39 protein-coding genes and 1 pseudogene (2 of these 40 cut by a window edge) are annotated in these 57,671 nt (G+C 55.9%); 11 read left to right on the forward strand and 29 right to left on the reverse strand.

Features of this window, described 5'->3' with window-relative positions; all coding sequences use genetic code 11:
* From VN622_00540 to nrfH, 4 genes are all read right to left on the reverse strand, one after another.
* On the reverse strand, window positions 1–295 hold the 5' portion of the coding sequence (locus VN622_00540; GenBank protein HWR34340.1) for an ABC transporter permease. Its footprint begins 488 nt before the window's first position; 295 of the gene's 783 nt are visible here — the first part of the coding sequence; its start codon is at window positions 293–295; its stop codon lies off the left edge, out of view.
* Window positions 279–995 (reverse strand): ATP-binding cassette domain-containing protein, encoded by a 717-nt coding sequence (locus VN622_00545; GenBank protein HWR34341.1) that lies wholly within the window; start codon window positions 993–995, stop codon window positions 279–281. Before VN622_00545 ends, VN622_00540 begins: the two co-directional genes overlap by 17 nt.
* Window positions 996–1,221: 226 nt before the next feature.
* A complete protein-coding gene (locus VN622_00550; GenBank protein HWR34342.1) occupies window positions 1,222–2,664 on the reverse strand; it encodes an ammonia-forming cytochrome c nitrite reductase subunit c552 in 1,443 nt (480 codons plus the stop codon).
* Window positions 2,645–3,193: a cytochrome c nitrite reductase small subunit gene (nrfH, locus tag VN622_00555; GenBank protein ID HWR34343.1), complete on the reverse strand. Its 549-nt coding sequence runs from the start codon at window positions 3,191–3,193 to the stop codon at window positions 2,645–2,647. Before nrfH ends, VN622_00550 begins: the two co-directional genes overlap by 20 nt.
* 679 nt (window positions 3,194–3,872) lie before the next feature.
* On the opposite strand from nrfH, the gene VN622_00560 reads away from it, so the two are divergent.
* On the forward strand, window positions 3,873–5,408 hold the full coding sequence (locus tag VN622_00560) for an alginate export family protein (protein HWR34344.1): 1,536 nt from the start codon (window positions 3,873–3,875) through the stop codon (window positions 5,406–5,408).
* 50 nt (window positions 5,409–5,458) lie between these two features.
* Here the strand turns inward: VN622_00560 and VN622_00565 are convergent, their stop codons facing one another.
* On the reverse strand, window positions 5,459–5,695 hold the full coding sequence (locus VN622_00565; GenBank protein ID HWR34345.1) for a hypothetical protein: 237 nt from the start codon (window positions 5,693–5,695) through the stop codon (window positions 5,459–5,461).
* Window positions 5,696–6,018: 323 nt separating this feature from the next.
* Here VN622_00565 and VN622_00570 point away from each other — a divergent pair, with 323 nt between their 5' ends.
* From VN622_00570 to VN622_00585, 4 genes are all read left to right on the forward strand, one after another.
* Window positions 6,019–7,491, forward strand: coding sequence for a phospholipase D-like domain-containing protein (locus VN622_00570; GenBank protein ID HWR34346.1), 1,473 nt, complete (start codon window positions 6,019–6,021; stop codon window positions 7,489–7,491).
* A gap of 292 nt (window positions 7,492–7,783) precedes the next feature.
* Entirely contained in the window at window positions 7,784–8,410 is a 627-nt protein-coding gene (locus tag VN622_00575) for a DNA starvation/stationary phase protection protein (protein HWR34347.1), read from the forward strand.
* A 161-nt stretch (window positions 8,411–8,571) separates the two neighbouring features.
* Window positions 8,572–9,024 (forward strand): tetratricopeptide repeat protein, encoded by a 453-nt coding sequence (locus VN622_00580; protein HWR34348.1) that lies wholly within the window; start codon window positions 8,572–8,574, stop codon window positions 9,022–9,024.
* Window positions 9,025–9,088: 64 nt separating this feature from the next.
* Complete coding sequence (locus VN622_00585; protein HWR34349.1) at window positions 9,089–9,730, forward strand: NAD(P)-dependent oxidoreductase; 642 nt, start codon at window positions 9,089–9,091, stop codon at window positions 9,728–9,730.
* Window positions 9,731–9,806: 76 nt separating this feature from the next.
* On the opposite strand, the gene VN622_00590 is transcribed toward VN622_00585, so the two are convergent.
* On the reverse strand, window positions 9,807–9,998 hold the full coding sequence (locus tag VN622_00590) for a hypothetical protein (GenBank protein HWR34350.1): 192 nt from the start codon (window positions 9,996–9,998) through the stop codon (window positions 9,807–9,809).
* 103 nt (window positions 9,999–10,101) lie between these two features.
* Here VN622_00590 and VN622_00595 point away from each other — a divergent pair, with 103 nt between their 5' ends.
* Window positions 10,102–10,305 carry a DUF1059 domain-containing protein gene (locus VN622_00595; protein ID HWR34351.1) on the forward strand — a complete coding sequence of 68 codons (204 nt, stop codon included), beginning with the start codon at window positions 10,102–10,104 and terminating at the stop codon, window positions 10,303–10,305.
* 150 nt (window positions 10,306–10,455) lie between these two features.
* Here VN622_00595 and VN622_00600 read toward each other — a convergent pair whose 3' ends face one another.
* Window positions 10,456–10,869: a hypothetical protein gene (locus tag VN622_00600; protein ID HWR34352.1), complete on the reverse strand. Its 414-nt coding sequence runs from the start codon at window positions 10,867–10,869 to the stop codon at window positions 10,456–10,458.
* A 163-nt stretch (window positions 10,870–11,032) separates the two neighbouring features.
* On the opposite strand from VN622_00600, the gene VN622_00605 reads away from it, so the two are divergent.
* The gene (locus VN622_00605; GenBank protein ID HWR34353.1) at window positions 11,033–12,598 is read left to right on the forward strand and encodes an MFS transporter; all 1,566 of its coding nucleotides are present in this window, start codon (window positions 11,033–11,035) and stop codon (window positions 12,596–12,598) included.
* Window positions 12,599–12,680: 82 nt separating this feature from the next.
* On the opposite strand, the gene mobB is transcribed toward VN622_00605, so the two are convergent.
* The 14 genes and pseudogenes from mobB to VN622_00675 form a co-directional block, all read right to left on the reverse strand.
* Window positions 12,681–13,769 (reverse strand): molybdopterin-guanine dinucleotide biosynthesis protein B, encoded by a 1,089-nt coding sequence (gene mobB / locus VN622_00610; protein HWR34354.1) that lies wholly within the window; start codon window positions 13,767–13,769, stop codon window positions 12,681–12,683.
* A gap of 93 nt (window positions 13,770–13,862) precedes the next feature.
* On the reverse strand, window positions 13,863–15,068 hold the full coding sequence (locus VN622_00615; protein ID HWR34355.1) for an MFS transporter: 1,206 nt from the start codon (window positions 15,066–15,068) through the stop codon (window positions 13,863–13,865).
* A 341-nt stretch (window positions 15,069–15,409) separates the two neighbouring features.
* Window positions 15,410–20,554: an MBG domain-containing protein gene (locus VN622_00620; GenBank protein HWR34356.1), complete on the reverse strand. Its 5,145-nt coding sequence runs from the start codon at window positions 20,552–20,554 to the stop codon at window positions 15,410–15,412.
* 570 nt (window positions 20,555–21,124) lie between these two features.
* A complete protein-coding gene (locus VN622_00625) occupies window positions 21,125–21,388 on the reverse strand; it encodes a hypothetical protein (protein HWR34357.1) in 264 nt (87 codons plus the stop codon).
* 219 nt (window positions 21,389–21,607) lie between these two features.
* Window positions 21,608–21,961, reverse strand: a complete 354-nt coding sequence (locus VN622_00630) for a cupin domain-containing protein (GenBank protein ID HWR34358.1) — start codon at window positions 21,959–21,961, stop codon at window positions 21,608–21,610.
* Window positions 21,961–22,638, reverse strand: a complete 678-nt coding sequence (eda, locus tag VN622_00635) for a bifunctional 4-hydroxy-2-oxoglutarate aldolase/2-dehydro-3-deoxy-phosphogluconate aldolase (GenBank protein HWR34359.1) — start codon at window positions 22,636–22,638, stop codon at window positions 21,961–21,963. Before eda ends, VN622_00630 begins: the two co-directional genes overlap by 1 nt.
* An 11-nt stretch (window positions 22,639–22,649) precedes the next feature.
* On the reverse strand, window positions 22,650–23,747 hold the full coding sequence (locus VN622_00640; protein HWR34360.1) for a sugar kinase: 1,098 nt from the start codon (window positions 23,745–23,747) through the stop codon (window positions 22,650–22,652).
* On the reverse strand, window positions 23,744–25,741 hold the full coding sequence (locus VN622_00645; protein ID HWR34361.1) for a DUF4962 domain-containing protein: 1,998 nt from the start codon (window positions 25,739–25,741) through the stop codon (window positions 23,744–23,746). The genes VN622_00640 and VN622_00645 overlap by 4 nt, the downstream gene beginning before the upstream one ends.
* Window positions 25,742–25,800: 59 nt before the next feature.
* Window positions 25,801–29,289, reverse strand: a complete 3,489-nt coding sequence (locus tag VN622_00650) for a carboxypeptidase regulatory-like domain-containing protein (protein HWR34362.1) — start codon at window positions 29,287–29,289, stop codon at window positions 25,801–25,803.
* Window positions 29,290–29,340: 51 nt separating this feature from the next.
* A complete protein-coding gene (locus VN622_00655) occupies window positions 29,341–30,099 on the reverse strand; it encodes an SDR family oxidoreductase (protein ID HWR34363.1) in 759 nt (252 codons plus the stop codon).
* A 28-nt stretch (window positions 30,100–30,127) separates the two neighbouring features.
* Window positions 30,128–31,483, reverse strand: a complete 1,356-nt coding sequence (locus VN622_00660; protein HWR34364.1) for an MFS transporter — start codon at window positions 31,481–31,483, stop codon at window positions 30,128–30,130.
* The gene (locus tag VN622_00665) at window positions 31,426–32,505 is read right to left on the reverse strand and encodes a LacI family DNA-binding transcriptional regulator (GenBank protein ID HWR34365.1); all 1,080 of its coding nucleotides are present in this window, start codon (window positions 32,503–32,505) and stop codon (window positions 31,426–31,428) included. The genes VN622_00660 and VN622_00665 overlap by 58 nt, the downstream gene beginning before the upstream one ends.
* A 627-nt stretch (window positions 32,506–33,132) precedes the next feature.
* Window positions 33,133–33,375, reverse strand: coding sequence for a hypothetical protein (locus VN622_00670; protein HWR34366.1), 243 nt, complete (start codon window positions 33,373–33,375; stop codon window positions 33,133–33,135).
* A 299-nt stretch (window positions 33,376–33,674) separates the two neighbouring features.
* Window positions 33,675–34,169: pseudogene (locus VN622_00675) on the reverse strand (epoxide hydrolase).
* Between the two features lie 219 nt (window positions 34,170–34,388).
* On the opposite strand from VN622_00675, the gene VN622_00680 reads away from it, so the two are divergent.
* The gene (locus tag VN622_00680) at window positions 34,389–35,306 is read left to right on the forward strand and encodes a penicillin-binding transpeptidase domain-containing protein (GenBank protein HWR34367.1); all 918 of its coding nucleotides are present in this window, start codon (window positions 34,389–34,391) and stop codon (window positions 35,304–35,306) included.
* Window positions 35,303–37,036, forward strand: a complete 1,734-nt coding sequence (locus tag VN622_00685; protein HWR34368.1) for a SpoIID/LytB domain-containing protein — start codon at window positions 35,303–35,305, stop codon at window positions 37,034–37,036. The genes VN622_00680 and VN622_00685 overlap by 4 nt, the downstream gene beginning before the upstream one ends.
* Here the strand turns inward: VN622_00685 and VN622_00690 are convergent.
* Genes VN622_00690 through VN622_00700 form a run of 3 tightly spaced genes read right to left on the reverse strand, consistent with a single transcriptional unit; the run spans window position 36,968 to window position 43,445 of the window.
* The gene (locus VN622_00690) at window positions 36,968–37,753 is read right to left on the reverse strand and encodes a hypothetical protein (protein HWR34369.1); all 786 of its coding nucleotides are present in this window, start codon (window positions 37,751–37,753) and stop codon (window positions 36,968–36,970) included. The two genes, VN622_00685 and VN622_00690, sit on opposite strands and share 69 nt — an antisense overlap.
* Entirely contained in the window at window positions 37,753–42,432 is a 4,680-nt protein-coding gene (locus VN622_00695) for an alpha-2-macroglobulin family protein (GenBank protein ID HWR34370.1), read from the reverse strand. The genes VN622_00690 and VN622_00695 overlap by 1 nt, the downstream gene beginning before the upstream one ends.
* A complete protein-coding gene (locus VN622_00700; protein HWR34371.1) occupies window positions 42,429–43,445 on the reverse strand; it encodes a DUF1175 domain-containing protein in 1,017 nt (338 codons plus the stop codon). The genes VN622_00695 and VN622_00700 overlap by 4 nt, the downstream gene beginning before the upstream one ends.
* A gap of 895 nt (window positions 43,446–44,340) precedes the next feature.
* On the opposite strand from VN622_00700, the gene VN622_00705 reads away from it, so the two are divergent.
* Window positions 44,341–46,086 carry a recombinase family protein gene (locus tag VN622_00705; protein ID HWR34372.1) on the forward strand — a complete coding sequence of 582 codons (1,746 nt, stop codon included), beginning with the start codon at window positions 44,341–44,343 and terminating at the stop codon, window positions 46,084–46,086.
* 1,917 nt (window positions 46,087–48,003) lie between these two features.
* Here the strand turns inward: VN622_00705 and VN622_00710 are convergent.
* Together VN622_00710 and VN622_00715 are read right to left on the reverse strand one after the other, a co-directional pair.
* Complete coding sequence (locus VN622_00710; GenBank protein HWR34373.1) at window positions 48,004–50,445, reverse strand: tetratricopeptide repeat protein; 2,442 nt, start codon at window positions 50,443–50,445, stop codon at window positions 48,004–48,006.
* Entirely contained in the window at window positions 50,445–50,927 is a 483-nt protein-coding gene (locus tag VN622_00715) for a tetratricopeptide repeat protein (GenBank protein ID HWR34374.1), read from the reverse strand. The genes VN622_00710 and VN622_00715 overlap by 1 nt, the downstream gene beginning before the upstream one ends.
* A 312-nt stretch (window positions 50,928–51,239) precedes the next feature.
* Between VN622_00715 and VN622_00720 the strand changes: the two genes are divergently transcribed.
* Entirely contained in the window at window positions 51,240–51,500 is a 261-nt protein-coding gene (locus tag VN622_00720) for a hypothetical protein (GenBank protein HWR34375.1), read from the forward strand.
* Between the two features lie 511 nt (window positions 51,501–52,011).
* On the opposite strand, the gene VN622_00725 is transcribed toward VN622_00720, so the two are convergent.
* The 3 genes from VN622_00725 to VN622_00735 form a co-directional block, all read right to left on the reverse strand.
* The gene (locus tag VN622_00725; protein ID HWR34376.1) at window positions 52,012–55,806 is read right to left on the reverse strand and encodes a hypothetical protein; all 3,795 of its coding nucleotides are present in this window, start codon (window positions 55,804–55,806) and stop codon (window positions 52,012–52,014) included.
* Between the two features lie 188 nt (window positions 55,807–55,994).
* Window positions 55,995–56,414: a DNA mismatch endonuclease Vsr gene (gene vsr / locus VN622_00730; GenBank protein HWR34377.1), complete on the reverse strand. Its 420-nt coding sequence runs from the start codon at window positions 56,412–56,414 to the stop codon at window positions 55,995–55,997.
* Window positions 56,411–57,671 carry the 3' portion of a DUF262 domain-containing protein gene (locus VN622_00735; protein HWR34378.1) on the reverse strand. The gene runs 311 nt beyond the window's last position, so 1,261 of the gene's 1,572 nt are visible here — the last part of the coding sequence; its start codon lies off the right edge, out of view; it ends in the stop codon at window positions 56,411–56,413. The genes vsr and VN622_00735 overlap by 4 nt, the downstream gene beginning before the upstream one ends.

Here is a 57,671-nt window from a genome sequence, read left to right on the forward strand (position 1 = left end):
GGGAGACTTGAAACGACCCCGGCAGTTTGGCCCTGCGCGAAGAGGTGCTCGCGGCTGCAAGCATCATCGCGGCCAGAACAAGGCCGCTCGTCCACCTGGGTCCGCGAAGTAATAGAACGAGAACCGAACCGACGGCAGTAATCTGCGCAATGCCACGTACGAGCGCGATGAGAAGATCGGATTCGACGTGGATGTTGCGACGACGCGCGAGAAGCACGACCATGATCGACGCGGCGGCAGCGATTCCGGCCTGCGCTAAACCCAGCAGCAACCGAGCGCTAAGTCCGTTCTGCACTGAGTACCTCTTCTGTGGGGCCGATGCGTTTGAGTTTGCCCATGTCCATGACGAGGACGCGATTTGCAACCCGGCTTGCCTGGACCATGTCGTGCGTAACAAGGATGCAGGTAAGTCCGTGCTGCTGGACAATGTCAACGATGAGACGCTCGATGCCGCGTTTAGCTTCGTCGTCGAGCGCGGAAGTCGGCTCATCGGCAAGCAGCAGCACCGGCTTGTTTGCCAATGCTCGCGCCAGCGAGACACGCTGTGCTTCCCCACCCGACAGGTTTGCGACCGAGCGCGATGCGTAGCCGGGAATCCCGACCTCGGACAGAAGATCCGCAACCCCAGCATCGGAGAGATTGTCTCCACGCTGCTGGGGTCCGAATCGCAGGTTGTCCGCAACAGAGCCTGGGAACAGATATGCCGACTGCATCACCATACCGACGCGACGGCGCAACTCGCGAGGAGCAAACTCACGATAGTCACGGCCCTCCACAAAGTACGTTCCGGACGTCGGCTCATCGAGACGATTGAGGAGCCGCAATAACGAGGATTTTCCTGCGCCACTGGGTCCAATGATTGCGAGAATGTCGCCCCGCCGAACTTCGAAACTGACGTGATCGACGATCAGTTTGCCGCCGACACTGCGCGTCAAAAGCTCGGCTCGGAGCACGATGGAAGCCGATGAGGCTTCGAGCTGTGGTTCAGCGCTCATAGTTCCATCTTGGCTGATTGACCCGAGGATGCGCAATGCACGCGAAGCCCACCGAGCCGCGACGGCGAAAAGACGCCATTGTCGAAAGTAGGCAGCTTGTTCCTATGTATCTCTAAATTGCGTGAGAGCTAGTTTCTGTCTCTAACGGCTGGCTTGCAACGATGCACGCCGCTTATCTGGGCAGACGAGTTCCAGGTAGCGCGGCTTGCACCCGCTACCGGAGTTACTACTGTCCTTGCGGTAGCTTGGACGGCACCTGCGCGAACTGCACATTCCTGGATCTCACGTCCTTGCGCAACGCGAGTTGTCCCTGACGACAGGTGTTGATCGCCTCCGCAAACGACTTCACCGCGTACTGATCCGCGTGGAAGCCCATCGAATTTTCGGACACGAGGAAGTCAATGTAGAAACCGCAATTGCGCTGTGCCTGCCAGGCATTCTTCAGCTCCTCGTCGGTTGCGCCAGCATCCCTGGCTGCCTTGATGTCTCTGATCAAGTCCATCAGCGAGTCCATGGCGATCTGCCGTGTGTCGTAGAAGCGGGTCTGTATCTGCTCGACTCGCGCTTTCATCTCCTGCTCCGGCCAGCGATGACAGCTCTGGCAGGCGCGATTGATGTTCAACAAGGGCGAACGGACATTGTGGTCGCTAATCTTCTGTCCACCCTGGCGCATGTAGGGCATGTGGCAATCTGCGCACGCAACGCCTGAGCGCGCATGGATTCCCTGACTCCAGGTCTCGAACTCAGGATGGCGCGCCTTCATCATCGGCGCGCCCGTATCCTTGTGCACCCATTCCTTCACGTTGTCTTTGTCCTCAAAGGCAACGATTTGCTGAAGTTGCAAACCATTGGGCCAAGGGAACGTCAGGCGTTTTTCCGGGCCGCGGAAGTAATACGTCACATGACACTGACCACACACATAGGAACGCATCTCCTGGCGCGTTGCGTCTTTGTTGACATCGAAATTCTGAATTCCCTGCGTTGCCTTGTAAGCGCGAATGCCCTCAATGAACGGTGGACGCGAGATGCGCAATTGCATCGTCTTCGGTTCGTGGCAGTCGATGCAGGCAATCGGATGCTTGACTAGCGCACGAGCCTCTGCGAATGGCATCTGATTCATGGCTTCAAAGCCCTTCGTGAGATCGCCATTCCCCAGCTTCATGTAGGTTGTGTACAGCGAAGCATGGCAGTTCAGGCATGCGCCAGGTTGTTTCGCAACCTGCTGACGCTGGGTAAACACCTGATCCTCTAGCATGTAGGCATGACCGCGTTTCTCGCGATAGTCCGCGGAGAAAGCGTACCCGGCCCACATTGTCTTCAGTCGAGGATCTTCTTCAAGCTTTGATCGAGAGACGATGGTGCGCGGATCGCCTTGGGTTGGCGAATGGGGCACACCTTCGCTGCCGCCATAGCGCGTACGCTGCATGTCCGTCGTTTGCTTGTAAAGGTCGTACTCCATCGGAAACTGCTTCCCCCAGACGGCAGGATCGTCTATCTGATCGTTCAACTCGACGACGCGCACGTACGGGTTCCGAGCTTCTTGCTTGTGCTCAAAGATGTTTATAAGGAGTGCGGCCACGGCAACTACGGCTATGGCCGCAAATGCGACTGCCCAGAAGAGCAGACGACGGCGGCGCGGAGAAGCGGACTCAGCGTTGTTCGCGGCCATTGTTATTTTCCTCGATAGATGGTTCTCCCGTTGGGCTCCCCATCGGGCTCAACGTGGGTGAAACAGATGTGAATGAAAATGGCGGTGCCGAATGTCCCACGTTGAAATGGCAAGTAATGCACGAAATATCTCTGCCATTGTGCACCCCGAGAATCGAGAAGGTCAGTTCGGCATGGCATCTCTTGCAAGTGCCCTCGGCTACGCGATGGTTATAGCCCTTGATCAGGATGTTGTCGGGATATCTGCCGGTTGTGAACGCGAGGGAATGGAAGAATCCATTCGTCGCTTTGATGGCGTACTTGCCCAGGAAATTATGTGGCGTATGGCAATCGTTACAGTTGGCCACAGACCGGTGACTGCTTTTGATCCAACCGGAGTAGTACTCCTCCATTACGTGGCAGTTGGCGCAGGCTTCCGGATCATTGGTGAGGTACGAGTATCCCTTTGCGTACACGAAGGTGTACAGCCCCAAGCCGATAACTACACCGACAAGGACGCCGAGAACAACGGCGCTTGTTCCGGATCGCACGACGCGTTTACCCTAGCGCGATTCGCTGTCGATGATCTGAACGAAGGTCAATCACTTCGCGCAGTAACTGGATGCAACCAGGGAAAATCCGATGCCCAACCAGTGGATTTAAGCCTTGGCCCTCGGCATCAAGCAGGCAGGTTGTAGGTAGGTGGGTAGATAAAAGAGAATTTGCTGGGAGCTTCATACCTGCTCGCCAGTCTAACGATTCTCCTTGACCCGGACACTTCGCAAGCAAACCGAATGCGTTGTGGATTCATCCATCGCAATATCACCAACCAATGTACGTCGCTGGTTGCTCAAACTTCCAACAAGCTCGAGAAATCGCCCATTCATGCTGGTCGCTACAAATCCAGGGCTCCTTAACGTGCACATGCACGACCCGGACCGCAAGTGCAATCTCCCATGCTTGATTCCGTCGATCTGGTTTGAGGCCAGCCCGAGTGCACAATCCGCGCCGTACGTATCGAGAAGGTGCGATGCTCGTAGCCGGGTTCGTCATTCGAACCGTACCGGCGCGAGCGGACACCATTCGCTCGTTTCTCAAGTCCTTACGCGCACGTCCGATTCGACGGCTCCCGAATAGACAGGTACAATGCGCGTGATTTATACGGTATGCCGGGGATCGCATACCACGCGCGCTCTCGGCTGAGTGGTTCTCACAATAGAGGTTATTTCAATGCTAACTGTCAGTCGCATTGCCGTCGCAATTGTTCTCGCAACCGCCATCCTGCATCCTTCCACTTCGGCACAGACACAGCCCGTTTCACACGCAGCAGACAGCCCTGCGCCGCAACCGAACAAAAAGCAAACCGCCACACCGGTGAAGCTGGGGCCATTCAACGTGAGTGGCTCGTGGCGCGTCCGAATGGAAGCGCCCGACTGGTTCGACGCGCCGGGGTTTAATGATGATTACGCCTACGTGCAATCAATCTTTCGTTTGAGTTTCGGCTTACAGCGGAAGACATGGGATTTCAATTTTGAACTGTCTCAGCCGAGCGTTCTCGGGTTGCCGGACGATGCGGTGGCTCCTGGCGCTCCCGGCCAGCTTGGGCTGGGTGCGAACTACTTCGCAGCGAATGACAACCAGCGGTACGCTGCCTGGGTCTATCCGAGCAAGCTTTATTTGCGATTCAAGAACTTCGGAGGCGACGCCCAGAACCAATTGACAATAGGACGATTTGAATTCGTGGAGGGCATGGAGCCTGGGACAACGGACAAGACACTTACCGCTCTCAAAGCGATGCGCATTGCACATCGCTTAATCGGACCCTTCACGTTCGCCGTTCATGGGCGCAGCCAGGATGGAGCAACCCTTTCCCTCATGGCTCCAGGCAACAGCAATCTCACTTTCGCGGCGGCTCGTCCAACTCGCGGAGTGTTCCAGATGGATGGGCTCGGTGAGCTCGACATCTCCTGGGAGTACGGCGCGTATACCAAGCCTTTCACTTTCAAGAATGGCGCCGCCGAATTCCGGCTGTTTGGACTTGGCTACCAGGATTACCGCGCTGTGGCGAAAACCGACAACCGCCCTGCCCTCGTACGCTCCGGGATTGACCGCTTCGAGAACATCAATATCGGTTCTTATGGAGCTGACTTCTTGCATGTGTTGAATACGAAGAGTGCGGGAAAATGGGATTTGCTTTTGTGGGGAGTCGCGCAGACCGGGGAATGGGGTGTGCAGGATCACCGCGCCGGTGCAGGCGCAGCGGAACTAGGGTGGCAGCCTCCTATTACGAGCTTGAAACCATGGTTGCGAGTTGGCTATTTCATTGGAAGCGGCGATGGCGACCCGAATGACAATGAGCACAATACATTCTTCCAGGTCCTTCCAACGCCACGATGGTACGCACGATACCCGTTCTACAATCTCCAGAACAGCCAGGATGCATCAGCTACACTGATACTCCGTCCCGGAACAAAGTGGAACATTCGCTCGGAGTATCACAACCTGAGCCTCGCTTCCCGCAACGATCTCTGGTACCAAGGCGGCGGCGCCTTCCAGCCACACACGTTTGGTTACATAGGTCGGCCCAGCAATGGGAACAAGGGCTTCGCAAACGTGTGGGACATTAGCGCCGACTATCAGCTGAATTCGAAACTCGTGATCGGGTTTTACTTCGCCAATGTCTGGGGTCACAGCGTAATCCGCTCGATCTATCCGACAGGTGACACCTCTCGTTTCGGATTCACGGAAGTCACATATAAGTTTTGACAGTTGTTGTTTGTTAGCATCGTCGCGCTATCAGTCCCGAACAGCGCGTGCTAGGCGACCCGGTCTTTCACATCCGCCGAAGTTGAGATTCGTGCACAGTGGGCACAGCAATAGAATCGACCGCCAACCTCTACGCCGTGTCCAATCACGCGGCACTGGCAATGTTCGCAAATTGGTGCGATTGCCTGAATTGCGCATTCGAAGCTGTCAAAGGTATGCTGCGCCCCGGCCGCGATTAGCTCAAAGGACTTGTCGTAATCGTTACCGCACACTTCGCACTTGGCCATCACTCCTCCTTCGTTACACATAAAGCACGAGCAGCGCCACAAAGCGCCAGCGCCGGTGCAACATGGCATAAGCGTAGATGTCAGGAGATTAAGTTCTGTTGTCGAGCGCGAATCAGAGCGCGCGCTTCGTGGTGTACGGAGTAGTGCCTGAGTTTGCGTCGGTTCGACGGAGAGCGATGCGGGCGATTGAGGGTTCAAACTCGCCGGGCGCCCCACGCCTGCGTCTGACATCTTACGTCTGCTGTTGATCACAATCTGTCCGGCCGGAAGCACTCTCTTTTCGGGCAGGCTACAATCCCATACGAGAACATGTTGGGTGACGCATGAACACCTCTGAGCGGAGATACTTCGATGATGATGCCGTCTCGCACCTCCGTGTGCTCGCAGACCATGCTTTCTCGCGAGCTGCTGGTGCGCCACTTATAGAAGGCAACCAGATTCTTTTGCTCAAGGATGCCCGGGAGAACTATGGGGCGTGGCTCGATGCGATTGGCAAAGCGATACACCACATTCACTTCGAGAGCTACATCATCCATGAAGACGATACCGGACGGGAGTTCGCAGACGCTCTGATTGCAAAGGCGCGCGAGGGCGTCCGTGTTCGGCTTATTTATGACTGGCTTGGAGGCTTCGGAAAAACGTCTCGCCGTTTCTGGAATCGTTTGCGGGCGGGCGGCGTAGAAGTACGTTGTTATAACCCGCCTCGCATGGACAGCCCGCTTGGCTGGCTCTCGCGGGACCATCGAAAGATGTTAGCCATCGACGGGGAGGTCGGTTTCGTTACAGGTTTGTGCGTAGGTCGCATGTGGGTTGGAGACGCTACCAGGCACATCGATCCGTGGCGTGATACCGGCGTTGAGGTACGAGGGAACGCGGTTGCTGACATCGAGTCTGCATTCGCGCGCATGTGGCGGATTCTGGGGACTCCCATTCCTGACGAACCCACAGGAAAGCCCACCGCCGCTGGCTCAATGAACGTTCGCATAGTGGCGAGTGAGCCTGCAACCGCCGGCATGATCCGCTTTGATTTGCTCGTTGCAGCGCTGGCTCGGAAGAAACTCTGGCTTACCGACGCCTATTACGCCGGGACTACCGCGTACGTTCAGGGGTTGAGAGCGGCAGCAAAAGATGGTGTTGACGTTCGCTTGCTGGTGCCAAACGGAACTGATATTCCGATACTCAGACCCTTGTCGAGAGCAGGCTATCGGCCGCTGCTCGAGGCGGGCGTGCGCATCTTCGAGTGGAATGGGACGATGCTGCACGCCAAGACAGCCGTCGCCGACGCACATTGGGCACGAGTTGGATCAACAAACCTCAATATTGCAAGTTGGTTCGGAAACTGCGAACTGGATGCCGTGATCGAAGACGACACGTTCGCACTAGAGATGGAAGAGATGTACCTGGAAGACCTGACGAACGCAACCGAAGTCGTTCTTAACCAGAAAAACAAGGTGCGTGCTCCGGGCGAACCTCGTCATCCACGTATGGTACTCACGAGTGGGGGTGGCTCCGCCGGGCGGGCCGCAGCAGGTGCCGTTCGTATCGGCAGCGCCGTAAGCGCCGCTATGACAAACAGGCGCGTCTTAGCCCCAATAGAAGCAAGGCTTACGACAATCACTGGCTTCCTTCTCTGTGCAGCGGCGATTTTCATTGCGCTCTTTCCAAGCGCATTGGCGTACCCCGTCATCGTGATATTCGGGTGGACAGGCGCCGCGCTTCTGTACAAAGCCTACTGTTTGTATCGCAAGCGAGAAAGCGACAAAGCGAGCGGCGCTGCTGCTAGGCACGCCGACTAGCACACTATTCGCTCTGGCAAGGTACTTATAACAACGTTGTTTCGCGCATTAGCATCCGACAGATTTATGGCACACATGTAAGCTCGGCTCCGCTCCGTTACTTGGCACCAGCCTTACGGTCGTGGCGGAGCACACCTTAGACAGCAAGCCCCGACAATCATTTCTTTTTCGAAGGCCCAAAGGGTCAACGTTGCCGTGATTGCCACCTCGGCGATTGCTTGCGTGATCCTGTCGCTGATGAGCTTTTTGACGAACCTAATAGCAGGAACTTGAAAAGGAGAGTGGAACATCTATGACGAACAAAGAGATTCTTACCCGTCAGCCTTCTGAGAAGATTAGCGCCCAGCCGCATCTCCACCAGAAAGCGCGCGAGGTCCAGGCGTACGGCACCGTGCTCCACATGCTGCCTCTGCTTTTGGAAGAGCCCGTGCGCTTGGAAATCAGCGAGCAGCTAAACCTGTTACTTGCCGACACCCTGACGCTCCGTGACTTGTACAAGAAGTCTCACTGGCAGGTCGCCGGTGCAACGTTCTACCAACTCCACCTTCTCTTCGATAAGCATTACAACGAGCAACTTGCGCTTGCCGACTTGATCGGGGAACGCATACAGATATTGGGTGGGATAAGTATCGCAATGGCGCACGACGTTGCAGAGACAACACGGATCGAGCGTCCTCCCCGTGGTCGTGAAGAACCGCCGGTGCAACTCTCGAGGCTGCTGGATGCTCACCAGATCGTCATTGGCGAGACTCGCAAGCTCGCGCGCCGTGCTTCTGAACTGGGCGATGACGGGAGCAACGATATTCTTGTTAGCAACGTTTTGCGCACGAGTGAAATGCAGGTGTGGTTTCTAGGCGAACACCTTGTGGAAGTGGGTCTCGTTAAAGCCGGAGAGCCGCCCGTAGCCACGGCCGCCTAGTTTCGAAATCGAGAACTACTCAAGAGTGAGTACAAGGAGGAATGATGATTAAGCAAATTGAGTGGCGCGAGGAATTGGAAACGGCACTGAAAGATGCTCAGCGCGAACACAAGCACGTTCTGCTCGATTTTCACAATCCGCTTTGAATCGGTTGCCAGCAGATGGATGCGGTTTCGTATCCGAATCCGAAAGTGATCGAATTCTTTACAAGATACCTCATTCCTGTCCGTGTCCAGATCGACTCGAAACCATTACCGCAGCAGTTCAAGGTGCAGTGGACACCGACGCTTGTACTGTTGGATCAGAAGGGAGAGGAACATCATCGCACTGTCGGCTACCTTGCGCCGGAGGAGCTACTGCCATCACTTATGCTTGGAGTTGCTAAGTCGTACTTCGACCGCGAGGAGTACCCAGACGCCGAGAAGGTCTTGCAAGAGCTCCTGGCTGAGTATCCGAAGAGTGACGCCGCTCCGGAAGCGACTTACTACCTCGGCGTTAGCCGCTACAAGCGCACACATGATGCGGAGAACCTCAAAAAGACGGTTCAAGCAATCCAGCGGGATTATCCTCACAGTGAGTGGGCTAAGCGCTCATCGGTCTACAGCCTGCTGTGACCTTCAGTGACAGGTCTGCACGCCCTCCCCACTGGCTGCGGAGCCGCTTGCGAAAGGAACATGGATGAAGATCGCGCTCCTGGGGGCCACAGGCTTTGTTGGTGCGGCACTTTTGAACGAAGCGCTCGATAGAGGACACACGGTAACGGCCGTCGTGCGCCATCCGGAGAAACTCACGCCACAGGATCGCCTCGTCGCCAAGGCAGGAGACGTTTATGATTCTGATGGCTTGGTCAAGCTGATTGACGGCTGTGACGCTGTGATTAGCGCTTTCAATCCAGGGTGGAAGGATCCACGCCTTTACGACGACCAGGTGAGAGGCACAAGCCACATCATAGCGGCTATCAAGAAGGCTGGTATTCGTCGCGTACTCTGGGTTGGCGGAGCTGGAGGGTTAGAGCTAAAGCCAGGGGTACGGGTGGTTGATGACCCAGATTTTCCAGACGCGGTGAAGCCTGGAGCTTTGGCAACACTGAATGCTCTGGATCAATTACGAAAGGAACCTGAACTCGACTGGTCGTATCTGGCGCCTTCCGCAGAACTGCAACCGGAATCACGGACTGGTAAGTTCCGATTGGGAACAGACGAACTCCTGAAGGACGCAAATGGTCATAGCAGGATTTCGGTTCAGGACTACGCAGTCGCTCTGATCGATGAATTAGAAAAGCCAGCCCACATACGCCAGCGATTCACAGTGGGATACTGATCGGCGACTCGCAATTCGCTATACAAGCACATAGCGATGAGTTTAGAAAGTAGATCGTCGGCGATATTCGAACATTTCACACCGAGTAGCCTTCGTCGTCATTCTCTTCTTCCTCGCCGTCCTTCTTGTCCTCGTCGTCTTCGTCATCTTCATCATCTTCATCTGGCTCTTCTCGAAGGAGGATAGCGGCATCAGTGATCGAGGGATCATCAGTGATCGAAGGATGAGAAGGGTCTGAGGCCAGGTACTCTAAAAGTAGTTTGCTCATGCCTAATGGTACGCCCTTGTGTATTCGCACAAACAAGCAGCAGCGTTGAACATTTCCATCAAAAGGGTCTAAGCTGTGCCCAACATCACGACAGGGGTAAGTTATGGCCAGCAACCGAAAAGTAATCGACTGCCGTTGGTTCCCAACCGAACAACCTTGCGACGTCGCTATCTCGGGAAACGAAGAAGAGGTGCTGAATATTGCCATTCAGCACGCCGTCCAATCCCACGGACAAACGAACTCGCCCGAACTTCGCGAACAGTTGCGCTCTATGCTACGTGACGAAGGCAAAACGCAGGCGGCGTAAAGATCTGTCTACTTTTCAGCACACGCTGGCCGATGTATGCCGTTGCCGCGTTTTCCCGCACGCAAGCATTTCAATCCGACATTTTGATAGCGGTATGCTCGGCTACGTGGCGGGTAGGTGGGTAGGAGAGTGGCGATCGCCAAGGGCTATCTAGCGACCAATAGCTCCTCTCGATGCCAGCCACTTCCCCGCGATGAATGGCGCAGTGGCAACAACGAACACGACTACACTCCAGAGCCGTCCTTCCCAAAGCCGATACGCCGCAAACAACTCGTTCCATGACCGTCCGGTGATGTAGTGGAAGAACAGGAATTCGAACGCGAGCGTGAGCACAACCCACTCAATTGACAGGTACATTGCTGCCATGCGCCGGTTCGCCGGCACAGCGGGACGCATCACCACGACTGCGACGAACACAATAGCTGTCGACAAAACGAACGCGCCGTAGAGTTCGGCAGCAAACAATCCAAATCGTGGACGAATGAAATGGTCACGCAAACCACCGCTGATGATTGCTACCGCGAGGATACCGAGCCAGCCGAGAATAGCGCGTATGAACACCATGCAATCCTACTCGTGAGCAAGATTGCGGTACTAACTATTTTCTGGAAAGAGCGTGACGCTTAGAAGGATCGCCGATCCATCTGTTACCGTGGTCCGCCGCCGTCCCGCCTTGCTTCCGCCCACTTGCAAAACCCACTAATACCAAAGCGCATCGATACCGTCCATGAGACCACCTTGCGATGAAGCCGTAATCCGATCAGCAGAGGTCGGAGTTCCGTGTAGGCCGGAAGCGAGACACTGGACACTGGCTGCAACCATTCTCGGGTCCAGCATGGCGTTCATCGATAGCACGGTCGTCAATGTCGCGTTGCCTGCGCTCCAAGACAGCTTCAATACAACGGTCGTAGGTGTGCAATGGGTGGTCGAATCTTATGGACTGTTCCTGGGCGCTTTGATTCTAGTCGGCGGCTCACTCGGCGATTTGTTTGGCCGGCGTCGTACGTTCGTGGTTGGGGTGGCGATCTTCGCCGTAGCTTCCCTGGCTTGCGGACTTGCCTCAAGCATTCATCAATTGATCATTGCGAGGAGCATTCAGGGTGTAGGGGCGGCGCTCCTCGTGCCTGGTAGCCTCGCCATTATCAGTACGTCGTTCGACGAGAAGCATCGAGGCCAGGCGATCGGCACGTGGTCTGGCTTCACATCGATCACCGCCGCTATAGGGCCACTTCTCGGCGGCTGGCTGATTCAGCATGCATCCTGGCGCTGGGCATTCTTCATCAATCTGCCGCTTGGGGTGGCGGTGATCGTCATTTCGTTTTGGAAAGTCACGGAAAGCCGCAGCCCACACGCTGGTCGCGTGGACTGGCTGGGAGCCCTTTTGGCGACGATCGGCCTTGGCGGTGTGGTAAATGGGTTCATCGAATCTCCCAATCTCGGTTGGAGAAATCCTGTAGTTTTCGTAAGCCTGATCGTCGGCTTTGGCTGCCTCATTGCGTTCGTGTTCGTTGAGCGGAACGTCGCTTCTCCGATGGTCCCGCTCACGCTCTTCGAATCGAGCAGCTTCAGTGCTGCGAACCTGCTCACGCTTTTTCTGTATGCCGCTATTGGTGTTTTCTTTTTCGTGTTCCCGTTGAACCTGATCCAGGTCCAGGGGTATTCCGCAACCGCGACCGGCGCTGCCATCCTTCCATTGATTCTGCTGATGTTTCTTTTGTCCCGCTGGTCTGGGGGACTCGTCGCGAACTACGGCCCAAGAGGTCCGCTGATCATCGGCCCGCTTGTTGCCGCGACGGGTTTCATTATGTTCGCTGTGCCCTCCGTCGACGACAGCTACTGGAGGTCCTTCTTCTTAGCGGTGGTTGTTCTGGGGTTTGGGATGGCAATCACTGTAGCTCCCCTTACCACGGTTGTTATGAATTCCGTAGAGCAAGACTGGGTCGGCACAGCTTCCGGAATCAACAATGCGGTCGCCCGCGTCGCTGGCGTACTTGCGATTGCAGTCCTAGGGATTGTGATGGTGAGCGCCTTCGGTTCTCGCCTAAATCGCAACCTGGCTCCGCTGTCTCTGCCGCCCGAGATACGTCGGCAGCTTCACTCGGAGGAGATCAAACTCGCCGGGTTGCAGGTTCCCGCAGGCCTCACCCCTGGCACAACAACCGCCATTCAACAAGCGGTTAGAGAAGCATTTCTGTTTGGGTTCCGAACGATTATGCTGATTTGCGCAAGTCTGTCTGTCGCAGCTGCCGCAGTCGCGTGGCTGATGATTCCGACGGCACCCCAAGCGTGTTAACTCGCCTCTGTCAGTGCAGTGCGAGCTTTTTCAAATGTCGGCATGCGGAAATGTTTGTGATTCACAATCGGCCGGCGGGGCGTCACGTCCTCTTGGGGAGGAGTTCTGCGTTTCTGAATTCCTCAGGCGTATTGACGTTCGCACATGCACGTTTGTGCTCTGGCGGGGGATCGATAATGAGAGTGCGCGGATGGTCGAGCAGGGCGGCAATGCGCGCGTTCTCGGGCTGTTCGATTACCCTGCGCTCCAGTGCTGCGAGTGCTTGCGGCTCATACAACGCCAGGATCGGGCATGGATGGCCATCCTCCTGTCGTGGAACCAAGGCCCAATTTCCCGGGCGTCGAAGCGAAATTAGCCATTCTATGTCCTCCATGCGCAGCCAAGGATGGTCACAGGCAGCGACGACCCACGCGGCTTCCGGTGCCCAGCGGTGTGCTGCGAGCAGCCCAGCGCAGGGTCCCTTGAACCCCGGAGCATCTGGCAGTCCGACCAGGTCATCCAGGGACGGCGGAACCGGCCCGGCTCCGAGCGTCAGAACGTCGCGCCTGCATCGGTCGGCTCCAAGCGCCGCGGCCACGATTTCTCCAAGTTGTCTGTCGCCGAACTTGAGCAACTGCTTCGCGGATCCCATGCGTGAACTCTTGCCGCCGATTAATAGTCCACGATAGAGCGGCCGAGCGCTCCATGCTTTGGGCAGCCATGCATCCACGTACTCAAGGAAACACGCGAGCCGCTGACTCTCCCGCTTCAGAGTTGCAATAACGTTAACGATATTCTCTGCGACCGCGGTGTGCACGGAATCTTCCAGCCAGAACTTCGGTAGCTGCGTATCCTTGTGCCCCTCCACAAGTACCAGATCATGGTCTCGCGCTAGATCCGCTAGCGTTGCGTCCAAGGTGAGTGAGGTCGTGAGTCCACGGCGCTGAAACTGCTGGTTCGCTCCACGTAGTGCAACAGTCGCGCCGGCTTGAAACAGGCGGTCGGAATCTTTCCCCGGCGTATCTACGATGACTCCGTGCGCATCGTGTTTCACCACTGCTACAGAGAGTCCGCGGGCGACCAACTGGGGTATCGCCGCCTCCAGCAGAGTGGTCTTTCCGGATCCTGAGAAACCACATATTGCGAGCACCGGGGTGCCGTATCGTTGGAAAGGATCGCGACGGAAGCTCACTCCGATTCTCCTACCCAGGCGACCATAAGTTCATTCCTGTCTTCGGCATTTTCAGCAAGTAGTGTAGTAGATTGCACAACGTGTGTGGCAAACTCACAGCGCAGCAACCCGCCGCTGCGCCAGCAGGTAGTACAGGGCAAGCATGATCAGCAGGAATCCGTTCACGCTCAGCACCACCGGCGCCGTAAACATGGGAACCAGCCATCCCGACAAGAGATTCCCCATTGGCATTCCGCCGCGAAAAGCAAAATTGTACAGGCTCATTACGCGCCCGCGCATTTCGTTCGTGGTGATCAACTGCACCAGCGAATTCACCATGGCGAAGACCGCCATCATGGAAGCGCCTACCAGAACCAGCATGGCCCCGCTCACGGGCAGAGATTTTGAAAACGCGAAGCCGGAAATCCCCACACCCAGGCAGATGAGCGCGCCGAGGGCGACTCGCCCCTTGCTGCTTACATTGCCCACGGCAGCGATTATGAGCGAGCCGCAGATTGAACCGAGTCCCATAAGCGCGAGCAGATTGCCATAGGTCTCGGGACCGCGATGAAAGATGTCCTTAACAAAAACGGGAATATAGGTGCGCATGGGCATGCTCAAGGCGGTCATGCAGAAGGCAAGCGCGATCAGCGCTTCCATTGAGCTCTGCTTGCGGGCAAACGTAATTCCCTGCTTCAGACTACCGAAGATCGACTCCGTAGTCTTCAGCGGCAAGAAGCGAGCACTGATGATCGACAGAGACACGATAGGCGCCAGGAAAGAAATCGCGTTCAGGCCGAAGCACCACGTCTCGCCAAGCTTCGCCAAGGCTTGCCCGGCCAGCGCCGGACCGATCATGACCGCAATGTTGAACTGAATGGAATTCAGCGCGATGGCATTGGGCATGTCTTCCTTATCGACGAGAGTGGGAATCAGCGCCTGATAGGCTGGCCCTCCGAAGGCCTGCGCTAAGCCGGAAACGAACGAAAGACAGAGGATATGCCAGACGTGTACCAGATCGGTTGCCACAAGAATGGTCAGCGCCGCTGCGCTGGCCATCTGCAGGTACTGGGAAGCGAGCAGGATTCGCCGCCGCTCGACACGATCGGCCACCACGCCTCCGATCAGAGAAAACAGGAAGATGGGAATGCCTGCGAGGAACTGGTCCAGCGCAAGCAAAAAAGCCGAGTGGCTGAGACGATAGATCAGCCAGCCCTGTGCCACCATTTGCATCCAGGTTCCGATGCTGGACGCACAGGCGCCAAACCACATCAGGCGGAAGTCGCGATACTTAAATGCTTTAAATACTCGGCCAATCAAATGAACACTTCCCCAGGGCTACACAGCAGCCCAACATACGGCTGCACCGGACAGCGGCCGTGGGGTAAGCCGCCAGACTGAATTCGCATCGTGTGGACGATCCATGAGGCGCAGCGCATTAAGTTTTCGTTGCGTCAAATGAATCTAGCAGCTCTCAGATATCTAGCATAGACACACTCGTGTGCGTGATTACCGACGCCGCGATTCGTCGCCCCTGTCTCCATCCCTTCCGTAGAAGATACCGGCCAAAGCCGCTATCAGCACATAGCGTCAGTTAGCCCAAAACGCCGGGTCTAATGGCACCAGGATATCGGCGCGATTACTCGTGTCACATTTCCCTCCTACTTGATCGTCAGGTTGAGGGTTGCAAAGTGCTGCAGGGCACCGCTCGTGCCGCTCAATTGCAGGTTGTAGGTCCGCGGCGCCGGGTTTCGGAAACCAAATCCTCCACCGCAGGCCGACGTGCTCACGATTCCAACCGCGAGCAGCATGCAAACCATGAAGGCAGCACGATTCGTACGCCCCGCGCCTAACCGGCGGAGGTGCACCATGCCGAGCATTGGCAGCAGACCCAGTGCCAGCACCGGCAAACCAGCACCCCGAGCGCTCAGGCCGGCAACAACTCTGGGAGTCTGCACCTGGACCGTTATAGTCTGCGAAGCAGTGCCGGCAGCTACGCTGCCAGGCGTAATAGTGTAGGTCGCACCCGCTGGCACGCCGCTCAGGTTCAGAGTAACGGCAGCAGGAAAGGTTGATCCGTTCGTTGGAGTGACTTGGAGTTGATAAGTCGCAATACCTCCCGGCAGCACGGTGGTGAAGAGACTCGTTCCCTCGCCTCCGGCGGTGGTCAGTTTGAAGTCCTGCACGGTTTGATTGACCCGGGTGGAGATAAATCCGTTGAAGTTGGAGTCGCCGCTGTAGTCAGCCGTCAGATTGTGTGTGCCTGCGGAAAGCGTGACAGTCAGCGTGGCCGTGCCGGTGCTATCCAGTGTGCCGCTGCCCAGTGCCGTGGTGCCATCCAAGAAATTTACGCTTCCGGTTGGTATTCCATTTGCGGAGGTCACCTTAGCCGTAAGAGTCAGACCACTCATAAGCATAACCGTGGGTGCGCTGGTCTGCAGTGTAGCCACGGTTCCCGCCTTCGTGATGGTGAACTCCGCCGTACCGTAGGCGACGTCGTAGTTGCTCAGCACTGCTGCCGGGCTGAAAGTCGAACTGATGATATAGGGCGAACCTGCCACCGTCTCGCCCGGTGTGCGCGCGTAGGTAGCAGCTACGTTATCTGAAGCGAGAAAACCGGACAACGTTCCGGTCAAAATGGGGTCAGCCGTACCGTAAGTCTTCGAGACAGCATTTGGCGTCACCCAGACCATTGCTTTTTCAATGGTAAACGCCGCCACATTGTAGGTGATGTTGTAGTTGCCGAGCACACCGGAAGGACTGAGCGTGGCGCTGATCGTGTATGGGCCGCCCGTGACTGTTTCGCCTGCGGCGCGCGTGTACGTGGCGGCTACATTGTCACTCGCCACAAAACCCGTTAGTGTTCCAGTCAAGGTGGGTTCGCTAGTGCCGTAGGGCTTCGAAACAGCATTGGGCGTCACCGAGGCTGGGGCCTTGTTGATGGTGAACGCCGCCGTTTTGTAGGTGATAGTGTAGTTGCCAAGCACTTCTGTCGGGCTCAGCGCGCCACTGATAGTGTACGGACCACCTGCGACTGTCTCGCCCGCGATGCGGCTGTAACTGGCAGTTATGTTGTCTGAAGCCTGGAAGCCAGACAGTGTGCCGCTCAACGCCGGATCAGCCGTTCCGTACGCCTTGGCACTCGCTGTCGGAGTCATCGAGGCAGCGGCCTTGTTGATCGTGAAGATTGCCGTATTGTAAGTGATGTTGTAATTGCCCAACGCTCCGGCCGGACTCAGCGTGGCGCTGATCGAGTACGGACCGTCCGTAACCGTCTCGCCCGATGTCCGGCTATAGCTGGCGGTTACATTGTCTGAAGAAAGAAAACCCGTCAGTGTCCCAATGAAGGCCGGATCGGCGTTGCCGTAGGTCTTGCTGGAAGCTGTCGGCGTCACCGTAGCAGAGGCCTTGTTGATCGTGAAGATCGCCGTGTTGTAAATGATGTTGTAATTGCCTAACGCTCCGGCCGGACTCAGCGTCGCGCTGATCGAGTACGGACCGTCCGTAACCGTCTCGCCCGGTGTCCGGCTATAGCCGGCGGTTACATTGTCCGAAGAAAGAAAACCCGTCAATGTTCCTATGAAGGCCGGATCGGCTGTACCGTAGGTCTTGCTGGAAGCTGTCGGCGTCACCGTAGCAGAGGCCTTGTTGATCGTGAAGATCGCCGTGTTGTAAGTGATGTTGTAATTGCCCAACGCTCCGGCCGGACTCAGCGTCGCGCTGATCGAGTACGGACCGTCCGTAACCGTCTCGCCCGGTGTCCGGCTATAGCCGGCGGTTACATTGTCTGAAAAGAGAAAGCCGGAGAGCATACCGCTCAATACCGGATCGGCCGTGCCATACGTCTTGCTGGCTGGCATGGGCGTCACCGAGGCCGTTGCCTTGTCCACTATCACGGTCACGGATGCCGTAGCTGTCGCGTAATTGGTAGTGTCGTTCGGGATGAATGTGACGTTCAGTGTGTGGCTACCCGCATTCAGCATCGTGCCCGACGCCGGGCTGTACGACCACGTGCCTTCGACCGTAGTGGTTGCGTTGAGATGAGTTCCGCTCAACCCCGCGCCGTAAATAATATTGGCCGGTGCCTTCCACGTGATGAGCGGAGTTGCAGGGACAATCGTTTCTATCATCGTCGCGCTGCTGCCGATGTAGCCAGCATCGCCCGAATAAATAGCCTTGATTGTATGCGTTCCGACTATCAGCGACGATATGGTTAATGTCCCCTGGCCCCCGCTCAGTGCCTGCTGCCCAATCTGCGTGCTGCCATCGTAGAAGGTCACCGTTCCGGTTGCAGCGACGGGCGCAACCACGGCAGTAAAAGTCACGCTGCCGCCATAAAACTGTGGATTCGAGTCGGCGCTAACGCTAGCGGAAGTGGCCGTGGGCGTCGCCGAGCCGGTCAGTGCGATGGTTTGCTTCGCGCTGTTTTGGTTTAGCGCGTTGTCGGTCAGCACCACGGTGCCGCTGTTGCTTCCCGCCAGGGTCGGTGCGAACTCGATACCAAGGGTGCAACTCGCGCCCACTATCAATGAGTGGCCGTTGCTGGCACAGGTCGTGTTCGGCCCCTGCAACGTGAAATTGGGGGCCGTCGAGATCCGAGTGATGCTTAAGGGTGCGTTGCCAATGTTACTTACTGCAACATCCTGCGCCGAACTGACCGCTCCAACGCTCAGGGAGGAAAAACTGAGCGAAGGCGGGTCAGCCACGTTCACTTTCACTATCCGGGTACTAAGTCCATCAGCGATATAGAGGTTGCCGTGCCCATCCACAGCCACACCCCGGGGACCCGACAGGCCGCTGGCCACCGTGCTCTGAGTGCCGCCGGTCGAAGGCACCTTCACTACTCGCTTGTTGCCGGTATCGGCGATGTAGACGTTGCCGCTCCCATCGACGGCCACGCCCCACGGCGCTGACAGTCCGCTGCCCACCGTACGCTGGGCGGCGTACATGCTGCCCGTCCACGGCACCATCACGACTCGGTTGAGATCGGTATCGGCGACATAGACGTTGCCGCTTACGTCCACCGCCACGCCACTGGGAGTCGACCACCCGCTGCCGACCGTGCTTGGAGTGCCATAGTCGCTGCCGGTCCACGGTAGCCTTACTACCTCGCTTCCTGTGGCGACGTACAGGCTCCCACTCCCGTCGACCGCCACCGCTCTGGCGGAGAGGACCGGGGCGAAGATACTGGAGGAGCCGACCGAAGTTTCTTCACCATAGCCGGTTCCCGTCCACGGCACCTTTAGAAGCCAGGGCGAAGAGAAATCGGCAATGTAGAGGTTGCCGCTTCCATCCACTGCGACGCCGGTGGGGGTGAATAGGGTGGTACCGATCGTGCTCTGGCTGCCGTAACCGCTGCCTGTCCACGGGACCTTTACCACTTGATCGTCGCTGGTATCGGCGGCGTAGACATTCCCATTACCGTCCACCGCAACCCCGGAAGCGGCCCTTAGAAAACCGCCGACCGTGCTCCGAGTGCCGGGAGCAAACACCACCTGCGGCGCCAAGCCAACCCCGCGAAGATTGGCTGTGGCAATCACATCCCCACTGGTACCCTTGAGCACCACTGCGCCCATGCGCTGCCCCGCGGACTGGGGCGTGAAAGTAGCGCTCACGGTGCAAGTGTCGCCGGCACTATAGACATGATTGGCGGCGCACGTTCCGCCTCCGGCATCGCCGAAATCTAACCCAATTGCTCCCTGAGTCAGCACCTGGTAGGGGGTCGTGTTGTTCAGACTTGCCGTGGTATGAAAGGTGAAGGGGACCGAAACGGCTGTGCTCGTTGTTCCCACCCTCACGGTGGCAAAATCCACTGCGGATAGGGATAGCTTGAGTACCTGGTCGTTGCCGTATTCGACGATGTAGAAATTGCCAAGGCCGTCAACCGTGATGCCATGAGGCGAACTCAAACCGCCAACAAGTGTGCTCCGGGGACCGTAACCGTCGCCGTCCCAAGGAAATTTCAGCACGCGGTCGGTATCAGTGTTGTAAAGGTCCGTGATGTAGACGTTGCCGCTCGCGTCCACTGCGACACCACCGGGGTAATAAGTGACGGAGAAATACCCTATCCCGCCGGTCCTAAATACCCGGGAGTCGCCGGGGCTGACGCCGTGGTCGGCGATGTACAGATTGCCACTTCCATCCACGGCCAGAGCGTTGGGATCCATTAAGCCGTTGAGCACGGTGCTCTGCGTGCCATAGTCGCTACCGGTCCAGGGCACCTTCACCACGCGCTTGTTACCGGAATCGGCTATGAATACGTTGCCGTTCCCGTCCACCGCCACGGCTGCGGGATAAGACAGGCCGCTGCCCACGGTACGCTGGGGGCCGTAGCCGCTGCCCGTCCATGGCACCTTCAATACTCGGTTGTTGCGGGTATCGGTGATGAATACGTTGCCGCTCCCGTCCACCGCCACGGCTGCGGGATAAGACAAGCCGCTACCCACCGTGATGCAGGCGGCAGGGCTTGCACAGGAGAGATCGTCAGCCGGGACCTTCACTACCTTGTTGTCCCTGGGGTACGTTATGTAGACGTTGCCGCTCCTGTCCACCGCCACGCCGTTGGGGCCATGCAACCACCCGCCGCCAACTCGGCCGCTGGCAATCGTGGTCCGTACTCCGCTGAAAACCGCCGTCTGTCCAAATAGAGGGCCTGTGATGAGCGTGACAAGCGAGACAAGGACAAGAGGTACGAGGAAAGTCTTTACAAATTTCGCCTGGAATGCAGACAAACTATGACCGTATAAGTCCCGATGCACGACATTCTCCTGCACTCGCAGCAAAGCGAGCTTGAAAACGAACAGCATGGCCCTGCATTAATGCTTCGTGTTGTACGCGAATTATGTGGATCGCCGCAGTACAGCTATCTCAGACGGAAAACTCGTCTTCTTCATACAGCCGTGTACTTGCGAGGCTGGCAAAAGCAGGTGCCGTAGTGCCTCGGGGGCAGGACGACGGAAGAGGAAGAGAGGCTAGCCCTGTTTCGCTCTAGGAGCGGCTTTCGAACCGAACCGCGCAGTTCATAAGGAAAGCACGACAATCCTAGATTTCAGAGTTGCTGATGTCAATGTCGCTGAGAAAAGCTGCGAAAGGAAACCTTCGTAACATTTTTATGTTCTACAAACTTTGCGAGACCACGACCGCACGGCGCAAGCCGGGTTCAAGTACTTCCTGGTTAGTCGGCGAATCAAGATGTCTCGGGGTCAAGATAGATGCTGGAAGCAAGAGGCGCCAATTCAAGATGAATAGGTCTGCATAAAGTTAAACTCAGGCGCAAGTAGTGCTTCCGGTCAGGAACTCAGTAGAGATGGATTCAGTTGAGATGGATAAGGAGGGTCTGCGCAATGACAACCCGGTGGCTTGTGGTACCGAGGTTATTACTGCCCTAGCGGAGTGGACCTGTCCTCGGAATACGTCCGGGAGTGTTCATGCAAAGGAAACTCTGTTTGCGCGACAATTCGCATGGTTTTGAATACTTCAGCCGTCGATCCCTGCTCAACGAGCACGTCACCGAGCAGCGCGCCCAACAAGCAGACGTCTCGCTGGAGCGGGATGTCCTTCCACGCATCGCCGCTGTCAGCGGTGAACTCCAGTAGGCGCTCCTGCTGACGATCGGCAGCCCACAAGGGTTTGGTTCGCATAGCGAATTGGATGCCGCACTGTGCTTCTGGTTTTGGAGAGAGACAACAGAGTGCCGCATTTCGCGGCAACCCGACCGCCAAGGGACGTCGACGCGATAGGCAGGTTGTAGCCCGAGTTGAAGATCTTCAGGAAGCGAGTTAACTTTGGGGACTACCCCGGTGTCCCGCTTCTCAAGTTGTTCGCCTCCAAATCGGCAATTACGCGAGTCAGCGGAGCGGCTACACCAGAAAATCTTCTCGTCTCGGTGAGAAGATATCGAGCACAATGGAGGTTTCGATGGCCACCAAACGGTGCTCAACTCCGCCATCTATGATGGCGCTGTCTCGAGTGGCGAGTTCATGGTCAGCGTTTCCTACTCTTAGCGACACCCGACCGTCCACCACGTAAATAATCTGATTGTGCGGATGGGAGTGCCACGAGCCCTCGAATCCTGCTTGCACCGTGTTCTCCACCAGCATTAGGCTTGTATTATGTGCACCGATGCGTCGCGCCAGGCCAGGCTCGGGCACCTGTACTCCGGTCTTCTCCCCGAGCGCGACGCTAAAACCAAACTGACTTTCGCGAGAATGCATCACGCGGTCACCCCGGCCACCTGCGCTGAGATCGCGCGCCGTGTCCGCACGATCTGGACAAACTGCTTAGCCAAATCCGTGATGACTGAGAATTTACGCGCACGGAGTGCCTCTGCGTTGATTAGTTCGCCGCCGACGCCGAGGGCCTCGGCTCCAGCATTAAGGAATTCTCCGGCGGTCTGAAGGTTGATGCCGCCGGTTGGCACCATCGGTATCTGCGGAAGCGGTCCCTTGAGCGCCTTGATGTACTTCGGGCCGCCTACGTTTCCACAAGGGAAGATCTTCACCACATCCGAACCCGCCTTCCATGCGGTGATCACTTCCGTCGGGGTGAGCGCTCCGGCCATCATCAGCACGCCTTTCGTTTTGGCGGCTTCTATGGTCGAGATGTCGAGTCCGGGACTTACTAGAAACTGGGCACCGGCGGCAATGCATTCTCGTGCTGCATCTGGGTCAAGCACGGTACCAGCGCCGATGAGAACCTGGTCTTTGAATTCGCTGCCCAGGCGTGCGATCACCTGTACTGCACCAGGCACCGTCATGGTGATTTCAACAATCGGGATACCGCCAGCGGCTACAGCTTCGCATGCAGCTCGCGCCTCGTCGGCGGATCTCGCCCTTACCACGGGGACAATTCCGATCTCGCGAATCCTATTCAGCACTTCGGCCTTAGTCATATGTTCGCCTGTCAGCGCGCAATTCGTGCGCCGACACCTTTCATCAGGTTCATCACTTCTTTGAGGGTCGCCATGGTCGTGTCGCCGGAAGTAGTCATTGCCAGTGCTCCGTGCGCCGCACCACATTCGACGGCCCATTGTGGAGTTTGGCCAGACAAGAATCCGTAGATCAGGCCAGATGCGAAGGAATCGCCGCCTCCCACGCGATCGTAGATCTCCAGATCCGGCCGATGTGTCGCCTCGTAGAAGTTGCCTTCGCAGTAGCAGATCGCGTCCCAGTCATTGCGAGTGGCGGTCTTGGCTTTGCGCAAGGTTGTCGCAACTACGGAGAATGGGAATTCTTTCACGACGTTTTCGATCATGCGCTTAAAGGCCGCTACTTCGAAATCAGTGATGTGTTCGTTCAATCCGGCAACGTCGCAGCCCAATGCGACGGAAAAGTCCTCTTCATTGCCGATCATCACATCTATATAAGGAGCAATGGCTCGGTTCACTTCCTGAGCCTTCTTCTTTCCGCCGATGGCCTTCCAGAGAGACTCCCGATAATTGAGGTCATAGGAGGTCACGACGCCGTGGTTCTTCGCGTGCTTCACGGCTTCGAGCGCAACAGCCGCCGTGGAATCCGAGAGTGCGCAGAAGATGCCGCCCGTATGAAACCAGCGCGCACCGTGATTTCCGAAGATGTACTCCCAATCGATGTCGCCAGGCTTCAGTTGCGAAACGGCGGTATGGCCACGATCCGAGCACCCCAGCGCTGGTCGAACTCCGAAACCGCGTTCGGTAAAGTTCAAACCGTTGCGCACTGTTCGCCCGACTCCGTCGTAGTCGACCCAGCGTACAAGCGTCTGGTCGAGACCACTTTGGTAAATCAGGTCTTGCAGCAATCGGCCAACAGGATTGTCGGCGATGGCGGTGACGATGGCGGTCTCAAGGCCGAAGCAGCGCTTCAGCCCTCGCGCAACGTTGTACTCGCCGCCACCTTCCGACACTTCGAAATGCCGGGTGGTCCAGATACGCCGATCGCCCGGATCGAAACGCAGCATCACTTCACCGAGCGATACCAGGTCCCACTTACAACGTTCTTTCGGCCGGATCGAGAGCTTCATCATTGAATCTCCTGGGTCTTTGCGCTCTCGGTGGGTCCTGATGGACGGATGACGGTTACGAAACCTGCTTGCGTGGCTGCAGCCTTCTGTTCGACGCGAAGCCTGTATCCGCGTTCCCGGAGTGGTCCTTTGTCTACTGATCCAGGAGGTCCGGGCGCGCGAACGGTGTTCGGCTCGATGCTCGCCAGAGCATCTTCAGGAGAAATGATCTGCACGCTGGCACCGGACAGATCAAACCTGCCCTCTGCGCTCTTTATCGCCTCGTCTGAGATGAGGAGTGAAGTAAACTTGCGCGGAGTTCCGGTCGCCAACTCGTCCCAAATTATGAATTCGCGACCGTTGTAAATCAGCGTCCGATAGAACTTCTGCACAGCGAGATCCTTCGCATAAGCGGCAGTCGCGTCTCCGCGAACGAAAGCTAACTGCGGCAGCAGTTCCAGTCCCGTGATCTTGATGTCATTCAGTTGCGAATAAGGCATGTCACTGAAGGCATCGTGGCCCTTGCCTTCGGCCGCCTGTCCCCTGCCGTCAACAAGTACGGTATTGTGCTGCTCGGTCATCGGGACGCCGGCGTATCCGGAGTCCCCGGTGAGCACCTTGCCGTTGGCATAGAGGATGAAGCTGTTCGCGTCAGGGTGTGCATGCCCGTTAGATAAATGCCAGTCCGTAAACTTCGTCACAAGCTCTGCAGTCTTGTGGCCTTCCGGCGGTCCGCACTTGAACGCAAACGCAACCGCTGACTTCGACCACGACGATCGCCAGTAAACGACCTCATGATCAGAAAAGTAGTGCGAAGGCGACAGCTGCTCAATCGGAACGGGCTTGATGTCGGGCTCAACCCAGGCCAGCGACCAGAAGTCTTCGGCATTCGAGTGCCCTAGCGATTCCATCCATTTCGCCACGCCTTGTATTTCGGGGTTCTTGTACCGTTGGGCGAGCCGGAACAGCAGGTTGAAGTTGGTGTGGAATCTTCCCTGCGGATGGCTTCGCCTGTAATCTTCCCCTTGCTTGGCACGGGTCAGCGGCCCTTCAAAGACGTCTCCGAAGTCGAATACATATTGACCGTCGGGCAGAAGGGAGTGTGCGAGGTACAGATGTGACTTTTTGAGCCCGGGCAAGTCGTACAAATCTTCGCCTGTGGAGTGTGAGTGAGCATCGAGGTAGTGGATGATCCACGGTGTTGAGAACACCCAGTACTCGAAGCCCTCATAGTAGTATCCATCTCCGGAATACGTGGCGAGCACACGGTCGTAAATTGCGCGGGACAGCTTTGCCCACTCTGGCGCATCGGGCACTTCGTCATATAGAGCGTAGGCAGCCACGCCCAAGCCAGCGACAGGAATGAAGACGTGATTCTGGCTGTATGAATACGACCGACCGGTTTTGGGCAAATAGTAAGTGTAGAGCTTTCGCGCCTGTAGTGTGATTTTCTCCCGGTACTTCTTTCGTTCTTCCGGTGTGAATTCGTTGTAGAGGAGGTCGTACGCAGTTCCCATTCCGTACAACAGATGTCCGGCTGCAAGATCGACGTCGGGCTTATTTGTCCGATATCCCCAGATGTCATAACTCACTGCAGCGTCCATGTAACGCTTCACGGCCGCCAACAGTTTGGGATCGCGATCGATCCTGTAAGCAAAGGCACCTTCTGCCATGGCAATGCCTACCGTGTTCTGCAACCGCCGTGCGTCGGCTGGGGGAGGAGGCGGATCATTCTTCAGCACAAGAAGGCGGGAGACCGTGACCTTCCACTGATCGCGATGCGTGGTTCTGGATCGCTCAATGAGCTTGGAAAAGTCATCTTCTGTAAAAAACACGCGGGGATGTTTTCCGGTTAGCTCGGGCCGCAGCTTCGCGTTCACCGAATTCATTACTGCCACAAGTGGATGCGGGCTCTTGTTTTTGGCCGGTTTATCAGCAGGTCCGAGCTGCTCACGCGAATCCTGCGCGAACCCAAAGGATACGAATAACAAAATTGCGAGTAGTGCAGATCTCTTCATTGCGCCGTGCCCCAATATATGAGTTCGGGGGAGGAGTTCCCTCCCCCGAATGGTTGCGTCTAGAACAACAGCTTCAATCCGAACTGGAATACGCGCGGCTCGTCAGTCTCAGTCACTTGTCCGAAGTTGCTGGAGCTGAAGTTAGTCTGCACGGTCCTGAAGGTGGCATGGTTGAAGAGGTTGAAACACTCAGCCCGGAACTGCAGCTTCACTCTTTCAGTGATATTGGTACGCTTCATCGTGGAGAGATTCCAGGTCTGTCCGGCTGGCATCTGGATAAGGTTTCGAGGCATGTTCGCGATGAAACCCGTCCGGCCGGTAAAAGCCGCGGGATTGATCCACTGATTACCGCTTCTGTTCGCTTCCCAGTCACCGATGAGGTCCACGTTGCCGCCGTAGCCGATGCTCGGTGCTGTGGTGGCGCGAGTGCCGCCGCTGATACTCACATGCCGGCCAGATTGCCAGTTCGTGATGCCAGAAATCTGCCAACCGCCAAGCACTTTTCCGACGAAGCCACCCTGGTTCTTTTTCCACGGGAACTCGTACACATAGCTCGTGACGAAAACGTGTCGGCGGTCGAAATCGGCATAAGAGTAGTCGGCAGCGGACTCGTAGGGCACCCGCAGATTCGAGGTTTCATTGTCGAACGTGTTGAGCGCTTTGGACCACGTGTATGCGAGACTGGCTGTAAATCCGTGCGTTATACGCTTCTGCCAGTTCACCTGCAGAGAGTTGTAGTTGGAAACACCATCATTCTGCTGCATGAGAACCGCCGCGTAGCCAAGAGCTTGCCGGACGGTATCGGTGTTCGGATTCAGGTACGTCCCGTCTGCTTTCTTCTGGAGTGCTTTATCGGGCACTACGTAGTTCGCGTCACGACGATGAGTGAGATGGCGACCCTGATTGCCCACGTAGCTCAGTTCAACAAACGATGCCCAAGGCAATTCGCGCTGTATTGCCAGGCTGTATGCGTAAATGGCACCGGGGGGCATGTCGGGAGAGAATACGGCAAGACTCTGCAACAGTGGCTGTCCAGGCCCAGAAGCACCTACGGTGTCGAGGGGATTACCAAAGGTTGGAACCAGAGTCGACGGAGTGGTGTATTGACGTCCGTTCGTGATGTTGGCCTGTGCAGTGAACGGTGTATTCGCGCCAGCGTCGCGAACCGGGTTCAAAAGCGTGCGGTCGTAGAAGATACCGCCGCCGCCGCGTATGGAGGTTTTACCATCGCCCCATGGATCCCATGCGAAGCCAAGACGCGGAGCCCAGCCATTCTTAACATTATTTGCGAGGCCTGAGGGACGGCAATCGAGCAGGCGATCAAAATTGGGATTATCAAAATTGTTCGTGCACCCCGGCAGCACGATTCCGTTGTAAGGATCGTAATAACCCTGAGCGCGTGTCAACGTTCCAGTTGGATCCGGCGTCAACTTAATCACGCCCGAACTGATGTCCGTTGAAAGCGGCGCCTTCGCAGCATCAAACCTGGATAGATCAAAGCCGACGATGCGGCCATCTTCTGTTTGCGGCCAAGGAATGAATTGGTACCGGAGCCCTAATGTAAGTGTGAAGCGCCTGGAAACCTTCCATTGATCGTTGGCGTAGAACTCCCATTGGTTATAGAAGGACGGAACATTTGTCGTGTTGGAAGTTTCTTGATATCGCGTGTAGGCGCCCAGAAGAAGATTCGCTACGGCATTGCCGCTATCCTGCTGCCGGATTGCGCTATCACCCGTGGAGAAGGAAACGGTTCCGCCGTCACGAACACGAGTGTTCTCCTGCTTAAACGCGCGCTGCCAGAGCATGCCGAATTTGAATGAGTGCGCGTCAAAGGTCTTGCTGACGTTGTCGCGAATCTCCCAAGCCTGCGCTTTGATGGCATAAGGTAAGCCGTTGCCGGTGATAGTGCTGTAGCCCTGAACGGATACTTCGGGAATCTTGTCCAGACGATTTACCGGGAAGATTTCCGTGAAATTGATGCCGTTTGCTGCGCGACTGATCGCCTCGGCATCCTGGTAGTTGATGTCCTGATCGTTGCGCTGCCACAAAACCGATAGGTCATTAAGCAATGTCGGACTGAGCACGTGCGTGTAGTTCACCATAACGGTGTTGCCGGTGCGCGTGTGATTATCCGGCGCGATGGGGAGGTTCTGGTTGTCAAACGTCGACCCGAGCGGATTGTCGGAGTTGAAGTTGTCGCGCGTCCAGCGGCCAAAGATGGTTGCATTCTTGCTGGCTACCCAGTCGAGCCGCAACAGGTCCTGCCTTACGTTACGCGAGGTCACGGGGGATGCGATGTACCCGGCCGCACCGGAATTCGGTTCCGGGAACAGATTGAGGATAGCTAGTCCATTTGGGGACATGCGAGACATGGGAATGATGTTGCCTGCAAAAGGTGTCCCGGTAGTGCTCGCCGACTTGTTACACAGAATGAACTTGCCAGCAGCTCTATCGGCCGCCGAGAGGGTTTGGGTACAGGAGGTGATTGCTCCCGAAGATGTCGGCAAGAAAGCGCTGAAATCGCCGTTGCGCATCGCAAGGGTGGGAACCTGCTCGTTCAAGCTGCGGCCGGTGCTTGGAAGCTTCCATTCCACGCCGCCGAAGAAGAACAGCTTGCTTTTGTATAGCGGGCCGCCGAGGAAGCCACCCACGTTATTGAAGCGAAGACGTGCTTTCTCGGGCTCTCGGTTTGTGACCCGTTTACTCTCCCATGAGTACGCATTCAACTTGTCATGGCGAAAGAACTCGAACAAGCTGCCGTGAAACTCCGTGGTGCCGCGCTTGGTAACCACGTTGATGGCCGGACCACCCTGCCCGCCATATTCAGCACTGTAGGGTGAGCTGACGAGTTTGAATTCCTCGATGGCGTCCACGCTGATGTTATTTACCATCGTCGCGACGGAACCATGATCAACGTTGCTAGTGCCATCCACCGTCGGCGCAAAGCGGCGACGGGTTCCATTGATGGCCGTGTCATCGATGCGCACGTTCGTTCCCTGCTGCGAATCAACATTGATTGCACTGGTGCCCGGAGCAAGGTTAATGAGTTGCGCCCAGTTTCGTCCGTTCAGCGATAGCTCACGGGTTTGCGTGCCGGAGATGAGGGTTTCAATGTTTGCCGTCTCTGTGTTCACCGTTTGATAGGCAGTGCTAGTAACTTCAACGGTTTCGGCTGTCTGTGAAATCTTCAGTGAGATGGTGCGGTCGAACACGCCACCGACGTCTAGCTTTATACTCTCCAGTACTGACGTGGCAAACCCCGCCATGCTTACGGACAAGCGGTAAGATCCCACTGGCAGGCTTGGAAAGCTGAACAGTCCTTCCCCGTTGGACTGCACGGTCCGCTCGATCCCCAACGCAGGATTGGCTACGGTGACAGTTGCTCCGGGAATGACTGCCTGTTGCGGATCGATCACGCGTCCGGAGATCGTTCCAGTGGATTGTGCAATGGCGCTGCCGGTCAGCGATCCAGCCAGACACGCAAGTATGAGAACGAGTATCAGCACTTCCAACAGCGACTTCGGGGCCCGACTAATTCGGTGTTTCATGTCGAATCTCCTTAAGGGCTGGGTGGCGGATGAACCGCCTTCCGCCAAGTGCTATGAAAATAAAACTCCACCGTTAATATCTACGTTCGCTCCATTGATGAACGAAGCTTCCTCAGAAGCGAGATAAGCGACCAGCTTTGCGACCTCGCACGCTTCTCCCTCGCGCCCGAGTGGCGTCATGGACGCAACGCGCTGGCGTACTTCCGGCTTCGTGAACGTGTTGTGGAATGTGGTGTTGATCATGCCGGGTGCAACAGCGTTGACCCGAATCCTTCTTGGGCCTAGTTCCCTCGCAAGCCCGCGCGTGAAGGTGACTATCCCACCCTTCGCGCTCGCGTACGCCAATGACCCGGGGCCCCCTCCGTCTCTTCCAGCCTGCGAGGAGAAGTTCACGATCGATCCGCCATCCCTAAGCATTGGAAGAAAGCACTTACTCATCAGGAAGGTGCTGGTGAGATTCAGTGCGACGATGGTGTTCCAGAAATTCAGGTCCATCTCCGCTACCGTCTTGCGGCCGCCGAGCCCGCCAACTACGTTGACCAGTACATCGATATTCTTAAAGGTTCCTTCTACCGTCGAAGCAAACGCGGCAATCTGGTCTGCTTCCATTACATCTACAGGCATCGCCACACACTTTTGCCCGAACTGCTCGACGTCCTTCTTTGTGCGCTCGGCTTCCTCCTCTGCTTCAAACGGGGGATAGCAGAATGTGACCGATGCTCCGCATTTCGCGACTTCGACGGAGACTGCGCGGCCAATGTCACGAGCACCGCCTGAGATCACGACTACCTTGTTTCTAAGATCAACCATGAATTCGTCCTTTCTTCTCTTTCAACACTCACTTCATCTGCACCCGCTCGATGCGGCCCGCGAGTAACAGCAAGACTGCGGTGCCGAGCGGAGCAAGCACCCCGGCGATCGTCAGGATCGGCGTGTAGGAAACGTGTTGCACGAACCAACCAGTTGTAAGAATGAAAACCATGCTTCCGATCGCGGCACCCGTTCCTCCCAGGCCGGCGACGGACGCAACAGTCTTGTCGCTGAAAAAATCGCTGGGAAGGGTCTGAACGTTACTGATCCAGATCTGGAATGCGAACAGTTCTACGCTGATGAATGCCAACGCCAGGTAGGGACTGGCCACTCGACTAACCATCACACCGATGGGCATGACACAAGCCGCGCCGACGATGATTGCTTTCCGGGAGCGATTGACACTCCACCCGCGTTTGATAAGTCTGCCGGCCAGCGCACCACCAGTAAGGCTGCCCAACCCGGCGAACAGATACGGCACCCAAGCGGAGAGTCCGATGGCTTTCATATCGAATCCGCGCGCATCGGCAAGATACTTCGGCAGCCAAATGACGAACAGCCACCACACTGGATCTACGCACAACCTTCCAAGCACTACGGCCCAGACCTGTCGACAGCGCAAAAGCCGTTTCACGCTGAGGGTTTCCTGTGGCGAACTCACGGATACCTGTTGGCCCGCGAGGATAAGGTCGCGCTCTTCTGTGGTTATCGACGGATGCTCGGCTGGAACCCGGTACAAACGCCACCAGAATAGGAGCCAAACGAAGCCGATTGCCCCGGTAATGACGAACGTCGCCCGCCAGCCCAGCACGAAGTTCAGCCACACCACCAGCGGTGGCGCAATCACCGCACCAAAGGCCGCACCGCTATTGAAGATCGCCATGGCCAGAGCTCGCTCACGCACGGGAAACCACTCGGCAGAGACCTTCGCTGCTCCCGGCCAGTTGCCCGCTTCGCCAAGTCCGAGCAGCGATTGCAGAGCCATTAAGCTTTTCAGCCCAATCGCCATTGCGTGTGCCACGGCAGATGCCGACCACAAAACGATGGAAGCGGCGAACCCCTTGCGGGTTCCCACCCTGTCGTACAGTCGCCCGGATACCGTCTGGCTGATTGCATATGACAACAGCAACGCCACCCCGATATAGCTGTACTCCTGGTTTGAAATGTTCAGCTCTCTGGTGATCTGAGGCGCAAGTAACGCAAGGCACTGCCGGTCGATGTAGTTGATTGCTGTCGCGGCAAACACCATTCCGATCATCCACCAGCGCAATCCTGGGATTCTGCGCACCTTGTCGGCTGGTTGTACTGCAGTAGCTTTTGTTGCGATCACGGACGACCTTTCTTCGCGATTCGTGCGGTTGATTTCCTTACTACCAACTGGCATTCCAGGGACACCATTCGCCCGCCGCCCTTGAACCGGCCTTCGATCCGATCAAGCAGAAAACGCGCCGCACGACTGCCTTGTTCTGAAATCGGCTGCGCCACCGTAGTGAGTGGCGGCGTCGTATGCGCCGAGATTGGCGTATTGTCGAAACTCACCATGGAGATCTCGGACGGCACCCGTATTCCTAGTTCTTGTGCGGCATGGAGCGCGCCCATGGCTGTGTAGTCGTTTCTGGCCAGGATTGCCGTTGGCCTCCTGGTGAGTGCGCCAATTTTCATCATCGCTGCATAGCCATCTTCCTCGGTCGCATACGCCGGACTGCTTTCCGGTCCCACGATCAACTCATTTCTAAGTTCAATCCCATGCTCTTCCAGGGCGTCCTTGTATCCCTGGAAGCGTCGCAAGTTTGACGCATGCTCCGGAGCGATTCCCATAAAGCCGATTCGCCGATGTCCTAACTTCAGGAGATGATTGACTGCCTCGTAAGCTCCCTTCCGGTGGTCGGCCGTAACACAATCCACCTTTGCGCCTTCCACAGGACGGCCAACCGTAACCACCGGCACGCCGGAGCGTACGATTTCCGCGATCGCGTCATCGCCCAACGCCGTCCCTCTGGTCGCGACGATAACGCCCGCAACCCGGTGATCGACAAATGCGTCGAGGGCCGCCGTCTCCAGTTCCACGCTGCGGTGCGCGGTAGCAAGAAAAGCCGAGTATCCATTGCCCGTGAGTTCCTTCTGGATGCCGGCTACCAGTTCGGCCGAGAATGGGTTTGCGATGTCCGGCAGCATGATCCCGATCGCTTTTAAAGTCTGGCCCTTGAGGCTGCGCGCCAACATATTTGGCCGATAATTCAATTCTGACGCGGCTTTCAGGACGCGCTCGCGGACGTCGTCACTTACGTAACCGGTATTGTTGATGGCACGCGAAGCGGTCATGGGCACAACGCCGGCGGCGCGTGCAACATCGGCCAAGGTCGTATGTCTAGTCGGGGCGGCGGCGCGTGATGAACGAGTGGACATTGAATGTATAATGTGTTAACGTTAACACGTTAACGCTAACAGACTATGCGCCGTTCTTTGGCTGCTTGTCAACAGAATTCATTCAGCATTTGCGGGCGACGAACGGGAATCCAATAACTGATGGCATTGGTACGCTGCACGTGTGACGGACTACTCGAAAACCACGGCCCTTGCTTTTACAGCAGCCTAGAATGACTTCGAATTGGCATCGCCCTCGCTGTCGCGGCTGTTGCATTGTCACGCACGACCCACGATTTGCAGCCCATGCCGAACGAACCGTTCACGTGTTTGATGGCCGGGTGGTAGAAGAAACGGTGGCAGTCGACATAGCAGTTGGTAACCGGATGGACGGAAAGGGATGCCGGGCAACCGCATGCTTCCCATTGTCGAGCAAGACAGTCGTGACGGGCACGCAGGCTGCGGCAAACACCCACTAGGCCCCGCGCCAGGCAGTGCCGACAGGGAGCACAAGAAGAACCATGAATGAGGCTGATCTCAGGCGCTACTATCTTTAGTTTCGAGATCACTTCGGTATTGTCCGTGATCCGTCATCCTTTGCGGAAGCTCAGCTACAAACGCGGAGAACAACGAGGAAGAGCCGGGATGCGCGGATCGCCAGTATGGGCCTCAGCTTAGGTCACGGAAGAAAGCGGTCAGATCCCCTGCGATCGCTGCCGGTTCCTCAGCTGGGGCGAAGTGCCCGCCGTGCGGAAAGACTGTCCAGCGCTGGATGTTGTAGAGGCGCTCCAGATACGCGCGCGGCGGCTCGCTCTCGGGAACGGTCTGGTGCGCGAAGACACCGAACGCCGTGGGCGTGCCGACGTAAGTGGGGTCGGCCGGGTACCGGCGATTGTCCCAATAGTCGCGCATCGACGAGGTGATGGTCTGCGTGACCCAGTACAGGGTGAGCGTGGCACAGAGGAAGTCGTCGGGCGGCGTGCCAGCCCCGCCGGGGAGTCGTTGAGTCCATAGCCGACGGTCTGCGGCTTGGTGGACTGGATCGCGCTGTAGCCCCGCTCCGTCGTGTCCCAGCCCCGGGTCATCGCGAGGTACGAACGCTCCATATCGGACAGCTCCGCGTCGTCCACCCTGGGGGTGAGGTCCGACTCCAGTGTGGTGAGATGGATCCCGATCACCGACTCGGGATGGTCCAGCGCCAGGAACGTCGACACCCCGGAGCCGAAGTCACCGCCGCCCGCACCATAGCGGGGATACCCGAGCTCGGTCATGAGCCGGTGCCAGCGCTCCGAGATGTACCGGTAGTTGATGCCGACCACGGGTGGACGCGGCGAGAAACCATACCCGGGCAGGGAGGGCACGACCACGTCAAAGTCCTCAAGCATTGGCAGTATGTCCACATAGTCGAGGAAACTGCTGGGCCAGCCGTGCGTGAGGATGAGCGGCACACCCTGGCCCGATGCGGCACGCTGGTGCACGAAGTGGATGCCCTCCCACGTGAAGTGGTTGAGAGCGTTGAGCTTCCGCTCCCAGGCACGCCAGTCGAACTCATGGGCCCAGTAGGACACGAGGCGCCGCAACCAGCCCAGCTCAGTGCCCTGTTCCCAGCCTATGCCGGGTATCTGGTCGGGCCATCGCGTATGGTGCAATCGTTCCCGCAGATCGTCGAGCACCTCATCCGCGACCTGAATCCGCAACGGTTCCACTACAACAACTCCCTCTTGTCCATGGCCAGTGGCCAGCCAAACGGTTCGTTCGCAAACGAATCGACGTGGCGATACGTAATGGACATGGTCGCCAAAGTATCACAGGGCAATAACCGCTACTGGGAGAATAGTCGGCAATCCGGAAGTAATTTGTGCCTGTGCATACTGTGGTGAAACGGGAATTTGTCATTCGAGTTAGCCTTTGGCATGCTTACTCCAATGCGCTGCGCTCAACACTGGTCTTCTGAGCTGATAGTTCTCACGTTATGCACTTTGCTTAGTGCAGTTTGTTGGGGAGGCGAAGCGACGGGCCGCGCCTCACTGAGCACGGAGTTACGCAGGGCTTTTGGTGATCAGAAGGGCGCAGCCGTTGTCATACGGGTACGCGACTCGCAGATCCTGGCGGCGCATAATATTCCCGTGTTAACCCGCCGAGTTGCGACTCCGGGTTCCAGCATGAAGCCGTTCACCCTCCAATTCCTGATCGATAACAAACTGTTGAAAGGAACAGACCGGATAGCGTGCCGCAGGTCGCTGACAATAAGCGGCATACGATTGAACTGTTCACATCCTGCGCCGCACGGCGCGTTCGACGCGCAAGAAGCCCTGGCGTTCTCATGCAACTCATACTTTGCGGAAGCCGCGAAGCGCCTGCCCCGGCTGAGATTCGAGCAATACTTGCGGGGACTCGGCTTCGATCGCACGACCGGCCTCTTACCTGGAGAAGCCGAAGGGCACGTTCCGGCCGCTCGAACCATACAGGAGCGACAGTTGCTCGCGATCGGTGCGGCGGGGATTGAAATTACGCCCCTCGAACTCGCGGCGGCATACATGCGGCTTGCCCGTCGGCAGAAAGCTCCCACCGAATCAGAGCGCGTGGTGTTGAATGGGCTTGCCGCGGCAACCGATTACGGGTTGGCGCAAGGCGCGCGACCAGGATCGCTCAAGATCGCCGGCAAGACTGGGACAGCGGCCGACCCCGGAGGTGCCGTAACGCACGCGTGGTTCGCAGGTTTTGCTCCTGCCGACAGCCCGCAAGTAGTAGTCGTGGTATTTGTTGAACGGGGGCGCGGCAGCGTGGAAGCAGCGAACGTCGCGCGCCGCATCCTCAAGGCTTGGGAAGGCACCGCGCAATGAGACAGCTCGTCATAACTTTCATCCTGCTTCTACCCATCGCAGGGTTCGCGCAACAACCTGATGTCAGGTTGGAGTTGATGTCGCTATACAGGATGAAAGACGCGACGGTCCACGCGTTGGAACACACAGTCATGCGGTCGTGCGAGAGATGCGATTGGGTGCCGTGGAAAGGTGCACTGCAACTTACTGCCAAAGCGGACGCGGTCACAATTGGCGCCGACACAAAACCTTTGAAGGTGCTGTCGCTTCGCGGTGGCCTCCGGATGGAAACAGGCGTTGCACCTGCGCGCACGATCGTCACCCCAGTAGAAGTTCGCTCCAGAGGCGGGCGGCTTGTGTTCGTCACCACTTTGCCGCTTGAGGAGTACGTGGCGGAGGTGGTGCAGGGTGAGACCTCCGGGACTTTACCGCAGGAAGCGCTTCGAGCAATAGCTGTAGCCGCGCGCAGCTACGCGACCCATTTTCGTGACCGCCACAAAGCGGGACAATTTGATTTCTGCGACACCACGCATTGTCAGTTCGTTCAGTCGAAATTGTCTCCGGCGGTAGCCGCGGCAGTCGAACAAACACGCGGCGAGATCCTTTGGGACCGCGGCCGGGCGTTCGCTGCGTACTATCACAAGGATTGTGGGGGCCGGACCGAGTCTGCCTCTGAAGTTTGGCCGGGTGCAACAGCGTCGCGGGCAAGGACGGTCACCGATCCCTATTGCGTGCGCACAACACAGCGATGGCGTTCGGACATTTCGCGGAACAAGATCAACGTCGCATTGACGAACGCCGGCATGAATCTTCCGAGAGACTGGGACCACATCACGGTCGCGCAGCGAACGTCATCCGGCCGTGCCAAGACATTATTGTTCGGCACAGGCAATTCGGAAAACGGGCGGCTGATCGCAGCGTCCAGCGTAAGGTTCGCACTTGGTCGCGCTTACGGATGGAGTTGGCTGAAGAGCGAGTGGTACGACGTCTCTGTGGCTGATGATCGCGTGATATTCACCGGTCGCGGCACCGGACACGGTGTTGGGTTGTGCCAGCTTGGCGCGGCGGAGATGGCTCGCGCCGGAAAGACCTACCGCGAGATTCTTGCGTTCTACTATCCGGGCATGACCATCGGAGTCGCAGCCAGCGGAATCGCGTGGCGGAAGTCGTCCTCGGCCGGCGTTGACGTTTTCACCGTTGATGCACAACCCCCAGCTCACGAGATGGAGATGTCCGCACGTGCTTTTGCCTGGGCTGAATTGCACACTGGGCTCCACTCGCCTAAACGGCCGAGCGTGTATACCTATCCGACTGTGGAAATGTTTCGTAACGCCACGGGCGAGCCCGGATGGGTTGCTGCCGCCACAAAGAGCAACAAGGTTCGCGTGCAGGCATTCAAGGTACTGGACCGTCGCTTCGAGAGCGTACTGCGGCATGAATTCACACACTTCCTGCTGGAGATGAACGCCGCACCGCAAACACCTCTCTGGTTTCGCGAAGGACTGGTGATGCTGATCACTGGCGAGCGGAAATCCGCCGTCGCCGAGCTTTCGCCGGCGCAGATGGAATCGATTCTCCGAAGCCGCAGCGACTACAAAGCTACCCAGGCGGCGTACGGCTCCGCACTTGCGATCATTGCTCGAATGGATCGGCAGTACGGACGGGGCAAACTGCTTTCTTGGCTAGCTGGCGGCATTCCCTCCAACATTCCCGCCGGCGGCGTCGCGCAGGAAGTTACCGACAAGCGCTGAGGCCATGATCCAGGTCATCACGGCCAGTACGTAGGCGATGAACAGGCGAGTCACAAAACTCACGGTTTCTTTCGTTAGCCCATGCATCGGTTTCCAATTCACTAGAATGCTCGGTAACCAGATACCAAGTGCGGCGGCGATCGCAATACCTACCCAGTACTTCCAGCGTATGTATGTTCGCAGCGCATTGCCGAAGGCGCTCCGTCGCAGTCCGAACGATGCCGCAGCCGAGAGTAACGGCAGGAAGAGTGCCGGCAACACGAACCACGTCAACGCGGCAAGCTTGAATTCTACCCAGCTATTGAACCGCGCGAAGCCGATCCAACTCTGCATGAATTTCGGCAGCAGCGTGAACCAGTAGCCGCTGTACCGCCAAGTATTGTCGGAGAGTTGCTGGGCATAATTCATCAACAACAGCAGCACTGCGAAGAGCACGAGGAAGAGCGGAATGTGGCGCAGTCCCCTACGAAAATCGTCCTTTATCGAATCGCGAATGGGTGTCACGCCGTGTGCCAGCGTGCCGCAGTGCAGCCAGGCGAAGACGAAGACGATCAGCAGTCCGGAGATCAACGCGAAGGCCAACTGCCATGCATGCGCCTCCGGAATGAGCAGCCAGAATGACGCGGCGGCCATCAGCAGCGCGTTGCCGACAAGGTGGATTGCGTCCAGACGCCAATTGGAAAGTGGAGCAACAGCAGATCGCAACAGTTCGCGCATCACTTCACCTCCACTACGGCCGGATCAGTGGTCGACAAGACGTCAGGTTGATACATTGGCTGAACCGAAGCCGGACTGATCTGGAACATGCCGGCATTGGTGACCTTCACCAGGTAGAAATACTCCCGTACGCCGTTCGTGAACCAGGTCTGGAACATCACCGCCCGGTCGTCGTGGAATTCGCGGCGGCTGTACCAGTTCCTCCACCACGACGGCTTCTGCCGCAGTTCGTAAAGCTCGTCACGCTCCACAAACTCCGTCCCCGCCGGGATCGGGTCCTCGACCATCAGGTACTTCCACTTGTCACCGGTGACCGTGATCTTGATCGCGAGCAGGTCACCAGTTTGAACCGGGCCGGAGAGCGGCGCGAGAGTGTAGACGATCTTCTCGCCGGACTTCTCGCTGGTCATCTTGAAGTACTCACGGACGATGCTGAGCTTCAGCCCGTTCTTGTTGTTGAGCGATTTGTCACGCGAATAGTACACGCCCCTCGCTGACCAATAGAGGCTCCCGCTACCGTTCTTGCGCACCTCTATCCTGTTGTTTTCTCCAACAGCTGCGGGGGAGACCAGCGCAGTCGCCGCCAAACCCGACGTCGCGTCCTGCTGCGTGAAGCGGCGGCCGAGCACTTGTTTTCCGTTTACGAGAATCTCGACGTTGAACGACGCGTCGAGTTCCTTGCTCACCTTCAGGTACTCGGTGATTCCGAACAGCACCATCGCGGTCTGCTTGGTGGAGTACCAGTGGCCCTCGTTGCGATGCCGCATCATCCACAAGACCGCCTTCGGCAACAGCATATCCTGCGGAGAAAGTTGGCTAAGCAGTTTTACGGCGTATGCAGTCGCTTCGGCGCTGTTGTCCACGTCGATCTCGAGAAGGTCGTCTTTCGACGAAGCCCAGTAGGCTCCTTCTCCTTCCGCTTTCACCATGCTTCGCAGCGTATTCGCTGCTTCATTCGCCCGGTCGTCGCCGTTCAAGTGCATGACGAGTCCGGCCATCGCGATGCCCTCGCTGCTCAATTTGGAGCGCTCATTCCATAACTTGTCCAGTGCTTCGTGGTCTCGCTCGCCCGCCAGCGCCAGCGAGTAGGCCACATAAGCCCGGAGGTCAGGAATCATGTTCGGATGCTCGGCAAGCGCTTTCTTCAGATAATTCTTTCCATTCAGGAAAGCGTCCGGCCGAACCGAATATCCAGCAGATTGCGCCTGTGCCATACCAGACACGACGTATGCGGTCATAAACAGCATGCTGTCGTCTTCCTTCCACCACCCCCAGCCGCCGTCCTCGTGCTGGAAGTCGTAGAGACGCTCGAAACCGGCATCTACCTGCCGAGCCAGCAGCGCGGGATCGACACGGCTCGGAACCTTCAACTCCTTTAGGGTGCTCGCCACTACCACATTGGGCAGGAAACTCGACATCGTCTGTTCCGTGCAGCCATATGGGAATGAAGTCAGGTACTCGAGGCTAGAGAAGATTGCGCCTGCCAAAGACGGAGAGGCCTCTAGCTGGATTGAGCGCGAGCCCGGATCGACTCCTGCGGGGAAGCTCAAGTTGGTTGAACTCGAGCCCGTCGCGTCGCTCTGAGTTCCGCCCGCGGCGACTCCCTGTTTGACTCCAAAAGGAATCACCGGCAGCGTGAGTTCCATCGCGTCCGATTCCTCGTTCGTGAGCGCTTTTGCCAGCAGTTTTGCCGATGTCTGGCCCGGCTTGGTTCTCAATCGCCAGTCCAACTTCACCTCTCCCCGCTGCGGAACTTCCACCTGCTGTGTTGTTCCAGCAACCATGTCCACGCCTGTCACATCGAGGGATATCCTGACGGTCTTCGCGGAGGCGAGATAGTTGTGCACGATGGTCGATACCGTGACCTCGTCTCCCTGCCGGAAGAAGCGCGGCGCGGCCAGTCGTACCATTAGGTTCTTGCGGACCAGAACCTTGTTAATCGCGGCACCGGCCTTCGTATCCATCGTGACCGCGCGGACAGTCGTACGCCAAGTTGTTAAAGAATCTGGAAACGCGAGTCGCGCAGTCGCACGGCCGTTATCATCGGTTCGAATCTCGGCCGCCCAGAATGCCGTGTCCGGAAATGCCTTTCGCACCTTCGGCTGGACAAGATCTTTTACCTGCGCCAGCGCTCCGCGCGCGAGTCCACCGGGCACCCCGCGCATCGCGATCGGGATCGGCTTCTTCCCTGCTTCGCCATGGAAGTAGAACGAGAACGACTGCTCTGTTTGCACGATGCCGTAGCGTTCCTCGTAAAAGGCATTGACGATGTTTCCGGAACTGTCCGGCCGCACGGCATAGATCGCGTCATCGACCACGCCTAAGCTCAGCTCGGCCTTCACAGGCGTGCCTGAATTGTCCGTGACGCGCACGTCGTAAGCTGCAGGTTCTCCCGGCTGGAACTGCTGTTTCGATGGCGTCACATCAATTTTGAGCGTGCGTTCAACGGGTGGAACCTTTATGTTCTTCGATCCCTTGTAGAACGTGTCGTCAGCCACCACGAAAGCACTCACGTAGAAATTAGGCTGCGATTGTTCCGTGATCGGAACTTCAAACGTCGCATTCTGCCCGTCCGCTTTCACGATACGCCGGGTCATCACAGTCCGGCCTTCGGTCGTTACGAACACGGTTGCGTTTTCGACGCCGCCCATTACGACAATGCGTGCGACATCGCCCACCTTGTATGAGCTCTTGTCCGTGAGAACCTGCAGTTGCTGCTCGTTGCCTTCTTCGCCATAAGTCGACTCGCCCTTTCCAACAATCCACATCCAGCTCTGAGCCTCAACCTCTCTCCCTTCCGGGGTCTTCGACGTGACGCGAAGAACCATGCTTCCGCTCTCCGAGGCCGGAACGTTGAACCGCGCGTATCCGTCAGCACCAGTTTTCTCCGTCCCGCTGTAGATCTGCACATCCTGTTCGCCGTACTTATGGCGAAGAAGGGCGATTTTCAGGTCTGCCTGTACGGCATGCTTTTCATAATCCTGCGCGTGAACGACAACGGGAACGCTTTCGCCGACCCTGTAGATGTAACTGCCGGTCGAACTGTTAAGCCGATAGCTTCCGTAAGTGGCGAGGACGCCGTTATGGCCCGCAACTTCGCGTCCGACTGCATCCGTCACCCGTGCCTCGACCCGATATTCAACGTCGACCTTTTGCTTCTCCTGTACGGATGTCGGGATCGTAACAACCAGCCTTCCGTTTCCGTCGAGTTTGCCTTCCTGTTCGAGTACCTGCTCTCCGTAGAAGTAGCGGTCTGCGTCTTCTGAACCGTCACTCGTGTCAGTCGAGTCGTCATCGTCGCTGAACCACGCACGCTGCGTGTGGACGACATACTTCACTTTCGCGTTAGTGACCGGCTCGCCGAAGTAGTACCGGGCCTCGATCGTCGCTTTAACGTTTTCCCCTTGCAGTACTCGGTTTCGCTCCGGCGTGACCTTCACGAAGTACTCGGGCTTCTTGTACTCCTGTATCTCGAAACTGCTGCCGATACGGCTCTCGCCCACTACGACCGAGATCGTGTAGTAGCCCAACGGAGCGCTCTGAGGAATTTCCAGCGAGCCATTCAGGCTGCCGAACGTGGATAGCGGGTACGTCTTCTTAAGCACCGTGTTATTTGCGGAGTCCTCGACCGTCACTTCGGCCTGGCGTTCCGTCGGCAGTAGCAATCTCTCACCGGTGCGCTTCCGCAGGATGGCCTTGAAGTGCACCGTGTGTCCGGGCCGATAGACCGGCCTGTCGGTGTACGCGTAACCTGCCCAGTCTTCACGCGGGTTGCTGCTCAGGTTTAGCGAGTACGGCGCCACAATAGCGACGTCCTCGCCATGCTGCGCCAACACCCAGTTCGAGCCATAACCACTCTCCGAATCCCCGAAATCTTCATCGCCGTTCGGTGCGTTCTTGAGCTCGATTGGAGCCTCTCCCATCCCATCAGTGCCGGTTGAAAAGGCCGCTAACTGCTGGTGTTTGTTCCAGACTGTGATTCTGACATTTCCTGCCGGCCTGCCTGTCTTTCGCTCCACAGTGAAGGCGACGATCTGCCCCGGCGCTGTCTTAGTAACCAGTGCCATCTCGGAAACTACAAGCACCGTGAATGCCCGGTATGTGCCGTCAGTTGCCTCCACTACATAAAGCCCGGGCTTGAGGTTCTCGATGGGAAGTTCGGAAGATTCACTGACGTACTTCGGCGGCAGTTCCATCTTCCACCTTGCCACCAGCTGTTGAGAGTTCAGCAGCGGAACGTCAGCAAATCCCACGGCTCCACGGGTGGCACTACGTTTCGCCTTGCCTGAGTGCCAGTCGCGGATCTTTGCCCGCGATTCCCCCGAGTATTGCCCGCGGAAGAAGTCGCGGATCCAGCGCCACCAACTTATCTTCCAGTCGTGGAACTTCTCCAGCCACGTGCGCTGGTCCACCTGCTCCCTGGGCGAGTAGTGCCGCACGCCAAATTCATGCAGGTCATCGAGCTTAGTGAAGAATGCCGCGGGGTCCTGCACCCTGTACACGCGGAACTCGAGGTAATCGACGTTATGCGCGTAGAGGTTCACCTTCGGCTTCTGGTCCGGCCTGTACGTACGATCACTGGAAAGGGAGAAATACACTTCCGTCGATTGCGCAACGGCAGCTAGTGAAGCAAACAGCACGAACAGTAGGACGCAAGAATACGTCGATTTGCGGATCATTTGGCCTCTCGCAGGATGTTCCAGCGGTAGACACCAAGGAACTTCGGGTTGCTGATCTCCGGGCGCCAGCGCGCATCGGGATGCGCAAGCAAAGCCTGCATGCGCACTCGGCGCATTTCTCCCTGCCGCTTGCCAATTGGCCCGGTGTGGTAGACGACCCAATCGCCGCCGTCTCCAAAATGGCTGCGACCGACGAAGATCATGGAGTGAAACGGTGAACTCTGTTCGAACTGCCGGAAGAAAAGAAGGTCTCCCGGTTGCGCCAGCCGAACGTCCCGCGTCAGGAAATGCGTATTCGAGGTGATAAGTGTCTTTGCGTCGGAAAACTCCGCAAACGTCCCGTCCGCGATGTCAGCGGGATTGAACTCGCCTTCCTTCGTCCGAAACAGCCGCGGTCCCAACGGCGTGTAAGGATACGTGTACTTCGCGATATCTGGACCCGCTGGCAACTGTCCCAGGTTTGAATCTGACGCCCAGGTCGAATCATGTCGTCGCATTGCCTCTCGATACGCATATCGCAACAACGCTGCACAATCATTGATCTCGGTCGGGATCGTGGCGTTGGAGATGGCCTGGCGCTCTGCTAGAACCGTGAACCAGTGCCGGAAAGCCGCACGATCCTGAGGCATGGAAAGCCGCAGGAAATCCGGCGTCCCGTCGCGGAAGTAGTCCCCGGTCGCAAGCACGCTATCAACGCGTACGCGCGACTCCCGTATGCTCTCGCCGCGCATATCGAGCGTCATCTGTCCCGGATTCACTCCGGCAATCACTTCGACCAGAAGCTGCTCCTGCGACTTCTCCAGCACAACTCTTTCAACGCGGCCGCGCCCGTCGGACTCCACCACACGTATAGAAATGTCCTTAGGGTTGAGTGAACGCCCATCCTGCGTTCTCAGCCGCAGCCACATGCGCGATTGCCCATCAGCGACGACCGGCTTTTGAGGAATTTCAAGTATTACCTGGGGTGGCCGCCGCTGGCCGCATGCAGAGAGACAGAGGACGAGAATGGACACTGCGAAGCCCGCACGCATCAGTGTTGCCAGTTATAACCATGAGGTAAGCAGCAGAATTATGCCTGCGAAGTTCTGCCATGTATAGATAAATGCTTCATTCCCGTATACATCAAGGTGGGTTGCGTGTCTTCGGTTGCCGTGTTCGGTCAGCCAACCGTTTTGATATTGGGGCCGTGCCATAGAGAATACGCCCTGCTGGTCTTCCGCCAACGGCCAGGATCAAGTGTTTACGCTCGCTTGCGCAGCGAAGAAAAGTCCTGCATGTGATCGAGGATGAACTTCTCGACATCCACGCCGAAATCGCAGCATCTGCCGTTCGTGGCGGCCAGTGCCTAACAGCACTGCGGGAATGCGCGGGCTTCTTCGCGTGGTGTGAGCCTGCACCCAATCGAGCGAAACGCCGAGCCACTCGGCGACTTCGCGGGAATTGAGCAGACGTTCGGGGTTGCGTGGAAACTGGAGGGTCGGTGCCGCCGGCCCAGGCTGACATACGCGTATTCCTCTCGCGAAGGTTCGACCCGCGCGATGCCTCGTAAGGCAGGCGAGCCTAAACGGTCTACTGGACTCGACCCCGGCCTCGCACGAGAAGCTGATTCAGGGCACATCAGGATTTCGTCAAACGGCCTTGCGTGTGGCGGTACAACGAAGGCCAGGCAAAACTACTTTCGCCGCGGGCGTGAGATGCTGGCTCGCAAAGTCGAGGCTGCGATATTGCCTGGGATTGGCGCGACGATTCAGTCAGGAGCCAGACACTGTAAGTCCGTGGTGGTTCGTCCCGACTGGGGCGCGCAGAAATCTCTGGGGTTTTGCTGAATATTGCTGGACATTCAATTTCGGATAAGGCTGGTAACTTATACAAAGAATGGCTCTCCGCACTCACCTCATATAGAACTCTTTGCATTTCGCCATCTCCAGAACTTCTAAATGTTTTCAACAGCTTACGACTTATGTCATCCCCAGCGGTGCAGCTATGACCACAGCTTGGGACGATTCTTCACCCATCTTCGTTGGTATTTACGCCCGCTTCTCGAACGAGGAATTGCAGCGAGACGCATCCATCGATGACCAAGTGCGGACATGTACCGATGCCGCTCACGAAAAGGGCTGGATCGTAGATCCGGCCCTCGTTTTTAAGGATGCAGGTGTCTCAGGCGCACTAATGTCTACAAGAGAAGGCATCATCGCGCTGAAAGCCCGTGTTGAAAGAGACAGGGTGAAGACGTACCGCGGATTTGTGTTCGATGACTCCTCCCGCCTCGGGCGGAATCTAGCTGAAGTTCTCACCTTTTGTAAGATCTGCGAGTTTCACCAGATATTTCTCTATTTCGTCAATCAAGAACTCGACTCGCGAGATCCTAACTTCACCGAACTAATTATTCAGTATGCCCGAACCGACGAGCAGTTCTTGAAGAAACTCAGGAAGGGCGTCATCAAGGGACAAAAAGGACGAATCATCGAAGGGATGATTCACGGAGGAAGATACTACGGCTATAAGGGAGTTGCCGTACCGGACCCGACCAAACGAAGCACCGCTTCTAAGATCGCGATCAAGGGAGTAAAACTCTACATCGAGGACGTGGAAGGTGCGGCGGTCCGGGCAATCTTCGGCTGGGCAACGGAGGGGCGAAGCCTGATGCAGATTGCTCGTGATTGCATCGAGGCGAAGCTCCCGCGCCCCTACAGAAAAGGCTCTGCGAAGAGCCGTTGGACGCCGGACAACGTAGCGCACATCCTCCACAACCGGCTCTATTGCGGGTACCTGAGCTATGGAAAGACAACCAATGTACCCCATCCCGTTTCGGGGAAGATTGAAAACAGACCCGTCGAAGAATCCAAATGGCTGGTACGACACTTCCCCGATCTGGCTATCGTCTCAATCGAGCAGTGGGAGGGAGTTCAAGCGGTTATCAACGGCCACAAGAACTTCGGGCTAAAGAAGCTAGGCGGAATGGGCCGGCGCTCCTCTGATGCTCAGGTCCCATTATTTTCTGGAATGTTGATCTGCAAGTCGTGCGAGGGTTCTTTCGTCGTTACTGGTAAGGCCGGTAATGGTGATCGAATCCTTCAATGCAAGAAGTTCCGATACTACAAGAGTTGTGAAAACGGGGTCAGCGTTCTCGAGTCTGTGTTGGAACGAAGCCTCGTAGATCACCTCGCAACCAAGTTGCTCCAACCTGAATTAATCGACTATGCAGTCGAGCAGTTCCATAAGAATCTAGCCGCCCAGTTTGCTCGCATCAAGGAGCAGTACAAGAACGATCGAAGAACAACGGCACCACTGCTGCGCGAAAAGAAGCGACTCGAAACAGAAAGGAGGAACATCATCGACTCGCTTCGCGCAATCGGGCCTTCGGAGAGTCTTAAGGAGGAATATGCCGGAATCGAAGCGCGGTTGACGATCCTGAGCCAGGAATTGTTTTCTTTGAACCCACCAGCACTCCCTGAGATCTCACTGCAACAAGGCCGGGATTTTGTGCGTTCGCAAACGAGTCGGCTGTCCGAGTTCCTGTTATCCGATCGCAGATCCACGCAGCAAGCTCTTCGACGATTTGTTGGACCCCTCAAGTTATCCGCTGGCTCGGGTGGTCGTAACCCCCAATGCCGTATCGAAGGAGGTTTCCGTCCATGTCAGCAAGAGTAAAGAAAGATGTAATGCTGTCGGATACCGGGTCGGACTACAGACAGCATTACAAGGAGTTTTGCATGGAAATAGATTTGGTCGTTCCAGCACGTACAAGGTGCCGAGACTACGTCAATACTTCCACGTATAAAGCTGAAGAGATCCGTCGACTCATTGAGCTTGGATACACAATGGCGGGAATTTCGCGAGAGTTGAACATGTCAAAGTACATAGTCAAACAGGTACTTCAGACCCTAGGTCTCCGGCCACAACCGAAGCCACTGAATTATTTGCAGCACCCAAAAGTCTCACCTGCTGACGTTCGAGCTCTGCGCCAACAAAATAAAACGTTCCCTGAAATTGCGCACGAACTCGGTGTTCAGAGACAGGTGATAAGAAAAGTAGTCAAGGCTATTGAGGCATCTACTGGGGAGCGACTGGACAAAATCCCTCCGCGCGCACGAATGCATTTCCCTTCACGAGTGAACTACTTGAAGCACCCTCATGTGCAATCGGAGATTGTTGCGAAGCTCCTGGGCGAGGGAAAAAGCCTCAAGTACATCGCGGATTCGGTTTCTCTCTCGCAAGGAACAATTCGGAAGGTCGTCAATGCTCTCGGCTCGGGCAGGCGGCGACGTTACGTCGACTTCCTAAATCATCCTCGTTGCCCGGTCGTTGAAGTCAGCCGACTGCAGAGATTGGGACTAACCCAAAAAGAGATTGCACGACAACTTCGAATTTCTGTGGGAACACTACAGCACGTACTTCTGGCCATGAAGTACCGGAAGAACGAGTGATGGGCGAAAGTACCGTCGCTAGGAATCAGATAGATCATGATCCGGGTGAGTTCCGGACCTCACGCCGCTCATGCCCGTTTCTAGGGTACCGAGCTATCCCCTTCCAGACCGTTCCGACTGCTTTCTGATTGCAATCGACTTGGGCGTCCCTCTCATTCAGCGGGACGCCCTTGGCACATCAGCATCCATCGGTGGTGATACTGGATGCCTAACGCCGCCGGATCTTAGGTCCTATGCGCCTCTGAGGCGGAAGTCTTAAATTCTGCGTGCCCCATCTCAGCCATCCAAGCCGGATCTTAGTTTGCGTCCGCGCTCAGTGAACTATTTTTGCGAATTCGTTCAATGCATGGAGGAACAATTGTGCACACAACATGAACACCAAAACGCTCCCGACTCAACTCTGTTAGACGACGCCCCAACTCTACAAGCAAATGGTCCAGCTTCCGAGGCCCCTTCCGAGACTGATGATGCTTTGAGGAGATTAGTTACTGATTGGGTAGTTCCACGACTGATTGCGGTTTTTGTCCAGGAGCAGGATCGAGACTCGGGGGTATCTGCAGAAGCACACCGCGTACGAAGCACGTCTGATTCAGGAGGTGCATATATCTAGTAAACGAAGATTGAGAAGAAAAGAATGTCTCAGCAAGAAGCCATTCCGAACACAAGCAGAAGCGGTCGCCCAGGTCATTGGACTAATCCGCCAAGGAGCACAAAACCTCCACAGCTACAAGTGCAGGTTCGGCGATCACTGGCATGTCGGGCACGTTCCAGGTAGGCACCACAAGACAATGAAAGGAGGCGACAACTGTGACTAGTGCAAAACATCGAGCCCGCGACCCTTTTGACAATCCACACGACCAAAAGGAGGACCGGTTCAAGTATGAATCAACGGATGGTCTACCGGATTCGTCTGATGACGAAAGATCACTCACCGGACGACATACGTCTCAATTAATCTCGAAGCACTACTCCTACGATTACGACTTCTATTTCGAATCCTAAACCGGCCCAACGTACATGTTTGAATCTCCAATCGCTCGGCACCCGCCTGCGCGGGTGCCATTTTTTTGCCAACCCCTATGGCTTAACACAACTCCCCACGTATCTCATTCATCTCCATTCGACAGGTACTCGTCAAACCCTATATGTCTCGAGAGTGCAGGTATCGTTCACGCAATTCGGAGAATCGCCTGAATCCATCTGGTCGAGGTCTGCCGGAGCGGTCAATCGCGTTCTCCAGGAATTCCTTCATAAACGTTGCGATTTCCAAATGAAGCGTTATCGTTGAATCTCTTGATAGTGCTTCTCTAAAGTAGAAGTAGGCGCGAGAGTAGTACTCCTTTTCGAACATTAGGATGGCGTAGTCTCGATAATCGTAAGCACTAATTACTTGATCCAGTTCCGCATCTTCGAATTCATCTACGGAATCTTCAAGGTTCCCTTCTTCTGCGAGTTTGAAGGCTTTTGCAACCTGCCGACTTCGAAGCGCGGCAAAAACATCCAATGATTTTCGATTTCTTCCGCCGAATGAGTTTGCCAGCGCTCGTTCGGCTATGTTCTGCACGGTTCTGTCGGCGCTTGTGTCTCTTTCTACAGCATCGTGGGAGGCAGATTCGCAATCCTGGAGTGCGGGCCGAAGTGCACCGACACAGCACTGCATTTTCGCGGAGGTCTCTTTGAAGTGGGTGGAATCAGTTCCTTCACTGGACTCAAATACATTCAGGGCCTCTTTGTACAACGTGACAGCGAGTTCCCCGTTTCCGCGGTTGAAATGTTGGTCGGCGAGCCCACACTTCGCTGTGGCTACCCTCACCGAATTCGGTCCAAGCCCCTTAATCGCCTTCTCGATCGCTTCTTCAAAGGCAATTTGGGCTAGATCGAACTCGCCTTTCATGTGATAAAGAGTTGCGCGGTGCATCTGAAGGGTCACGAGCGCATCGCAATTGGAGCTACTCTTTAACTCGAGAATCTCTTTAGCAGCGTCAAAAAGTGACTCCGCTTTTTCATGGTGGGCCTGCTGCATTTCCAAGACACCATAATTGTTAAGGATACTCGCAAATTCAGGTGTGCTTTCCTGATGAAGTCGCTTGTAGAGTTCAACTGCTACTTCGAAGCACTTGGCGGCGTCTTCCAGTTTGCCAACGGCTCGATACGCTACTCCCATACTCGATTGCAGATCGCCGTAAAATATCGATTCTGTGACGTGCGCCCTCTTGAGCAAGGCGATGCTCTCCCGATATGAATCTAGTGCGTCCCAATATCGCCCGATACGACGGTACAGAACTCCCTGATGCATGAATATTCTTGGGAGAATTTCCTCGCAATCAGTCCTCGCCCGAGCGCAACAATCCAATGCACACTTGAAGGCAAGTTCCGCAAGCGAAAGCTGGTACAAACTCGAATAGTTCATTCCAAGCAGATCAAAGCGGCGGGCATCAAGACTTGGATCGATTTGTGAATTACCTGCCCGATAACTGAATACTTTCAGAGTCGTTAATGAATCGGAGTACCTTCCGGCAGAAAACTGAACAAGTGCGTGCAAAAAGAGCCGATCCAGACTTTCGGGTTGTTCTAGTTCCTCGACAGCTTTTGCATTCTGCTCCGCCAACCTGAAGAGGGTATCGTAGTCGCTTGTCTTCAGGTAATACTGGGACAATAGTTCCAATACCGGACGCAAATGGGCACCCTTGCCCAAACGTTCGGTAGCCAATTGGAGTGCGATTTTGAACTTCCCTTCCGCCTCAGGTTTGTCCTGGGCGAGGTACACTTTCCCAAGTTCAAGGTATGCTTCTTCTCTTATCGCTCCTTCGCTTTCTTCATGATTGATTGTCCGCAGAAGGAGAGTTTCCGCGGCCTCATAGTCACTCTCACTGGCTACGCATTTCGCTTGCGAAAGCAACTCAGAGGGGCCCGTTGAGGCCTTTAGGGGTAGGGACTCTGGCTGCCGTACCGATTCAGTTATGGGAGGAGCCGAAACAGAGACACGGCCCTTCTTCGCTTTACGATTCTCGGCGTGAAGACTCGCAGCTAATACAACTCCGTCCCAAGTCACTTCCCCAGCAGCATTCAAGACATCAGAGCGTCGTTGCTGCTGCAGAATTGCTGCGACCATTTCAGCTGTGCAGCCATGCCCTATCGCTTTCGCAGCCCAGGCTGGCGCAAAGGAAGTCCTCAGCGGCATATACGGTGTTTTGCAGCGCAGTTTCTTAGCAATATCTCGCTCATGTCGCGGGTTGAAAGGAGAGAACAAAGTATCACTCGTAATTGGGTCTGGACTCGGGTTCGGCCGCAGATAGACTCGGAGGGCGGGGTCTAGTTTTCTTGGTTCTACGTCCGAAAACACGTAGCTTGGGAGCATTTCACGAACAACGAGTTCGTGATCCCTCACAATTCGATGAACAGCCTTTGCTATGCTGTGCTCGAAATCGTCCGGGGTGCCATAAACAATCTTTAGGACGCTCACGCCGAATCGGAAGCACTCGAGAATCCGTCTCCTGACGACCAGCTTCGCCTCTGCGATTTCGGTCTCGTGAAGATTTAAGTTGAACTCTCCAATGTCAGCTCGAAAACTTTGAAATGCCATTATCGAGATCCCTTAAGAGACTTTTGCCAGCTCTCTGGCAATGGAAACGTGGGGTCGATCTTAAGAACCTGAAGCGCCGCGACTCTCCACTCCCGCTTTTTCTGCTGAGCACGCGCGCTGGCCAGATTGAACCACGCCATCGTATCGACGGGGTGCAGCTCTGTTGCACGCTTAAACTTCTCCTCCGCCGTAGGCCAGTCCCTTTTATCCAAATTCAATACACCCCAATAGAAGGCAGTAAGAAAGTCGTTCGGATTGGTAGCGGCTGCTTGCTTGAAACAGGCCTCTGCCTGCTGCACCTTGCCGCTCTCCATGTAGCAAGTGCCGAGTCGTTCCCATAAGCGTGCGTACTCCGGGAACAGCACAAGTGCCTTTTCAAAAAGAGCTGCCGCGCTGTTATACGCCTTGTTTCCGATCAACCGGTTGGCATCGTTCAGCAATTGTTCGACTTCAGCACTAACCGCGATCTCGTTTTCCGCCATTGTCGCTCCGCACGTTCAACCTTCTTCACCTTGGGTCGCCAGTTGCTGTTGAAATCGAGCACAGTGAAGACAGATGCTCCAAATCACGCTCTGAACAAGGCTTTTGGGGGAGTCAATCGTAGCAAAGGGTACAACCGACGAACTGTGAGGTCTGTCACGGCTCCTCGTATCAGTAGAAAAGCACGACGCTGTTGCGCATATGACGTGCAACGCTCGCCCTCTCCACTCACCGAGCGATTCTCCTGGAACCTCGATGTGCGCCCGACACTCCGAATCAAACATCGTTCGATATACTTCAGATTGGAAATTGAAATGATTATTCCTTATGCATCTTGGATTGACGAAGTTCGTTTGGCGCTCAGCGCCATAAATATGCCGCTTGATGAATGGCAAAGGTGTTGGCGCTTCGACTTTGAAAGAGAATATTCGGCCGGCGTCGAACCGTCGGCCGCCGCGGAAAAGGCTAATCGCTACTGGTGGCGCAGACAAAACGAGGCGATCAACCAGTCGTGTCCAAAACAGGCGAACTGCTGGCTACCCCGAGGCCACTCCGGTGTATGTGTACCAGAGTAGTGGCTTAGACCTAAGGCTCTCTAAACCTGTGGTCCCGCTATTCCGACCGCCGAGTTCAAGTTCGGTGTGCAGTTTTTGCCGCCCGAGACTTAAGCCAATGATTGCCGGGTCTCTTTGGGCCCGAGTCCTTCACGCGCTGTAGGAGCAGCAAGGAAACCTTCCACGGAACGGAGATTCGCTCGCCGTGACAGAGGCCCTGAAACAGAAAATGCGGCCTGGCTGCAACAGGCCGCATTCAAAACAGTACGGAAGGTGAAACTGGTGGGTCGCAACCACCAGATGCGGAAACCCGCGATCATTCTGCCCCAACCCTTGCAAGGAAGCAATCCGAAAACCAATAAGATTCAACAACCGAGATTCCGGCTAACGTTGGGTGCCGGATGGGTAATGAGATCCGGCACTCCGTCGTTAGTACGGTCCTATCTGTCACTTGTCGTTTATCGGTAGTAGTGCCGGTGAACTTCAACGCCAAGATGAAACGATCTGCCTGAAGAATCGAGATCGCCATCAATCACTCAAACCGCTCATCCTTTGCCCGCGAACGCGATAGTTCCCATTCTTTATCGAATTCAATCTCGCGAAGGAGCCGCTCTCTTTGCATGAGAATGAAATCATGAACTGAACCCTCAAAGTTGGACTTCAAATCGTCCAAGAGTCGGAGATTCGTTTCAATGATGGCCCACCGTGATCCGCTCCAGCTCATAGGAACGAACTTAGCGACGTATTCTCTCAATACTTGAACTTTGTCCGGAGCATGATCCAAGAGAGACATGGCCAACGCTGTCCATGACCTCTTGCCAAGTTCATCGGCCCCTCGAAACGGTGTGATTGCCGCCGCCAATAACGGGAACCGTGTGCCTGGGTCAACGTTGCACCATGCCAAGAGGGTGGCTTGAGGAGCATTCTCAAGAATGGTGCCATTCGACTCATCAAAGCGGTTACGGATCAGACGCGACGCAGTGACCTTCTTTGTTAGCAGGAGTCCGTCGAGCGTAGCGAGCGGTTGAATTGCGAGCAAAGTGCTAAACAGGCGCTCATGGTTATAAGTGCCTGCCTGATGTTTCCGCGATGCCGCGTTGAAGCTCGCGCATATTTTGCGCGCCAATGTTGCGCCTTCATCACCGTCCAAACACACCTCTGACAGATCAGCAAGGTGGTAGTCGAACATGTGATCGCTCGAGTTCCAGTCGACTTGATTGAGTAAGTCTCGGCAAGCTTCAATTGCCTCGTTCGGGATTGTCGTCTTGTCCTGTTTTGCTCGTGCAACAAGCATCCAGATAGTCTGCAGAGCTACACCAAACCCCTCTTTTCTCTTGCGTATAGCCGCCGCGATGCTTCGAACGTCCCGAGGGGCGATCGAAATCGGGCTGGTGCTCAAAGCCAGATACCGGCCAATGGGGGCGGTACCGGCTCTCAAAGACTTCTTGATTCTGGCAAGACCTTTGCTGTCCAGGCCACTCCTCGATTGCAAAACAGGAAACCATTCCGCGAGTACGGAATCGTCAACCGCGGCATCGAGAACCTTGCTTGCAAATCGCTTGTCGCGTCCCCGTATGTGTAGAAGCAGATTTCCTAGAAGCTCCACCTGTCTCTGTTCAGCAGGTGTTTGATTGAATGCCGACAAAAAGATATCCCAGATGTTCTGCGGATCTTCGCTGGCCTCAATGATTCCCCTGGTCAGGCTAAAGAACACCATTTGCGACGGAGTAGAAACGAGAATCCGTGCCACATCGGGCAGTAAATTCTTATCGGCGGCAATCTCTTTACCAAGTCCATATGCCGCAGCCTCCGTCTTTTGGATCTGAGCGTTGTAGTCGGTCTCATCGTCTATTTCATCTATGAAGTTCCAGTATCCGCTTCCGGCATTTCGCTTGAGAAATGCTTCAGTACGATCGAACAAAGAAACGGGACGAAGAGAGGCTTCTAGACGTGCGATCTTCTGATTCTCTTGATCGGTATACTCCTTTTTCTGCCAACGTCGAATTGAGCAAACTGCGAGCCAGCCTTCAGGCCAAAACTTGCGGCTTGCAATACGGAGACAGGCGTCAGATATCTCATCTGAAAGGTCCGTGCTGTTCCATAAGCTCGGTAGCTTCTCCGCAAGCGTCTTGCGGAGGTTAGGGACAACCGCTGAATGAGTGCTCTCAATCCGAACACACAGCTGCAACACGGATTTGTACCAATCGAGTACTTCTGCGTTGGTTTTCGGAAAGTAGCCAAAATCGCGCGAGCGAGCTCCGAACTCAAAATTGTGGGAGGAAATGAAGTGTCCCGTCTGAAGCAACGCGTCCAGTGCGGCTATGCCAATGTCCCTTCTGTGGACGTCCGAATGAACCAAAAGCTTCTCAACGACATTGATTCGCTGCGCAAGCGTTGCATGTGTTCCAGACAAGTAGATCGGAAAGAGGCCAGAGATTGCATCCTCGCGGTTACGATAACTCAGGTTTCTTCGACTGCTAAGAGTCATACGAACAAGAACTTCGACACATCGTTCAAAGTACTTCGATTCGTATGCTAGCGACCACAGAAGCTCCTTGAAGGGTGTGCAGATTTCAGCGATACGATCATCTGTGATCGCTCCAATCGAACGCTCTATTGCCGATAGCACAAGCTCAGGCGCGACCGGTGCGACATTCTTGAACATTGATACCTGGTCGGGGCCAAACGTACTCAGATTGTTTAGAAGTCCCCCATCAGCTAACCATGTTCTTACCCGTTCCTTAACTTGTTCGCTGTCGTGCAGGTATCCAAGCCGTCTCGACAACGAGACCAGCATGCGTGGGGGTGCGACGTTCACGAATCTGTCTATCTTGTACGGCGGAATTTCTTCGAGTGCGGACTTTGCGAGCCGGTTGGCAATGGCATGCGGAAGAATGGCTCTCCATATACTCCGCTTTTGTACGAGATCGCGTTTTCGCAGCAACTCAACGTCACGGTATAGAAGATCGAAGCTCCGCTCGACGATTTGCCCAAGCACGCGAAGTTCCGCTGCTTCGCCGTTGAATTCGTCTTCCACGTTGAACGAGTACACGAGCGAACACACATGGGCGCTCAGAAGCAAACTGTCATCCGCACCCTTCCTCTGCTCGAACAGGCGCCGGAACAATACGTCATCATTCAACTCCGCAATTGAATCCTTCTTCTCTGCTGTCCCCGCGATCGCAATGGCAACCCGAGCATTGCCTCCCGAGAACTCCGCCGCACGTTGAGCATCGACCTTGGATAATTGTGGATATCTTTTTTGCAGCAATGTTTGAATCAATTCTTGGGAAGAGGGCTGAATTTCAAAGATTTCCGTTCCCTCGGGCTGATCGTCGCGAATGTCGTATTCAATTGTAAGAAGGCTCACCGAACTTGAAGGTCTGCGACATATGTCAGAAAGGCTGGCGTGGAGGTCGGCAGGGCAATTATCGACTACGAGAATCGCGCGCTGACCGAGGGCAACGAGTTCGGTTGCCATTGCAATTGGAGTTGGATCAGGTGCATCTCCAAGATTTGTATACACAGCCGTTGATTGATCGAGCACATCTCCGGCAATGTCGCTCTCGAAGAGAGCCTGCGCCAGACGTGTTTTCCCCACGCCTGATAGCCCAACGAACCGGACCACTCCTCGTGCTTGTGACAGCGTTGCGCGAATCTTGGCAAACCCGTCAGACACGGTTAGTAGCGACTCGCCGCTCGAGTCCGGTGTTTTAAAACGCAACGCTTCGTCAATCAGAAACTTGTCAACCGTATCAGGGGTCAGCGTCCATGACTCGTAGGGATGCCAGCCTCTAATCGGTTCACCGATTTTCGCCCGAACCCAGATCACCATCCCAGCGTGATCCCGAACCCATGTCGCTAAGCGCGTACGGTCAAAGAAGTCGAGATGCAATGAGGATGCGTTTGGAAGGTCAGCAACGGCTTCGCGCATCGCCTTCAAACGGTTTCCTAAAGAAAGGTCCGTTGCTGAGTCTTTTGAACTCGCGATGATGTATGCACCCGCGCTTAACGCGAGTTTACGAATGACATCGCGGAGTACCCCCTTTGGCCTCATCTCGGCGAGAATTCGAGATCGGGACATGGTTTCAGCTTTGACTTGGTATCCTGTTGAAGATCGTGGAATCGGCGGAAACAAAGTAGAAGAAGCGTCCAACATCACTCGAACGTCGATCCCACCATCAGCTGCATCTTGATCGCCTCCGTACGTCACCGACGTAACGGGCAGGTTTCTTCGACGCAGTTCCGCCTGACAGAGCAGCGCAACCAAGTTACGGAGGTCTCCGTCTGTTAGTTTGGCAACATGATGTCCGGTGACTTCAAACATTAGTTCCTCCCCCATAACAAGTGCCCTTGGAAATGCGGCGACGTTTATTGCTATCATCCCCAAATACTGTATGAACAGATGGACTGGAAGATGGCCTCTTCGCGTTCCAGGGAAGAAACTCACAAAGAATTTGCTTGAATGGCAAGCGCCGGAACTTGAAACGACCGACAGACATCACATTCGCCAGATTAGGTCCTCGGTGGAAGGCCGCGGCGACGAAGAAGACTCGCGATATCCTCCGAACTGCGGGTCTCACATTCCCAGACAACCATTACTTTCCACCCTTTTGAGATCAGTGCAGCTTCATTCCGCTTGTCGCGAGCTACGTTCCCGCCTCTTTTTAGGCGCCAGAAATTGGCACGAGTAGCAGGTTTGACGGTACCGTATCGGCAATTGTGGCAGTGCCAGAAACAGCCGTGCACGAATACAACGGTCTGGTACTTGGGCAGAACGATGTCCGGTTTACCCGGAAGATCTCTTCTATGAAGAGAAAACCGGTATCCCATCGAGTGGAGTATCGAACGGACGCGCACTTCGGGCTTAGTATTCTTTGCACGAATCGCAGCCATGTTCCGACTGCGCTGTGCGCGCGAATGTACATCAGTCATTGTTTTACCGATTGATTGCAGTAAGGGTGCGTCAGTTGACAGTTGCCGCCCGTTCCCACACCACCTTCCCGAACCGGGGTCTTGTGGTCGTAAGAGACTGATTTGTTCGGGTCAAGATAGCCTCCGCAAATAGGACAACGCAAAGCATTTGCTAAAGCCTCGCGAAGAAATACCGCGCTCTTCGTTTCTTCTGAAAACTTAGCGGTCTTTCCTTCTTCGATACCAACAATCACCTTGCCAGTGACACCAGCTTGCTCAATGAGGTCCTGCTCGCTGGGGTTGATTCCGTTTGCGTAAGACTCGATGAGGTATTTGAACAAATTTGCGACTGTGTCGTACCTTTTGGCGCTTCGAGTCTGCTGAATGATTGCTGCAATCAGTTGCTTGTGTTCCACAAGACCATCTTCAAGCTTCTTCCTGCAATTGGTAAATTTCGGAAAGAATTTTGGATCATTGTCAGTTAGCTTCCGGGCGATTAGTGTCGCCATGCCCATGAACAGCGGAGCCGTGTGCCGCCCGGAGGGGCCATAGAAATAGACCGCTGGATGGAGCCCAAGGCTTCCCTTGTCATTTCCGGTAATTCGCTGGGCTAAATACAGAGACTTTTCCAGCACATGAACTGTCTCGTCTCCAGTCAGATCGTCCGGTTGATCTCCTACGGACACAGGCTGGCCCTGCTGATTTCGACTCGCCAGAAGAACGAAGTCAATGAGCAGTGCGAGTGCCGCACGAACACCGACACCGCCCCCCAATGGCAAATCCAGTGTCTTTATGGGTGTGTTTACCTCTGGCTCGAACAAAATTCGGAAAAGTTCCCTCGATTTTTGCTCGATCTTGATCCGTGCATCTCCAGGGAAACTGGACCAGTATTTATGTCCCATTCCTGCACGGATTATGGAACGAGCAGCAATGGCACAGGGCTTCTTCCTGTTGCTGATTAGGAGAGTCTCAACATCGTCAAGGGGTGTCCCCTGCTTGTTGATTTTGAAAAAAGACGACTCTGCCTTGTCTGCGTCGCCCCAGACCCACTGAACCTGAAGCGCTCTGGTGCTCAGGTCCTTGACCCTCTTACGTTCTTCCTCCGGGAGGCCCGGCTGTTGGTTTTTGGCAGACCAATGCTGCCAAGAACCGATCTCCTTTTCAGCCAAGCGACGAGTCTCCGCCGCCGCCTTTTTCTGGTCTTCTGTGATCTGATACCCAAAGAACTGCTGCGAGAGAGGTCCATCGCCAAAGTCATTTAGAATCCATGCCCGCAAC

The sequence above is a fragment of the Clostridia bacterium genome, from assembly GCA_035561135.1.
In the GTDB taxonomy this organism is placed as follows: Bacteria; Acidobacteriota; Terriglobia; order Terriglobales; family Acidobacteriaceae; genus DATMYA01.

Coding starts and splice junctions, on each gene's coding strand:
- VN622_00665 (HWR34365.1), bottom strand. CDS start 32,505: ATGTCCACTCGTTCATCACGCGCCGCCGCCCCGACTAGACATACGACC.
- VN622_00570 (HWR34346.1), top strand. CDS start 6,019: ATGAACACCTCTGAGCGGAGATACTTCGATGATGATGCCGTCTCGCAC.
- VN622_00560 (HWR34344.1), top strand. CDS start 3,873: ATGCTAACTGTCAGTCGCATTGCCGTCGCAATTGTTCTCGCAACCGCC.
- VN622_00650 (HWR34362.1), bottom strand. CDS start 29,289: ATGAAACACCGAATTAGTCGGGCCCCGAAGTCGCTGTTGGAAGTGCTG.
- VN622_00690 (HWR34369.1), bottom strand. CDS start 37,753: ATGCGCGAACTGTTGCGATCTGCTGTTGCTCCACTTTCCAATTGGCGT.
- VN622_00725 (HWR34376.1), bottom strand. CDS start 55,806: ATGTTTGAAGTCACCGGACATCATGTTGCCAAACTAACAGACGGAGAC.
- VN622_00655 (HWR34363.1), bottom strand. CDS start 30,099: ATGGTTGATCTTAGAAACAAGGTAGTCGTGATCTCAGGCGGTGCTCGT.
- VN622_00565 (HWR34345.1), bottom strand. CDS start 5,695: ATGGCCAAGTGCGAAGTGTGCGGTAACGATTACGACAAGTCCTTTGAG.
- vsr (HWR34377.1), bottom strand. CDS start 56,414: ATGACTGATGTACATTCGCGCGCACAGCGCAGTCGGAACATGGCTGCG.
- VN622_00625 (HWR34357.1), bottom strand. CDS start 21,388: ATGCGAACCAAACCCTTGTGGGCTGCCGATCGTCAGCAGGAGCGCCTA.
- VN622_00575 (HWR34347.1), top strand. CDS start 7,784: ATGACGAACAAAGAGATTCTTACCCGTCAGCCTTCTGAGAAGATTAGC.
- VN622_00680 (HWR34367.1), top strand. CDS start 34,389: ATGCGCTGCGCTCAACACTGGTCTTCTGAGCTGATAGTTCTCACGTTA.
- VN622_00580 (HWR34348.1), top strand. CDS start 8,572: ATGGATGCGGTTTCGTATCCGAATCCGAAAGTGATCGAATTCTTTACA.
- VN622_00670 (HWR34366.1), bottom strand. CDS start 33,375: ATGCGCGACTATTGGGACAATCGCCGGTACCCGGCCGACCCCACTTAC.
- VN622_00710 (HWR34373.1), bottom strand. CDS start 50,445: ATGGCATTTCAAAGTTTTCGAGCTGACATTGGAGAGTTCAACTTAAAT.
- VN622_00720 (HWR34375.1), top strand. CDS start 51,240: ATGATTATTCCTTATGCATCTTGGATTGACGAAGTTCGTTTGGCGCTC.
- VN622_00590 (HWR34350.1), bottom strand. CDS start 9,998: ATGAGCAAACTACTTTTAGAGTACCTGGCCTCAGACCCTTCTCATCCT.
- VN622_00600 (HWR34352.1), bottom strand. CDS start 10,869: ATGGTGTTCATACGCGCTATTCTCGGCTGGCTCGGTATCCTCGCGGTA.
- VN622_00605 (HWR34353.1), top strand. CDS start 11,033: ATGAGACCACCTTGCGATGAAGCCGTAATCCGATCAGCAGAGGTCGGA.
- VN622_00550 (HWR34342.1), bottom strand. CDS start 2,664: ATGGCCGCGAACAACGCTGAGTCCGCTTCTCCGCGCCGCCGTCGTCTG.
- VN622_00685 (HWR34368.1), top strand. CDS start 35,303: ATGAGACAGCTCGTCATAACTTTCATCCTGCTTCTACCCATCGCAGGG.
- VN622_00620 (HWR34356.1), bottom strand. CDS start 20,554: ATGCTGTTCGTTTTCAAGCTCGCTTTGCTGCGAGTGCAGGAGAATGTC.
- VN622_00545 (HWR34341.1), bottom strand. CDS start 995: ATGAGCGCTGAACCACAGCTCGAAGCCTCATCGGCTTCCATCGTGCTC.
- eda (HWR34359.1), bottom strand. CDS start 22,638: ATGACTAAGGCCGAAGTGCTGAATAGGATTCGCGAGATCGGAATTGTC.
- VN622_00640 (HWR34360.1), bottom strand. CDS start 23,747: ATGATGAAGCTCTCGATCCGGCCGAAAGAACGTTGTAAGTGGGACCTG.
- VN622_00585 (HWR34349.1), top strand. CDS start 9,089: ATGAAGATCGCGCTCCTGGGGGCCACAGGCTTTGTTGGTGCGGCACTT.
- VN622_00695 (HWR34370.1), bottom strand. CDS start 42,432: ATGATCCGCAAATCGACGTATTCTTGCGTCCTACTGTTCGTGCTGTTT.
- VN622_00715 (HWR34374.1), bottom strand. CDS start 50,927: ATGGCGGAAAACGAGATCGCGGTTAGTGCTGAAGTCGAACAATTGCTG.
- VN622_00660 (HWR34364.1), bottom strand. CDS start 31,483: ATGCCAGTTGGTAGTAAGGAAATCAACCGCACGAATCGCGAAGAAAGG.
- VN622_00595 (HWR34351.1), top strand. CDS start 10,102: ATGGCCAGCAACCGAAAAGTAATCGACTGCCGTTGGTTCCCAACCGAA.
- VN622_00630 (HWR34358.1), bottom strand. CDS start 21,961: ATGCATTCTCGCGAAAGTCAGTTTGGTTTTAGCGTCGCGCTCGGGGAG.
- VN622_00645 (HWR34361.1), bottom strand. CDS start 25,741: ATGAAGAGATCTGCACTACTCGCAATTTTGTTATTCGTATCCTTTGGG.